Here is a 56654-nt window from a genome sequence, read left to right as displayed (position 1 = left end):
CGCCATCGCGGCCTCCGACATCACCCTCGTCGGCGGCGACCTGCGCGGCATCGTCTCGGCCATCGACCTGTCCCGGCGTACCGTGCGGACGATCAAACAGGGCCTCCTGTGGGCGTTCGCGTACAACGTGCTGCTGATCCCGGTCGCCGCCGGGGTGCTGTACCCCTTCAACGGCGTGCTCCTCGACCCCTCCCTCGCCGCCGCCGCGATGGCGATGAGCTCGGTCAGCGTCGTCACCAACGCGCTGCGCCTGCGCCGGTTCCGGCCCGGTTCCCGGGTGTCCCGGCTCGCCGACTGGGGCTACCTCGCGGGCATCGCCTGCCTCGCCGCGGCCGTGGGCGCCGGGTTCACCGCGCTCAGCCGCACGGAGGCGGCGCAGCGCGGGATGAACGGCGTGCTCGCCTGGGCTCAGGACACCGGCATGCCGATGCGCCCGGCCATGAGCGTGATGATGACCACCGAGTCGGAGCCCGTCCCCGCCGAGGATGCCCGCCTGAAGGTCTCCGTCGAGGCACCCTCCGGCGTCGCCCCGGGCAGGCCGGCGACCCTCCGCATCCGGGTCGCCGACGCCCGGACCGGCCGGCCCGTCGAGGACGTCGTACGCAGTCACGAGGCGTGGATGCACGTCGTCGTCACCCGGGAGGACCTGGGCACGTTCGCCCACATCCATCCGCGGCCCACCGGCAGGCCAGGGGAGTTCGCCGTCCCCTTCACGTTCCCCACCGAGGGCCGATACACGATCCACAACGAGTTCCGGCTGCGCGGGGAGATGACCGACGTCCTCGACCGGCAGGAGATCACAGTCGGCCGTCCTGGCGCCTTCACCTCCTCGGACACGGCGTCGCCGTCGCCCCGCGAGCAGGTCGTCGGCGGCCTGCGGGTCACCCTCATCGGTAAGGCCGAGGTCGGGAGCAGGAGCGACTTCACTTTCCGCTTCGCCGACGCCGCGACCGGCAGGCCCGTCGCCGGCCTGCGCCCCTATCTGGCCGCCGCCGGACACGTGGTGATCATGCCGCTCGACGGCAAGGGGTTCGCCCACGAACACGCGGAGGCCGAGGACGGCCAGGGCCGCCCCGTCTTCGCTCTGCCGGGTCAGACCTTCGGGCCCGAGCTCGGACTGCATGCCCGGTTCCCCCGCCCCGGCCTCTACCGCATGTGGGGACAGTTCCGCGACTCCGAGGGCCGGGTCCTCACCACGACATTCACCGTGGAGGCCCGTTAGGCCACCTGGTCGGCCGGGGTGGCGGCGGCGACGCGTACGGCGTTGGCCGCGGCGTCGTCGATCTCCCGCTGCGCGGCGAGGTCGGCCTCCACACCGGAACGGTAGGCGTCGAGCTCTGCGCGCACCCGGTCGTCGTCCCAGCCGAGGACGGGCGCGATCAGCGCGGCGACCTCGGGGGCCGCCGCGAGCCCGTGATCCCGCTCCTCGATGAAGACCCGGGTGCGCCGGACCAGGACGTCCTCCAGGTGCAGCGCCCCCTCGTGCGTGGCGGCGTACACGGCCTCGGCCTTGAGGTAGCCCTCCGCGCCGGGGATCGGCTCGCCCAGGCCGGGGTCGGCCTCGACCAGCGCGAGCACCTCCTCGACGCAGGAGCCGTACCGGCCGAGCAGGTGCTCGACACGTTCGACGGGCAGCCCCGCGCGCTCGGCCAGGCGGCGCCGGTTGTTGCGCAGCGCCTCGAACCCGGCGGCCCCGAGGACGGGGACGCGGTCGGTGACCGACGCGGGCACCTTCCGGCCGAGGCCGGCCACGGCGACGTCGACGGCGTCCTTGGCCATGACGCGATAGGTGGTGTATTTGCCGCCCGCGACGATGACCAGGCCGGGCTCGGGCCGGATGACCGCGTGCTCCCTGGACAGCTTGACGGTCGGCGAGGACGACCCCGACCCGCCCAGCAGCGGGCGCAGGCCCGCGTAGACGCCCTCGATGTCGTCGTGCGTGAGCGGTCTCCGCAGCACGGCGTTGACGTGCTCCAGGATGTAGTCGATGTCGGCCCGGGTGGGGGCGGGCTCGACCTTGTCGAGGTCCCAGGGGGTGTCGGTGGTGCCGACGATCCAGTGCGGGCCCCAGGGGATGACGAACAGCACGCTCTTCTCGGTGCGCAGGATCAGCCCGGTGTCGAGCCGGATCTTCTCCCGCGGCACGACGAGGTGCACGCCCTTCGACGCCTGGACCGTCACCGACCCCCGCGATCCCGGCGACGCCCCCGCGAGCCGCTGGATCTCGTCGGTCCACACGCCGGTGGCGTTGATCACCTGACGAGCCCTGACGTGCAGCTCCGCGCCGCCCTCCAGGTCGCGTACGACCGCTCCGGTCACCCTGCCGCCGTCGCGCAGGAACCCGGTGACCTTGGTGCGGGTGGTGACGCAGGCGCCGTACTGCATGGCGGTGCGGGCCACCGTCATCGTGAATCGGGCGTCGTCCACCTGGGCGTCGTAATACTGGATCGCTCCGACGAGCGCGTCGCTGCGCAGGCCGGGAGCCTCGCGCAGGGCCCGGCTGTGGCTGAGCTGGCGGTGCCGCGGCAGCACGCGGGCGCCGCCGAGCGTGTCGTAGAGCAGCACGCCCGCGCCGACGTAGCCGCGCTCCCACACCCGGTGGCGCAGCGGGAACAGGAACGGCACCGGACGCACCAGGTGCGGGGCCAGCCGGGTCACCAGCAGGCCCCGTTCCCTGAGCGCCTCGCGCACCAGCCGGAAGTCGAGCTGCTCCAGATAACGCAGCCCGCCGTGGATCAGCTTGCTCGACCGGCTGGACGTCCCGGCCGCGAGGTCACGGGCCTCCACCAGCGCGACGGACAGGCCGCGCGAGACCGCGTCGAGCGCGACCCCGGCACCGACCACCCCGCCGCCGACGACCAGGACGTCGAACTCGTCCTCGGCCAGCCTCCGCAGCGCCGCCTCCCGAGCGCGGGGACCCATGGGTACAGACATATCGGTATCGACTCCTTGTTTCTTACAGTCGGCTCAGTCGACGTCGACCCAGTCGAGCGTCCGCTGGACGGCCTTGCGCCATCCGGCGTAGCCGCGCTCGCGCTGCTCGTCGGTCCAGGTGGGCTCCCAGCGGCGGTCCTCGTGCCAGTTGCGCTTGAGGTCGTCGGTGGACTTCCAGAATCCGACGGCGAGCCCGGCGGCGTACGCGGCGCCGAGCGCGGTGGTCTCGGCGACCACCGGACGCGACACCGGGACGCCGAGGATGTCGGCCTGCAGCTGCATGCACAGCTCGTTGGCCGTCACGCCGCCGTCCACCCGCAGCACGTCGAGGACGACGCCGGAGTCCTGCTCCATCGCGCCGACGACGTCCTTGGTCTGGTAGCAGATCGATTCGAGCGTGGCGCGGGCCAGGTGGGCGTTGGTGTTGTAGCGGGACAGGCCGACGATGGCGCCGCGGGCGTCGGAGCGCCAGTAGGGCGCGAACAGGCCGGAGAACGCGGGCACGAAGTAGACGCCGCCGTTGTCCTCGACCTGCCGGGCGAGCGCCTCGCTCTGCGACGCCCCCGAGATGATGCCGAGCTGGTCGCGCAGCCACTGCACGGCAGAGCCGGTGACCGCGATCGACCCCTCCAGAGCGTACACGGGCTTGGCCGAGCCGAACTGGTAGCAGACCGTGGTGAGCAGGCCGTGCTGGGAGCGCACGAGCTCGGTGCCGGTGTTGAGCAGCAGGAAGTTGCCGGTGCCGTAGGTGTTCTTGGCCGTGCCGGGCTCGAAGCAGACCTGGCCGACGGTCGCGGCCTGCTGGTCGCCGAGGTCGCCCGCGAGGGGAACCTCGCCGCGGAGCGGGCCGTCGGCGCGGGTCACACCGTACAGGTCGGGGTTGGAGGACGGCCGGATCTCGGGGAGCATCTGGCGGGGCACGCCGAAGAACGACAGCAGCTCGTCGTCCCAGTCGAGCGTCTCCAGGTTCATCAGCATCGTGCGGCTGGCGTTGGTGGGGTCGGTCACGTGGACGCCGCCGTCCACCCCGCCCGTCAGGTTCCACAGCAGCCAGGTGTCGGTGTTGCCGAAGATCGCGTCACCGCGCTCGGCGGCCTCGCGCACGCCGGGGACGTTCTCCAGGATCCACTGGATCTTGCCGCCGGAGAAGTAGGTGGCGGGCGGCAGGCCGGCCTTGCGCCGGATCACCTCGCCCTTGCCCTCCCGCTCCAGCGCCGAGGCGATGCGGTCGGTGCGGGTGTCCTGCCAGACGATGGCGTTGTAGTACGGGCGGCCGGTGCGCCGGTCCCAGACGACGGTGGTCTCCCGCTGGTTGGTGATGCCGAGCGCCGCGAGGTCGGAGGCGTGCAGGCCCGCGGTGCGCATCGCGGTCTCGATCACCGCCCGGGTGCGCTCCCAGATCTCGGTCGGGTTGTGCTCGACCCAGCCCGCCTGCGGCAGGATCTGCTGGTGTTCGAGCTGGTGGCGCGCGACCTCGTTGCCACCGTGATCGAAGATCATGAATCGGGTGCTGGTCGTCCCCTGGTCGACCGCGCCGACGTAGTCTGCCATTCTCGTTGCGCCTCTCGTTCTGATGAGGTGGACGTTGCTGGTCTCGGCCCCGGGGGTGATCAGCCGGCCTGGGCCGCGGGCTCCGGCGTACGGCCGGGCTCGGGCACGTCCGTACGCGGCAGGAAGCGGGCGACCAGGAGCTGGTAGAGCCCGGCGCCGATGACGCCGCCGACCAGCGGGCCGATGATCGGCACCCAGAAGTAGAGCCCACCGTACTGGTCGCGGAACGCCGAGCCGTACCCCGTGAAGAACGAGGCGAGGCGCGGGCCGAAGTCGCGGGCGGGGTTGATGGCGTAGCCGGCGTCGGTCCCCCACGCCATGCCGATCGCGACCACGAGCAGGCCGACGATGACCGGCGCGAGGTTGGCGAGCGGCGCGGAGTTGCGCTCGTCGGAGATCGCGAAGATCAGGAACAGCAGGATGGCCGTGCCGATGATCTGGTCGCGCAGCGCGCCCCACTGGGTGACCGGCAGTGTGCCGTTGCCGGGGAGGGTGGAGAAGACTCCCTGCGTCTTGATCGTGTGCCCGGGGTCCACCTTGGCCAGGACCTCGGCGTAGTTCCACCGGACGAGCAGCGCCGCCACGAAGGCGCCGAGGGTCTGCGCCAGCGCGTACGGCAGGACCTTGCGCCAGGAGAAGCCCTTGAAGACGGCGAGGGCGACCGTGACGGCCGGGTTGAGGTGGGCGCCGCTGATGCGGGCGGCCGTGTAGACGCCGAGGGTCACCCCCAGCCCCCATGCCCACGCGATGCTGTCGTGGTCGCCGATGCCGCCCGCCACCACCTGGGCGACCACTCCGGCGCCGAACAGGATGAGGATCGCCGTGCCCGCGAACTCCGCCGCCAGCTCGCCGAGGAGCCGCCGGTCGCTTCGCCCTTCCGCCATGTGTCTCCTCCTTGACCGCGCCCGTCACATCCGGAAGTGCCCGCTGTGAGCACTGCCGGTCGTCCGGACGTTAAACGCCGCCCAAGGGAGCGTCAACGAATGATCGTCGGCATTGTCGAACACTGGTCACATTGAGAACCGCGTACTACGCTCCCCGGGTATGACGCGAACAACCACATTTCGCGCAAACCCATCCCCTGACCGAAGATCTTTCACCAGCTCAACGCCCTATGTCCGGCCAGGTGTCGGCATTGTCGAACACCATTCGACATCGCTAGGATCCGGAACGTGCCAGGTCCGGTCCAGTCCATCGAACGCGCCGCCGCGATCCTGCGGCTGCTCGCCCAGGGATCGGGGCGGCTCGGCCTCACCGAGATCGCGAACTCCCTGGGACTGGCCCGCGGCACGGCGCACGGCATCCTGCGCACGCTCCAGCTCGTCGGCTTCGTCGAGCAGGACGAGGCCACGGGCAAATACCAGCTCGGCGCGGCGCTGCTGCACCTGGGCACCAGCTATCTCGACGTGAACGAGCTCCGCTCCCGGGCGATCAACTGGGCCGACGCCCTGGCCGCGCGCAGTGGCGAGGCGGTGCGGATCGGCACCCACCTCCAGGGCAAGGTCCTGGTCGTCCACCATGTCTTCCGGCCCGACGACAGCCTGCAGACGCTCGACGTCGGCATGCTCATGCCCATGCACGCCACGGCGATCGGCAAGGTGCTGCTCGCCTACGACGCCAACGCGGCCGCCGCACTGCACGACGCCTCACACGACGCCTCACAGGACGGGGAGCTCGAGCAGTTCACCCGCCGCACCGTGCGGACGCACCGGGAGATGTCGCGCATGCTCGCGACCGTGCGCGAGCACGGCTGGGCGTCGGATGTCGACGAGGCCGGCATGGGCGAGGCTGGGGTGGCCGCCCCGATCCGGGGGTACGGAGGTCTCGTGGTGGGCGCGATGGGCATCTCCGGCGCCACCGAGCGGATCTGCGACTCCGGCGGGCGTCCCCGCCCCGACCTGGTGGGTTATGTGCGCGACGCGGCGCGGGCGGTCTCCCGCGACCTCGGCGCCTCCCGCTGGTGACCCTCTCCACCCCCCACACCGCTTCAGCCGCCAGAAGGTAGGCCGCCGTGACCCAGCGTTATGTGATGTCCATCGACCAAGGCACCACTTCGACCCGGTGCATCCTGTTCGACCAGCGCGGCCGGCTGGTCTCGGTGACGCAGCGGGAGCACAAGCAGCACTTCCCCCGTCCCGGCTGGGTCGAGCACGACGCCGTCGAGATCTGGCGCAACCTTGAGCGGATCGGCCCCGAGGCGCTCGCCCAGGCGGGCATCGGGCCCGGCGAGGTCGCCGCCGTCGGCATCGCCAACCAGCGGGAGACGACGGTGCTGTGGGACCGGCACACCGGCGTCCCTGTCGCCCCCGCCGTCGTCTGGCAGGACACCCGGACCGACACGATGGTCGACGAGCTGTCCCGCCGCCCCGACGCGCACGTGGTGCGCGAGCGCTGCGGCCTGCCCCTGGCCACGTACTTCTCCGCCCCCACCGTCCGCTGGCTGCTGGACGACATCCCCGGGCTGCGCGAGCGCGCCGAGCGCGGCGACGTACTGTTCGGCACGATGGAGAGCTGGCTCATCTGGAACCTCACCGGCGGCCCGGACGGCGGCGTCCACGTCACCGACGTGACCAACGCCAGCCGCACCCTTCTGATGAACCTTCGCGACCTCGACTGGGACCCGGTGCTGCTCGGCTTCTTCGGCATCCCCCGCGCGATGCTGCCGGAGATCCGCCCGTCCAGCGAGACGTACGGCACGGCGCGGCGGGTCCTGCCCGGCGTGCGGATCTCCGCCGCGCTCGGCGACCAGCAGGCCGCGCTGTTCGGGCAGACCTGCTTCCACCGCGGCGAGGCCAAGTGCACCTACGGCACCGGCGCATTCCTGCTGCTCAACACCGGCACCGAGCCGGTCGCCTCCACCCACGGCCTGCTCACCACGGTCGGCTACCAGATCGGCGACCAGCCCGCGGTGTACGCCCTGGAGGGCTCCATCGCGATCACCGGCGCGCTCGTGCAGTGGTTCAGGGACCGGCTCGGGATCATCAGCACCGCCCCGGAGATCGAGACCCTGGCCCGCACGGTCGAAGACAACGGCGGCTGCTACATCGTCCCGGCGTTCTCCGGGCTGTTCGCGCCCCACTGGCGCAGTGAGGCCCGCGGCGTCATCGTCGGGCTCACCTCGTACATCACCAAGGGCCATCTCGCCCGCGCCGTGCTGGAGGCCACGGGCTGGCAGACCCGCGAGGTGGTGGACGCCATGAACGCCGACGCGGGCATCGCGCTCACCACGCTCAAGGTCGACGGCGGCATGACCTCCGACAACCTGCTCATGCAGTTCATCGCCGACGTGCTGGACGTGCCCGTGGTGCGGCCCATGGTCGCGGAGACCGTCTCTCTCGGCGCGGCGTACGCCGCCGGGCTCGCCGTCGGATACTGGCCCGACCTGGAGGGCCTGCGGCGCAACTGGCACCGCGCCGCCCAGTGGACGCCGGCGATGGACCCGGCACGGCGCGAGGAGGAGTACGACAACTGGCGGCGGGCGGTCGAGCGCGCCTTCGACTGGATCAAGCCCACGGCCGGCTGACGCCGGGCGGGGTCAGCAGGCGGGCGGGTCCGGCGAAAGGTCCACGTCGTCGAGGCCGAACCACTCCCCGGACGGCGGCTGATCGGCCAACGGGTCGCTCCAGCGCAGCCGGACCCGGTCTGGGGCGGCCTCGACGATCCTGGCCTCCCGCCAGGCGGCGTCGTCGCCGACACGGGCCCACCATGGCTCCGCGAGGCAGGCGAGCCCCCGGTCATGCAGGATGCGGACGGCGTCGTCCCGGCCTGCCGGGCCGCCGAGCGGCACACCGAAGATCGTCACCGCCTGCCAGCCTCCGGCCGTCGGCACCACCCGGCCCAGCGGTTCCCCGTCGTCGCGCCGCACCTCGTGCGGCGCGGGGAAGGCGGGCAGGCTCTCCCCGATCGCCTTGACGATCTTCTCCGCCGAATCCCGCTGCCGGCGCACGCCTTCGCGCTCGGCCTCACCGCCGGCGTAGGCGCGCGGATCGACGCGCCGGCCGAGCACCCACACGTCCCGGATCCGCTGCGTCGCCCCCTCGGCGACCCTGCCGGCGACGAAGGACGCCGCGTCCCGAGGTCCGGTCACGTAGGGGAAGGGCGCGTACGCGATCGTGGGGTGCCCGCCCGGAGCGGTCGCGCCGACGCTCGACGTGCGTATGTCGGCGAGGACGGCCCCCGGCCGCGTTCCGAGACGGCGACCGCGGCACGCTCGGGATCGATGATCTCGGGCTTGCTGAACATGTCGACGACGGTGGTCACGCCGAACAGGGCCGCCAACTGCGTGCACCCCGGGAGCAGGTGGACGTGCGCGTCGACGAGGCCGGGCAGGAGGGTCCCGCCGGACCCGTCGATCACCTCGTCGCCCGGCCGCGTCACGAACTCGTTCCCCACGGCGGCGATACGGCCGTCGCTGACGCGGACGTGCGTCACACCGGAGATCAGGCCGCGGCCGCCGAAGACACGGACACCGGCGATGGTGAAGGGCTGATGCGTGCTCATGCCGCCGACGCTAGAAGTCGACGTAACGAGAAGGTCCAGTGATTAGGCTGCGGCCGTGGAGCACTCGATCAGCGAGGTGGCCCGCATGTGAGCTGCTGCGGGACCTGGAGGCCCGGTACGGGACCCGTGTCGGGAAGCACTTCGCCGAGGCGGACGCGGTGACCGGTCAGTGGACCCGCCAGGAGCACGAGCAGGACCGCCGGCTCGGCTACACCGGAGGCTCCCAGGCCGGCGCCGTCTGACACCCGCCGGGCGGCGCGGCCGGGCGGAGCCGGAGCGGCTCAGGACGTCGGGCCGACGTCGGGCTCGGGCTCGGGCATCGCCGACTCGGACCCGGTCGGCGGGGGCGTCTCCTCGGCCGGCGTCTCGATGTCGGACGCGTCGCCGATCATCTCCTCCAGGCCCCCGTCGTCCGGCTCCGGCGTCAGCGGCTCGGGCGAGGCGCCCCGCGCGTCCCGCGCTCCTGATCTTTCCGTCACCACGTCCGCGTCTCCTCCCACGTGCCCTCGCTGTTGTCCGCCGGTCCCCCCGGCCTGCGGATCGCGCATGACCGCTCACCTGCCCCCGTCGTGTGGCCTTCATTCATCCTCGCAAAGGCCGGTCATTCGTACGCCCCGGCCGTCCAGCGCCGGACGACAGGTGGCTGGACGACAGGTGATCGGAGCGAGGGACGGGCGGCATCCCGGCGAGGGACGGCCGGGAGCCCGCCTCCGATGAGCGCCACCGGGTCCCCGACGTGCCCGGATCGTCGTGGTGTCCGGGCTCCCACCAGGGGTAGTGGCACATCGGTGGGCAGGCGGCGGAGGACCACGGGGGTGGGCAGATGGAGCAGGGCATCCCCCCTTCTCACGATCGTGGGCTGCTGCGCGCGCTGACGGGCATGCTGGACGGCAGCCATCTGGTGGCGTTCGAGGACATCCCGTCGCTGGTGGACCGGCACAAGCGCGAGGCGGGCTTCGAGGAGATCGCCGTCTATCTGGCCGACCTGCAGCAGAGCGTGCTGCGCCGGTTGTGCGGCCCCGGCGGGGACGACGCCCAGCCGGAGGAGCTGAAGATCGACACCACGCTCGCCGGGCACGCCCTGCAGGAGGTGCGCATGCTGCGGGGCGGTTCGGAGGGCGACGGCCCCGTCCGGTGGTGGGTCCCCGTGCTGGACGGCACCGAGCGCCTCGGCGTGCTCCGCATGACCCCCGTGTCGGAGGGCGACGACACCGGGGAGCGCATGCGGCACATCGCGTCCCTCATCGCGCTGATCATCGTCAGCACGCGCTCGTTCAGCGACTGTCACGCGCAACTGGTGCGCAGCCGGCCGATGAACGTGGCGGCCGAGATGCAGTGGAACCTCATGCCGCCGCTGACCTTCGCCACGCCGGCGGTGACCATCGGCGCGGTGCTGGAGCCGGCGTACGAGATCGGCGGCGACGCCTTCGACTACTCCACTTCCGGCTCGATGGCGCATATGGCCGTCTTCGACGCGATGGGCCACGACGTGGCCGCCGGGCTGACCGCGAACCTCGCCGTGGCCGCCTGCCGCAACCACCGGCGGCAGGGCATGAGCCTGGTACGCAACAGCGAGGAGATCGAGCGGGTCCTGATCGACGAGTTCGGCCGGGGCGACCGCTTCGTCACCGGGATCATCGGCGACCTCGACCTCGGCTCCGGCCTGTTCACCTGGGTCAACCGTGGTCACCACGCGCCGGTGCTGATCCGCAGCGGCCGGTGGACGTCCACTCTGAACTGCCCGCCCGCCCACCCGATGGGGCTCGACCTCGGCCTGCCCGTCGTGCCCTGCCAGGAACAGTTGGAGCCCGGCGACCGGCTGCTCCTCTACACCGACGGCATCACCGAGATGCGCAGCCCCGACAGCGGCGAGTTCGGCCTCGGCCGGTTCGTCGAGTTCATGATCAAGCAGAACGCCGCCGGGCTGCCGGTGCCCGAGACCTTGCGCCGCCTGATCCGGACCGTTATGGACTATCACGACAACCAGCTGCACGACGACGCCACCGTGCTGCTGGTCGAGTGGCACGGCAACGCGCACGAGAAGCTCCGTCCCTGACCCGTACGGCGCGGCACTCCAGCTCCGGGCCTGAACGGCAGGACCGTCATCCGCCGCCGGGGACGTGCTCGCGCGGTCCCCGGCGACGGGTGCCGAGTGCGGGGTCAGCCGTTCCAGGTCCACTTCTGGTTGGTGCCGCCGTGGCAGGAGTACAGCTGGATCTTGGTGCCGTTGCCGGTGCCGGCTCCGACGGCGTCCAGGCACAGCCCGGACTGGACGCCCTGGATGGAGCCGTCGGAGTTGAGGCGCCACTTCTGGTTGTCGCCGCCCCAGCAGCTGTAGATCTGGACCTTGACGCCGTTGCCGGTGCCGGCCGCGTCGAGGCACTTGTTGCCGTACACGCGGATCTCGCCGGCGGAGGTGGACGACCAGGTCTGGTTGGTCTGGCCGTTGCAGTCCCACAGCTGCACCTGGGTGCCGTCGGCGGTGGTCGCGCCGGGCACGTCCAGGCAGCGGCCGGAGGCCACCCCCTTGATCGCCCCGCCACCGCCACCGGTGGTGGGGGTCGCCGACGGGCTGGGCGAAGGGCTCGCCGAGGGGCTGGGTGAGGGTGAGGGTGTGGTGGTGCTGTCGAGGCCGAGGAAGGAGATGGCGTAGGCGAGCTGGCCGTTCATGGGGAGTTGGTGGCCGACGCCGGAGATGCTGATGCCTTCGATGGTGGCCTGGGTGCTTGTGTCGCCGTAGCGGGTGCGGGTCCACGACGACTGCGGGTGGTCGGTGAAGGACGGGGTCTGGCTCAGCCCGTGCAGGTTGGTCCACTGCTTGATCTCTTCGCCGTAGTTGGGGTAGGCGAGAGTGGTGTCGGTGGTGCCGTGCCACAGCTGCATGCGGGGGTAGCGGCCGGTGTAGCCGGGGTACATGGCGCGGGCCTGGTCGCCCCATTGCTGGGCGGACTTGATGAGGTTGCCGCCGGAGCACTGGCTGTTCCACAGGGAGCCGTCGGTGGTCGCGAAGCATCCGGCCGGTACGCCGGAGAAGGCCGCCCCGGCCGAGAACACGTCGGGATATTCGGCGGCCAGGACGTTGGTCATCATCGCGCCGGAGGAAAAGCCGCTCACGACGATCCGGTTCGGGTCGACGTTGTAGCGCTGCCGCGCCCAGGAGACCATCGACATGATGCCGGTGGAGTCGCTCCCGCCGTCGCGCCTGAGCGCGGCGGGGGTGGACACGTCGAAGCACTGCCCACTGCGGGTGGCCTCGGGGACCACGATGATGTACCCGTACCGGTCCGCGGCGGTGACGTAGTCGTGCCCGTTGCCGTTGAAAATCGCGCCGGCGGATCCGGTGCAGTAATGCACCAGCACCAGCAGCGCCGGCCGTGCCGCGACCCGGTCGGGCACGTAGAGGTACATGTTCAGGTTCGTGGGGTTGGCGCCGAAGCCGGTCACCCGGGTCAGCGAGGCCGCCGCGGCGGGCCGTACCCCCAGGAGCATGCCCGCCACCACCAAAGGCAAGGCGGCGGCCGCCAGTAAGACTCTGAGCCTTCGTTTCACGCCATGTCCTTCCTTCTTGAGATGACGCGGATGCCGGCGCGCGCTCGACGTGGCGGCACCAGCCGTGTGAGCGTTAACACCGTCGGCCGGCCAGTCCCTTCGATCAGCGAGGCGGATGGGCGGGCCCAGGGCGTGGTGATGCGGCATCGAACCGGGCGGTACTGGAACGTCGGCGACGAGAGTGGGCTCCGCGACACTCGGCGATAATTTTGTTATCGCTAACATCTGCGACAGTGGACCGGCCTTTTCTCTCCTCGCGACCGGCCGGTGGTGGTGGTGTGCCGGAGCAAATACGAAGCGGGAGGGTCCCGTCAAGGGGGACGGCGTACTTTCTTGCACAGCGCCGTTCCACGGCGCCGCGCGGGCCGACGTCGCCCATCTGGAGTTATCGATGACGACCATCCCGCTTTCGGCGCTGTCATCATGCTGAAACTTTCATTGACGACCCCCCGCACAGAGCACGCCAATTGCCATGTTTTCGGAGGCAGGAGCACTCATGGGAACGTATTTACGTCGCATTCGTCGAACACCGAACCCGAAAGTTTCAGTCGAGCCTTGACACATTTCGGGGAGATTTCCAGACTGAGTCCCCGAGGCGGTCTCCCCCTGCCAGGTCGGTGGTGAAGTGGCGGGGGGGCGCCGTCCGCGACGCCCTCGTGGTGTGCGTTCCATAACGGGACGCGGTGCCGATCCCGCGGATGTCCTCTTTCCGTGATTCAGTTGTGGAGGCTCAGGCATGGATTCGAACGCCACCCCCCTAGATCGGCTCCGGCGGCCACGCCGCGGCCGGGTGCTGCTCGCCGGCGCCCTCGGCGTTCTCAGCGCGATCACCGCCGTGGCGGTGTCGGTTCCCGCCGACGCGGCGGCGAGCACGCTGGGCGCGGCGGCCGCGCAGAGCGGTCGTTACTTCGGCACCGCGATCAGTGCGAACAAGCTGGGCGACTCGCAGTACACCACGATCGCCAATCGTGAGTTCAACATGATCACGGCCGAGAACGAGATGAAGATCGACGCGACTGAGCCGAACCAGGGTCAGTTCAACTTCACCAACGCCGACCGGATCTACAACTGGGCGGTGCAGAACGGCAAGCAGGTGCGCGGGCACACGCTGGCGTGGTACTCCCAGCAGCCGGGCTGGATGCAGTCCCTCAGCGGCAGCGCGCTGCGCCAGGCGATGATCAACCACATCAACGGCGTGATGGCCCACTACAAGGGCAAGATCCCCTACTGGGACGTGGTCAACGAGGCCTTCGACGACAACACCGGCGGCCGCCGCGACTCCAACCTGCAGCGCACCGGCAACGACTGGATCGAGGTCGCCTTCCGCACCGCGCGGGCCGCCGACCCTGACGCCAAGCTCTGCTACAACGACTACAACATCGACAACTGGACCTGGGCCAAGACGCAGGGCGTCTACAACATGGTCCGCGACTTCAAGTCGCGCGGTGTCCCGATCGACTGCGTCGGCCTGCAGGGCCACTTCAACAGCGGCAGCGCCTACAACAGCAACTTCCGCACCACCATCTCCAGCTTCGCCGCCCTCGGGGTGGACGTGGCCATCACCGAGCTGGACGTCGAGGGCGCGTCGGCCACCACCTACGCCAACATCGTCAACGACTGCCTCGCGGTCGCCCGCTGCGTCGGCATCACGGTGTGGGGCGTGCGTGACAGCGACTCCTGGCGCTCCTACCAGAACCCGCTGCTGTTCGACGGCAACGGCAACAAGAAGGCCGCCTACACCGCGGTCCTCAACGCCCTCAACAACGCCGCACCCAACACCTCGCCCAGCCCCACCCCGCCCGTCAGCCCGAGCCCGAGCCCGACGCCCCCGGTCAGCCCGAGCCCGACCCCGCCGGTCAGCCCGTCGCCCGGCACCTCGCCGCAGCCCGGCAACGGATGCACCGCGACGATCAGTACGGTCAACAGCTGGCCCGACGGCTTCCAGTCCGAGGTCACGGTCCGCGCCGGCAGCTCGCCCGTCAACGGCTGGACCGTGCGGTGGACGTGGCCCGGCGGGCAGACCTTCAGCAACGTGTGGAACGGCACGCCGAGCGTGTCCGGCTCCTCGGTGACGGTCACCAACGCCTTCTACAACGGCTCCATCGCGGCCGGCTCGTCGACCACCTTCGGCTTCACCGCCAACGGCAGCGCGGCCACCCCGACCCTGACCTGCAGCGCCTCCTGATTCCTGGTCCCTGATTCCTGGCGAAACCGGATCCGGTTCGGACGATGTCCGGCCGGATCCGGTTCGCGTTGTGGCCCGCGCGCGTCCGCGGGTGGAGGAGCGGACGCAGGCGGCGGGATGATGGCCGTGATGGACGGGACGCTGCTGCTGCTGGACGTCGACGGGGTGCTCAACCCCGTGCGGCGCTCCTCGCCGCGTTTCCGCCGCTTCGAGTGCGTGGCGGACGGCGAGTGGTTCCGCCTGCTGCTCGATCCGCGGCACGGCGCCAAACTGACCGCCCTGATCCGGGAGACCGGCGCGACGCTGACCTGGGCGACGACCTGGGGCGAACGCGCGAACGCGGAGATCTGCCCCAGGATCGGGCTGCCCCCGCTGCCGGTGATCCCGATCGACGGCGACCCTCCCCGCCCGCCCGGCGTCAACCTCAAGACCTGGCACGTCGCCGAATATGTCCGGGGCCGGCCATTCGTGTGGCTCGACGACGACCTCGGCCCGGCCGATCTGGAGTTCCTGGACGGCCATCCGGGGGTCGGCGAGTTCCTGGTCGTGGCCGTCGATCCACGGGATGGTCTGGGCGACGCCCACCTGGACGCGGCCCGCCGATGGCTGACCATGCGGAGGCCGTAAGCCTCCTGGTGAGACAGGGTGGGATCACAGGTGAGCAGGGGGCGGATTCTCAGGGATTTCCCCGGAAGCCCCGGTAGTGTCGCGGGCCATGACATGGCAGCGGAGGATCAACGGCGCACTCGTCAGGTTCACGGGAGTCCAGCTCACCCGGGTCCGGCCCGCAGCCCAGTCGTCGTCGCCCGCGAGCCCCGCCCTGCCGGCGGCGCCGGAGGAGCTGGTGCGTCCTCCCGCCGACCCTCGCGCCGACCGCCTTCTGGTGGCGCCGGTGTTCATCATGTCGCCGGTGCGGTCGGGCTCCACCCTGCTGCGGTCGATCCTGAACGCCCACCCCGACCTGCACGCCCCGCACGAGCTGCACGTCAGGCGGCTGACCGTGGGGTTCGGCACGTCGCTGGCCCGCAAGGCCATGGAGGCGCTCGGCCACAACCAGGCCGACCTTGAGCACATGCTGTGGGACCGGGTGCTCCACCGCGAGCTGGTGCGGAGCGGCAAGCGGACCATCGTGGACAAGACCCCCGCCAACGCCTTCGCATACGCCCGGATCGCCGCCTGCTGGCCCGACGCCCGGTACATCTTCCTGCTGCGCCACCCCGCCTCGATCGCCGCCTCCTGGTATGAGGCCGACCCCGTCAAGCGCACCCGGGAGGAGGCCGCCGCCGACGCCCTGCGCTACATGAAGGCGGTGCAGCGGGCGCGGAAGGCGCTCACCGGCCTGACCGTGCGCTACGAGGACCTGACCGCCGAGCCGGAGAAGACCACCCGCGCCATCTGCGACTTCCTCCAGCTTGAGTGGGAGCCCGGCATGCTGGCGTACGGCGAGCAGAAGGTGGTGCAGAAGGGCCTGGGCGACTGGAGCGACAAGATCCGGTCGGGCACGGTGCAGCCGGGACGGGACCTGCCCGGGCCGGACGAGGTACCCGACCTGCTCAAACCCATCTGCCGCAGCTGGGGCTACCTCCCCGAGGAGGAGAGCCGATGAGAATCCGTTACATGCTCCTGCACGCCTACGGCATGGGCGGCACGATCCGCACCGTGGTCAACCAGGCGAACGCGATGGCGGCGCTCGGCCACGAGGTGGAGATCGTCAGCGTGGTGCGCCGCCGTGACGAGCCGCAGTTCCGGCTGCATCCCGACGTCGCGCTCACCACGCTGGTGGACCAGCGGACCGGCGTACGGGCCGACTCCCTCGGCCGGCGCGTGTGGCGGAGGCTGCGCGGCAAGCTCGTGCCGTACGGCGAGTTCGCCGCGGGCTACTTCACCGAGCGGGTCGAGAAGGCGGTCATCGACTACGTGTCCTCGGTGGACGACGGGATCCTCGTCACCACGCGCCCGGCGCTCAACCTCATCTCCGCGCGCCGTGCCTCCAAGAACGTCGTGCGGGTGGCGCAGGAGCACATGAACCTCGGCACCTACCCCGGCACGCTGCGCGAGGAGATGCTCCGGTACTACGGCGCGTTCGACGCGATCGCCGTGCTCACCCCCAGCGACCAGCGCGAGTACGAGCAGGCGCTGCCCGGCGCGCGGATCGTCCGCATCCCCAACGCGGTGCACTCGACGAACCAGACGCCGTCGCGGCAGGAGCATCCGGTCGTGGTCGCCGCCGGACGCCTGGTCAGGCAGAAGGGCTTCGACCTGCTGCTGCCGGCGTTCGCCCAGGTGGTGAAGGAACACCCGGAGTGGCGCCTGCGCGTCTTCGGCACCGGCCCGAGGAAGGCGGCCCTGCGGGGGCTGATCGGCGAGCACGGCCTGTCGGCGCACGTGACGTTGATGGGCCGGACCAACCGCCTCGACGACGAGCTCGCCCGGGCCTCCATCTATGCGCTGAGCAGCCGGTTCGAGGGCCTGCCGATGGTCATGATCGAGGCGATGACCCACGCGTTGCCGATCGTGGCCTTCGACTGCCCGACCGGCCCCGGCGACGTGCTCACCGACGGGACCGACGGCATCCTGGTGCCCTCCGGGGATGTGGACGCCCTCGCCGCGGCCATCAAGCGGCTCATCGCCGACCGCGACCTGCGGCTGCGCATGGGCGCCGCCGCGGCGGCCACCGCCAGGGAGTACGCCCCGGAGAACGTCATGCCCCAGTGGGAGAACCTGTTCACCGAGCTCCTGCTGGCGAAGTCGGGCAGCTCCGCGCGGGCGCGGCGCTGACCCGGCTCGCGCCGTCCCGCCGGCCCCGGCGCGGCACGCGAGCGCGACGAGACAGGACCGGCGCCGCGTAAGGAGATCGCGGTCGGTGAGGGACCTTGCCCGGCATGGTTAGAGATAAGGCCACGCCACGTTCACCTTGTGGTGGATTCACGCCCGTAACATCCCCGTCTTGGTAATCAGATACCCACCTGGGGGTTTTACATGGGTTCCTCCCGCAAGCGTCTGCTGCGGCTGCTTGTGCCTGCGACGACCGTGGCCACGGCGGCGGTCGCCGGCGCGGTCCTCAATCCCGCCCTGCCCGCGAACGCCGCCTCTCACCACCACGACGGCGGCCGGGCGCGCAGCGTGATCTTCATCAACGGCGACGGCATGTCCGCGGCTCATCGTGAGGCAGCGCGGCTGCACCTGGCCGGTCTCGACGGGCAGCTCGCCATGGACAAGCTCCCGGTCTCCGGGCAGCTGAGCACCAGCCCGCACGACCCCAAGACCGCCATCACCGACTCCGCCGCGGCGGCCACCGCCTGGGCGACGGGGACCAAGACCTACAACGGCGCCATCAGCGTCGACGCCAAGGGCAAGCCGCTGCCGATCCTGGGCAAGCAGGCCAAGGCGGCGGGCAAGTCCACCGGCCTCGTCACCACCGCTCAGGTGACCGACGCCAGCCCCGCCGCGTGGTTCTCCCAGACCGCCGACCGCGGCGCTCAGGACGAGATCGCGCGGCAGTACCTGGAGGTCAGCAAGCCGGACGTCATCCTCGGCGGCGGCGAGGACTGGTGGCTCCCTGCGGGCACGCCCGGCGCGTTCCCCGACAAGCCCGCCGAGGACCCCGACGAGGCCAGCAAGGGCACCAAGGGCAACCTGATCAAGAAGGCCGAGCGCGAGGGCTACCAGTACGTCTCCAGCGCCAAGGAGCTCGCCCGGGCCAAGCGCGGCAAGCTGCTGGGCCTGTTCAGCAACGAGGAGATGTTCCAGCAGCGGCCGGAGGGCCAGGGCGACATCTACTCCCCGGTCGTGGACCTGGCCACCATGACCAAGAAGGCCCTCGACACCCTCAGCACGAACAAGAAGGGCTTCTTCCTGTTCGTCGAGGAAGAGGGCATCGACGAGTTCGCCCACGAGAACAACGGCTCCCGCGTGCTCCAGGCCATGGCGTCCCTGGAGAAGGCCGTCAAGGTCGCCAAGGCGTACGTCGCCGCGCACCCCGACACGCTTCTCGTCATCACCGGTGACCACGACTGCGGCGGCCTCACCGTGGAGGACCCCTCAGACACCGAGGACGAGAGCGGCACCGGCCTGTCGACCGAGGACGGTCCGTTCAAGATCCACGGCAGCAACCTCACGTTCACGATGGACTGGACCACCACCGGGCACACCGGCGTGGACGTGCCGGTCACGGCCGAGGGTCCCCTGTCCAAGCTCTTCACCGGCAAGCACCCCAACACGTACGTGCACACGGTGCTTTCGAAGGTGCTGACCTCGCGTCACTAGACGCCGTTCGTCGTGCCGCCGCCCCTGCCGGCGGCGGTACGCGGATCGGCCAGGCCGCTTCTCCCCCGGCGGACCCCGCCTATTCGGACCCCGCCTGTTCGGACCCCGCCTGTTCGGACCCCGCCTATTCGGACCCCGCCTGTTCGGAAGCAGCCCAACCGGATCCTGCTCATCCCGGCCCGGGTCAGCCGGACCGTGCTCAGTCCGACGCGGCGCCGGTCAGCCGGTCGCCCAGGGAGCTGCGCCGATAGAGCACCTGCCGTCCGTCGCGGGCCCGGGTGACCAGGCCCGTGGCGTACAGCACGCGCAGGTGCTGGGACACGGCGCTCGGGGTCACCCGGAGCCGGCGGGCGATCTCGACGGTGGGCAGCGGCTCGCCGAGGAGGCCGAGCAGCCTCGTCCGCGGCGCACCGAGAAGCGACACGAGCGCGGCCTCGTCCGCGACGGGCGCCCGGTGCCACAGCGTCGCCACGCCACGGCTGGGATAGACCAGCGTCGGAGGCTCCTCCGGGAGGACCGGGGGCGCGGGCTTGTGCGCGAACACGGAGGGCACGAGCAGCAGGCCCCGGCCGGCCGCCGCGACACGGAAGCTGCTGATCATCTTGTCGATGTGCAGCACCCCGTCGTCCCAGCGCAGGTTCGGGTGCATGCCCGCGAACAGCAGCCGGGCGCCGCCCACGGCCAGCTGCCGCGCCCGATAGGTCATGTCGGCTTCCAGCACCAGCCGCATCTGCGGCCACATCGGCCGTACGGCGATCTCCCAGTAGCGCTCCAGGAGGTCGCAGATCGCGTCCCGGAGCCGTACGACCGGCGCGTCGCCGTCGGCGGCGGCGTCACGCAGCCGCTCGGGGAGCGGGGCAGGCGCGTGCGTGGCCGCCAGGTCGCGGCGTACCAGGCCGGGAGGGGTCCGGCGGACCACCGCCAGCTCCTCCGCGAATTCGGGGGCGAAGGTCGCCGGCCTCGGAGTCAGGAAGTCGGGGACGGTGAACCTCTCCGCCACCAGCGCCGTCAGCAGATCCGTGTCGAGCGTGCCGAGCCTGCCGAGCACGGACCTGCGCCACGGGAGCAGCGCCGCCGACAGCCCCGGGTCGCGCAGCACCCGCAGGCTGAGCACCGTCTCGGTCAGCGGCGAGAGGGCGAATCTCGTGTCGGCGAGGTCCTCGACCCCGAGCTCGAAACTGATCATTAAGCCCCACGCTACATCTGTTTGCGGCGAAAGGTCCGCAGTGTGGACTTCCGTCCGTGATCAACGCATTCCTCGAACGACCCACGGCGATCGACGCCGCCGGTGACACGACCCGGGCCCCGGCACGCAGACTCGCTCTCTGCTCCGGAGTGCCCCTGCGCCCGGCGGGACGGGTGGACGGATGGGAGCCGGGGCCTCGTCCCGCGCGTCGCGGACCGGGGGCCGGCGCATGAGCCGCCGCACGCTCGCGATCGTGACCCTCACCTGCGCGGTCGCCGTGGGCAACATCTACTTCCCGCAGGCGATCGCACCGCTCGTCGCCGCCGGGCTGCACCTGCCTCCCGACGCGGGCGCCCTGGTGGTGACCGCGACCCAGGCCGGCTACACGGCCGGGATCGTGCTGCTGGTGCCGCTCGGCGACCGCTTCCCGCACCGCCCCTTCCTCGTGACCCTGCTCGTGCTCACCGGTCTCGGCCTGCTCGCCGCGGGCTGCGCGCCAGCCCTGCCGCCGCTCGTCGCCGCTAGCGCCCTGGTCGGCCTCACCACCGTGGCCGCGCAGGTCGCCGGCCCGCTGGCGGCCGGTCTCGTGGCGGCCGACCGCCGGGGAGCGGTGATCGGCACACTGCTGAGCGGATCGACCGGCGGCATGCTGCTGGCCCGCACCTTCAGCGGAACCCTCGGCGAATGGCTGGGCTGGCGGGCGCCGTACCTCGTGGCCGCGGCCCTGGCGCTGCTCCTCGCCGCGAGCCTGGCCGTCACGGTGCCGCTCACGGCCGCGTCCACCCGCCGTCGTTATCCGGCGCTCCTGGCCGAACCGCTGCGCCTGCTGCGCGCCGAGCCCGAGCTGCGCCGCTCCTGCTTCTATCAGGCGGCCGTCTTCGCCGGGTTCTCCGCCGTCTGGACCTGCCTGGCCCTCCTGCTCACCGGCCCGGCGTACGGCCTGGGCGCCCAGGCCGTGGGGTTGCTCGCCCTGGTCGGCGCGGCGACGATGCTGTGCACCCCCGTCGCCGGCCGCATGGTGGACCGCGTGGGGCCCGATCCGGTGAACCTCGTCTGCATGCTGGGTGTCCTCGTCTCTGCGGCGGTCCTCGCCGCCGGGTCGCTCGGCGGCGCGGCGGGCCTGGCCGCGCTGACCCTCGGCACGCTGGTGCTCGACGTCGCGATGCAGTGTGGCATGGTCGCCAACCAGGCCCGGGTCTACGCCGTGCGTCCCGACGCCCGCGGCAGGCTCAACACCGCCTACATGACCTGCGCCTACCTCGGCGGCAGCGCGGGGTCCTGGCTCGGGGTCCGCGTCTGGAGCGTGGCCGGATGGCGGGGCGTGTGCGCGCTCCTCGCACTGCTCGCCGCGCTCGCCCTGACCCGCCACCTCCTGTCACTGCGCCGCCGCGCCACACCGCGGATCACCATGCCGAGCCGTACGGCGTCCGGCTGAGGGCGCGCGACGACGAGCGTCCCGCCACCCGCACCCTGCCGCCCGGGCCGTGGCAGTGGACCGACGACACGGAGATGGCCTGCCCTGTCTACCGGCTTCTGGCCGGCCGGGGCACGATCGACCAGGACGCACTGGCGGCTTCGTTCGCCGCGCACCACGACTTCGACCGCGGCTTCGGCGGACTGCCGCGCGACTGGCTACGCCGCACGGAACCGCTGCCCGGCTGGGCCGAGGTGCCGGCCGGTCTCCGCCCGGAGACGGCGGACTGGCCCTGGCCGCAGGGCAAGGACCTCTACGACGTGATCTCGGATCAGGTGAGGCGGCCGACGTAGGCGAGCGCCTGCTTGAGCAGCACGCCCTGGCCGCCGGTCATCTCCTGCTGCACGATCGGAGAGGCGGCCTCCTCGGGCGTGAACCACTCCAGGTCCAGCGCGTCCTGCCGGGGCCGGCAGTCTCCGCGCACCGGGACGATGTACGCCAGGGAGACCGCATGCTGGCGCGGATCGTGGAACGGCGTGACCCCAGGGGTGGGGAAGTACTCCGCCACCGTGAACGGCGTCGGCGAGACCGGCACGCTCGGCAGCGCGACCGGGCCGAGATCCTTCTCCAGGTGGCGCAGGAGCGCGTCGCGGATGCGCTCGTGGTAGTACACCCGCCCGGACACCAGCGCCCGGCTCACGGTGCCGTCGGCGCCGATCCGCAGCAGCAGGCCGACGCGGGTCACGGTGCCCGTGTCGTCCACGCGCACCGGCACGGCGTCCACGTACAGGATCGGCATCCGGCCCCGCACCGATTCGATCTCGTCGGGAGCGAGCCAGCCTGGCGTCGTTTCGGTCATTTCGGTCACGGCTCGATCGTACTTGCCCAGGCGGGGGGTGGTCCGCATCTCCGCGAGGTTCACGTCGGACCTCTACGACGTTCGCGGCGCGTCCGCGGGACGATCACCGTACCCTGCCCTGCAAGCGGGGAGCCGGAGACCGTCGGTGCGTGGATCGGGCCATGGCGGCCCCACGGCGTTTGGCCGGCACTTCCGAGACGAAAGGTCTGCTCATGGTCGAGATCCCCCGGGACTTGCCGATCTTCGAGCGTGACGCGGTTCGCATCGTGCTTCGCGACATCGACGACCGCATCCTGCTCTTCCACACGCACGAACCGACCGCGCCGGAGCTCGACCAGTGGTGGGAACTGCCCGGAGGCGGCATCGACGAGGGCGAGACCTACCGGGAAACCGCGGTGCGGGAACTGCGCGAGGAGACCGGCATCATCATCTCCCCCGAACAGGTCGGGCCGCCGAACTGGCGCCGTACCTCCACGTTCCGGCACCGCGACCGGCGGCATCTCCAGCATGAGGTCGTGGTCGAGGTGCGCCTTGACCACGCGGGCGACCTGATCGACGAGACCGGGCGCCTGGACTACGAGCGCGAGGACTACTTCGACTTCCGCTGGTGGCCGATCCCCGAGGTGGTGGCCAGCTCCGAACTGTTCTATCCCCGCAGTCTTCCCCGGTTGCTGACCGGCTTCCTGGCCGGGGAGAAGCTCAGCGAGCCGTTCGAACTCTGGTCGTGACCGCTTCTCTCCCTGATCGTCTTCTCTCCCTGAACGTGTTCTCTCCCTGAACGTGTTCTCTCCCTGAACGTCTTCTCTCCCTGAACGTCTTCTCTCCCTGAACGCCGCAACCGGGTCAGCCCGGCCCGCGCCGCCGGTGGTGCTCGCCATGCGGAGGGCCGAGCGGGCGGGCGAGGCGGGGATCCGGTTCGCGCCGCTCCAGCCAATGGGCGGTCGACAGGGTAGCTCGGTCGATCATGTCGGCCGTACCGCGGAAGTCGACGGGCAGCACCTCGACCGGGCACAGCGGCGGCAGCACGTGCAGGCGGGTCCGCCGCTTGTTATGCCTGATCGAGGCGCTGATGCGCTGCTCGCTCAGCAGGTTGTAGCCGTGCAGGGCCATGGCGATCGCCGTCGACGGCGCGGCCGGCAGGTGGCAGGAGAACCCGGGCGCCAGCAGGTACGCCTCGTCGGCCCCCGCGTCCACCGCGTAGTCCAGCGTGGTCAGATCGGCGACACCGCCGTCCATGAGCACGTGGTCGCCGATCGTCACGGTGGGATACAGGGCAGGGATCGCGGTGCTGGCCAGCAGGGCCGGCAACGCGGGCCCCCGCGAAAGGATCACCGGCCGCCCCGTCCGCACGTCCGCGGTCAGCACCTCCAGCGGAACCAGCGTCTCCTCCAGGGCGCGGATCGGCAGGATGCGTTCGAGGAACCGCCGCAGGGAGGAGTTCTCGAACAGGTAGTTGCGACGGCCCAGCAGCGCCGCGACCAGCGTGGCAGGGTTGAGCGGGAACGTGTAGTTGGGCACACCCAGCGCCTGCAGGGCTCCCCGGAGAGGATGAAGGGGAAGGTTTCCGGCCAGCGTACGGAGCACGTCGGGCCCGCTCACCGGATACACGTCGTGGCTGCTCACCGACAGCCACAGCCGCGCCAGTTCCTCCGCACCCGCGGCGTCGGGCCGCGCGGCGTAATAGGCGCCGTTGAGCGCCCCGATCGAGGCGCCCACCACCATGTCGGCGCGGATCCCGTGAGCGGTGAGCGCGCGGAGCATGCCGACCTGCGCGGCCCCCAGGCTGCCGCCTCCCCAAAGGATGAACGCCGTCGTCATCGGCCGCTTCCCCACGCTCCCCGGCCCCGGCTCCCCTTCCTACCCGGACGTCCCCGTTCCACCCGCCGTACGGAGGTGTGCGGGGTTACGTAAGACAAGGGATTTCGACCGCGCCCTTGTTTATCCTGCCGAGGCGATAGTCGAAAGGCAGGAATCCCCCATGGCCTATGCCGATCGGATCTCTCCCGTTCTCCGTGCCGCGTTCGAGCTTCTACGTGAAGCCGGACGGCCACTGCGGCCCGAAGAAGTTCGCAAGGAAGTCGAAAGCAGAGTGACGATTCCTGCGGAGCTCCGGGGGCCCAACGCCCACGGCCAGGCGCGGTGGTGGGCGCAACTGGGCTTTCGCACGGGCGAGGCCGCATCGATCGGCTGGATGACCAAGCGGAACGGCTGGGCGATCACCGAAGCGGGAATCCGCGCGCTCGATGACTTCGAGGGCACCGAACTCTATCGGGAATTGGTGCGCCAATACCGCGCGAGACGATTGCCGCCGAGGCCACATGACCGTCCCGGGACCACGCCTCCGCCTGATCCGATTCCTGCCGCCTTCGAGCAGTTTCAGCAGAACCTCCAGTATGCCCGCCAACTCGTGGACGGGGGCCGCAACCTGGAACGACTCGCGGTCGGCTCCTTCGACGTCACCGACCTCTACCGCGCGGCCTGGACCCAAGCCGTGGCGGCCCTCGACCACTGGGTCACACGCGAGATCGTCGACCGGGCCCTTGCTCTGGCCCTGAACCCGGAAGCGCGCCGTCCTCCCAAGTTCAGCAATCTGAGCATCCCCGTCGAGCTGTTCGAGAGGATTCACCATCACGACGAACCTCTCGGGGAGACCTTCGGCGCCCACCTGGAGAAGCATTTCTCCTTCATGACCTTTCAGAATCCAGAGAAGATCAAGGAAGGGTTCGCGTACGTCAGCACGGTGAACCTCTGGGTGAAGGTCGCCGAGGTCCTGACCGCACAGGACGCCAGGAGTCCGATCACCGCGGACGGCGTCCGTACGAGGCTACGGGAGATCGCCTGGCGCAGGAACAACATCGCCCACACCGCTGACCACGACCCGCAACGTCCCGGGCGGAAGGCCCCGATCACCGCCGCCGAGGCGGAGGCGACCATCGAGTGGCTCGAAGCAATGGCCATCGCCATTCAGCAAGCCCTCGGAGATCCCCTCCCTGCCATGACCCCCGACGCCGCGGATGAACTGCGAGCCGCCCCTGTGACCGCCGAGGCGGAACCGGCCACAGGCCCCCGGGGAAAGCGCAGGTGGGACGAGCCGAGCTTCCTCCAGGCCGTGGAGGAGTACTGCCCCGCCGGGGTGCGCGACACGCTGCTGGCCGTCTACCGTCACGCCGAGAGCCACCCGTCCTTCCACGAGTACTACTTCGGCGAAGGCGAGTACCCCTCGGTCACCGCATGGTTCAACCTCGGCTCCGACAAGGCCTCCGTGTGGAGCATCTATACAGGGCCGGCCAAGTCGGTCCTGGCCGTCAACTTCGGGTCCGTACGCAATCACGGCGCTTCACGAGAACGTATGACACGGCTCGCCGAGAGGCTCGGTGTCCTTCCGGGATCGGCCCGTCTCCGCGACCAGCTCGAATCCGCCGACTACGGCAAGTACCCGTCGCTCCAGCCGGATGCCCTCGCACGTCCGGAGGCCCGGGAGGTCATCATCACGGCGCTGAACGAGTTCCTGACCGGCGAAACGCCCCACTGACCATGCCGAACAGCAACAAACGGCAGGGCTGACAGCAGCGGGTGGTGGTCAACGCCACGGCATTCGCGGCGGCGCTGGCAGAAGAGATCGCTCCCGAGGACCGGGGCGGTGGTTGGCTGACGAGAAGCCCGGCGGCGAAAGGATTCGCCATGCCCGAGCACGGGGCGACGTACAACATCGCACGTGACAACGCCCGGGTCGGTGTCCAGGCCGGAGCCGTTCAGGGCGATGTTCGGCTCGGCGTGGAACCTGATCGGCCGGCCGACCTGGTGGAGGCGCTCGCCGGGTTCGGCTCTCAGCTCGGGCGCGCGTGGGAGGACGGTCGTCTCGCCGAGGACACCTACATCGCGGCTCGGGCGGAGCTCGGTGCGGCCGAGGAGGCCCTACAGACGGAGGCCCTGCAGACGGAGGCCCTGCAGGGCAAGGGCAGGCTGCCCCTGGCGCTCGAGAAGCTCCGCGGGTTGATCCGCGGCGTCGGCGAGCGGGCTGATCCGCCATCCGGCGGCCGAAGTGGCGCGCCGATGGAACAGCCGATGGAACAACGGCACGCTGTGAAGCGACCGTCAGCAACTGGCCGCTCCCCTGCACACGCTTCTTCCTTGAACGGTCTTCCTTGAGTGGTTTCTCCCTTGAACGGTGCCGGTGGCGAGGGGTCGTCAAAAGGGTGGTGTCTCGAGGTCGCGTTGGATGAGTGTTCCTCCTGATTCGTCGTCCTTTGATCTGCTGTCGTCGTGTTCCTTTGCGCCGGGGCTGCCCGCGCCTGCTGCGTGCGTCGCGTGCCTACGGGTTGGTTGTGCCGGGGTTTCTGCGGGGGTTTGTGCCGTTGGGGATGGGGGAGGGCATGGTGGGGCCATGATCGTGTCTGGTGCTCCGGGGAGGTCGGCGGGCAGGCGTCCGGGTGGGGCGTCGGGCCAGGTGCGGGGCTGGGGGTCGGGGACGGGCTGGATGATCTTCGGGAGTGGGCTGCGGTAGGGGTGTCTGAGTGGGCTGGTCCAGATGATGAGGTGGGGGCCTGCGGTGGTGACGCGCCAGCCGCCGAGGTGCTTGGCGCGGTGGTCGTGGCGGCAGGCCAGGTGCAGGTTGGCGGCGGTGGTGGCGCCGTTGTCGGCCCAGGCCTGGATGTGGTCTTGGTCGGTGCGGGTGGCGGGCATGCGGCAGCCCGGCCAGGAGCAGACCCGGCCCCGGATCTGGACGTATCGGCGTAAGGCCGCATCGGCATGACGCCGATCAGCCCCGTTCGCCGTATTCGCCACCCCAGCGGTACCGGCCGCACCAGCCGCGTTCGCCACGTTGACCACGTCAGCCGTGTTGGCCACTCCCGTCGTGTTGGCCGCGCCCGCCGAGTCCGCGTTGGCCGTGCGAGCCGCGCCTGTGGTGTTGACTGCGCCTGCCGTGCCAACCGCGTCCGTGGTGCTGACTGCGCCTGCCGTGTTGGCCGTGCCCGTGATGTCGGCCGTGTGGGCTGGGTCGGTCTGTTCGCCCAGCATGGCCGGGTCACCCGATCCCGCTGGGGCGTGCGCTGCCGCCGGGTCACAGGATCGGCCCGGGTGGCGCGCTGCCGCCGGGTGGGGTGATCCGGTTGCGGGGGTGGTGCCGAGCTGGGCGTGGGCTTGACGGGTGAGGTCGGCGATGAGGGGTGCCCAGGCGCCGGTGGTGGCCGGTGCGGCGGCCAGCCGGTGGAGCTGGGTGAGGGTGATCTGCAGCTCGACGATGCCGCCGCGTCGCATGTCGCGGGGTGGCCGTTGGGCGGGCGGGCAGGGGCGCTGCCGGGTGATGCCGGCCAGGAGCAGGTGCCCGTCGTCGGCGCAGATGGCATAGCGCCACTGCCCGCCGAGCATGCCGGTGACGATGCGGCGTGCCTGGGCGGCGTGGACCATGCCCCAGCCGGGCAGGTGCGCGGGGTGCTCATCGTGCCCGAGCAACGTCGTCAGCTCCACCCGTATCTCCGGCACCGACCACGATGTCGCGCCAGGCCCACCACCAAGGCGGCCCTGCGACCGCTGAAGCTCCCCGCACCCGCGCCCACCCTCCGACTCCGACTCCGACTCAGGTGCGGCGCTCTGGTCGTGCCCTCGCTCAGACTCCGGCGCGGCCCTCCGCCCGTGCGTGTGCGTGTGCCCGTCCTCCGGTTCGGGTGCGGCGCTCTGGTCGTGTTCGTACGCGGGCGTGGCTCCGGTGCTCGGCCTCTGCTCCGTCCCTGGCTCTGGTGCGGTGCCCTGGCCGTGCTCACGCTCCTGCCTCGGTTCGGGTGCGCCCCTCCGCCCGTGCGCGTACGCGTTCCCGTCCTCCGGTTCGGGTGCGGCGCTGTTGTCGTGCCCGCGCTCGTGTTCAGGCCCTGGTTCGGGTGGGGCGCTCTGGCCGCGCTCGTGCTCGTGCTCGTGCTCCGGCTCCGGCGCGGGTGCTGTGACCTGGTCGCGCCCGTGTTCGTGCTCCGACTCGGGTCCGGTGCTCAGCCTCCGCTGGTGCTCTGCCGCTGGTTCGGAGGCGGCGCTCCGGTCGCGCTCGTACGCAGGCGTGGCTCCGGTGCTCGGCCTCTGCTCCGTCCCCGGTTGTGGTGCGGCGCTTTGGGCGTGCCCACGCTCCGGCTCCGGAGCGACCCTCCGCCCGTGCCCGTGCCCATCTTCCGGCTCGGGTCCGTTACCCGACCTCCGCTCGTAGTCGCGCTCGCGCTCGTGCTTCGGCTCGCCTGTGGGGGTACCGGCAGAGCTGGCGGGGCTGGCGGTAGTGCCTGCGGGGGCGTCAGGTTTGCCGGTGGCGGCGTCAGATGAGCCGGCGGGGTCATCGGCCGAGCCGGTGGAGCTGGGGATGTCGTCAGAGGTGTCGCCGGGGGTGGGATCGCCGGGTTCCACGAGAGGGTGGGCCAGGACATGGGTGACGATCTGCTCGTCGGTCAGGCCTTCGAAGGTGCCATCCAGGCTGCCCAAAAACAAGTCCGCGCGGATGTGATCGATCGGGCGGCGGTCCCCGGCGCGTTTGCAGGCGCGGGCCAGCTCATCGATCCGCTCACACCCGGCCACCGCCCGCTCCACCGGCAGGTCCAGCCCGGACACGGTCGCGGTGCCGTCATCATTGCGCATGCCGGCCACCCGCCGCCTGCGGACCGCCTCGGTATAACGCTTTTCCGCCCAATCCGGATCGATCGCGAGCACCATGCGCTGAACGTGCTCGACCAGCTCGCCCACCGTCCACCCCGCCGCCCGAGGCACCAGACGCTCGCAAACCCAGCCGGCCTGGGCGTCGGTCAACCCGCTCGTCCAGCGGATGAAAGCCACCGCCCGCGGCTCATCCAACACCCCCTCCAGCATCGCCTCACCGAGCACCGGCAGGCGGCGATGCAGATTCCACGCCAGCTCGAACGCCGAATCCGCGCGGCGGCGCGACCACACCAGCGCCGCCCGCGCCTCATCCGGGGCGAACTCCTCCGGTGTTTGCAGGCGGACCACGCTGTCGCCGGACCACGCCTCACGCAGCCCGACCTCCAGCAGCACCCGCAAAAACCACGCCCGGTCATGACAGGACTGCCGGTAGGCCGCCTTGAGCACCTCCACGGTGTCGAACCCCGACACCCGCTCCACAGCGATACCCGCCAGCACCCCCGCAAGCTCGGCCCCCGGCGGGATCACCGCCAGCCCATCAGGAATCGCCACCGGCACCCCACCACCGCCGGTACCTTCGCCCCCGGCCTCGCCCCCACCCTGGCCAGCGGAGGACACCCCGCCCACCGGACGTGCTGCACGTGTCGGGTGTGCCGGGCGTGCTGAAGGTGCCGGATCCACCGGACGGCTCGGGTCCGCAGAGCGCGCCGGGCGAGGCGGGCGCGGCGCGCGTGCTGGACTTGTCGGGTCTGCCGGGCGTCCTGGACGTGCCGAGGGCACCGGCGGTGCCGGGCGCTGCCCGGCGGCAGCGGACGGCGAGTGCGGCGCGGACACGGCGGTGAACCCCCAGGAGCACAGACGAAGGCAAACAACGGTTTCCCGACCGCCCGGACCGGGACTTCCTTCAACAGACTCGGCTCAACACACGGCGTATGGCCAACGGCCCGCCAGCTAGGCTCACCTGCAACGGCTACCCCAAGCCTACCTCGAACACACCATCGAATCAAACCCTGACCTGGGCAAATATGGAGCCCCAGCCCAGCGATGCGAGGCAGTCCTCGATGCAACGTCCCGACCGTGGTGTCCGACTGAACCGAAGCGCGTGGACGCTCCGTTAAGGGGAACTACCCGGCGTCGCCGAGCACGCCGAGGACCAGCCGGGCCCGCGCCTCCTCGAACGGCAGGCCGTCGGCGCGTGCCTGTTCCAGTGCCGCGTCGGCCCGCGCGCGATCCTGGAACGTCCAGCCCACCGCCAGGTCGGCGGCGAGCCGGGCCCGGGGAGTGCCGTTCGCCGACCGTTCGTCCAGGCAGGAGGCCGCTGCCCGGCGGGCCGCGTCGTCGCCCGCCGCTCCCGCCACCAGCACCTTGAACGCCAGGGCCCGGTGCACCACCTCGGGCACCTCATACGCGATGGCATGGTCGAGCTCGCACCGCGAAGCGGCGACGTCACCCCGCTCGAGCGCCAGACGCATGGGCGGCGCGTCCGGCCTGGACGACCCTGGACGTCCCACCGCGTAGGCGGGCAGGGGGAACGCGACTCCACCGCCGGTCGAAACAGCAACCCGCGACGGAGATCGGATACGCAGGTCGGCCGAGCCTTCGGCCCGCTCGACGGGCGGGGAGGCCGGTAAGCGGCGCGGACGATGACGAGGTGGCGGGCGAACGGCCGAGCAGGCAGAGGGCCGACCAGGCCGCACGCCGGGCCAGGCAGGAGGCCGACCACGCAGGAGGCCGAGCATCCCGGCCGACCAGGCCGTAAGCCGGGACATCCCGGCCGACCAGGCCATAATCCGTACGCCGGGCATCCCGGCCGACCTGACAGGTACTACTCGCCGCTCAGGTGGACCATGGCCGCGTAGAGCTGCTCTCCCGTCAGCGGAGGTTCCGGCAGGTCGTGCCGGTTCTCGGCCCGGAACGCGTCGATCATGAGATGCAGGTGACGCCGCCAGGCCTGGGGCGCGGTGTGGCTCGTGGCCTCGATGATGCGGCCGTTGGCCCAGACCAGGGTGATGATGTCGGCCACGGTGATGTCCGGGCGCACGACGCCGTGCTCCTGGGCGCGGTGCAGGATCTTCTCCAGCAGGTGGTAGAGCCTGTCGTGCATCGCTTCGGTGCGCTCGCTGGCGGGGAAGCGCATCGAGACCAGGTCGTTGAATCCGCGGTCTCCGGCCTGCATGCCGAACAGCGCTTCGAGGAAGACACAGAAGCCTTCCCAGGCGTCGTCCATGGCCAGGGCGTGTTCGGCGGTCTCGACGAACTTCTGCACCTTGGGTTCGAAGACGGCCAGCAGGAGATCGATGCGCGTGGGGAAGTGCCGGTAGAGCGTGCCGATCGCCAGGCCGACGTCGCGGGCGATCTGTTCCAGGGAGGCGTCGACGCCGTTCGCCGCGAATGCGGCCTGAGCGGCGGCGATGAAGCGCTCCCGGTTGCGCTGCGCATCACGACGCCGAGGTCGGGCCAGGTAGGCGGGCTCTTCGGCGGATCGCGACATGATCCCAGGATATCGACGTGAGGCACCCCTCAGGTTACCCATCATGAGGGGTGCCTCATGTTAGTGCTACAGTCGAATCAAAGCTGAGGCATGCCTCACGATACGGGCATGCTCGATCGGCTGACCCGGGAAGGCACGCATGAGCATCCCCGACCGCTCCCGACAACCCCGACGACCCCGCCGACTCCGACCGCTCCCGACAACCCCGGCACAGACCCCGACACAGATCCCGACGACCCCGACGACCCCGACGACCCCGACGACCCCGACGAGCAGAGGAGAGGACCCCCAGATGAGCGAACGCGAGTCCATGGAGCGGGAGAAAGTTCGCTTCACCAGCGGCGGCACCGAGTGCGCCGCCTGGCACTATCCGGGCACCAACGCCGCCTGCGTGGTCATGGCCGGTGGGTTCGCGGTGCCCAAGGAGCCGGCCACCGACCTGTTCGCGAAGCGGTTCAACCAGGCCGGATTCGCGGTCCTCGCCTTCGACTACCGCCGCCTCGGGGAGAGCGGCGGGCAACCGCGCCTGGCCCTCCCGGTCAGGGACCAGCTCGACGACTGGCAGGCCGCGATCGACTTCGCCCGGACTCTGCCGGGAGTCGATTCGGCCAGGCTCGCGGTCTGGGCCTTCTCCGCCTCCGGTGGTCACATCTTCCGCGTCGCGGCGCGCGACCCGCGGCTCGGCGCGGCGATCGCGCAGACACCGAACGCCGACGGCCCGGCCACCGCCCGCAACGCCGCACGTCACCAGAGGCCACTCGCGATGCTGCGGTTCACCGGCCGCGCCGTTCTCGATGCCCTCGGCGGTCTCGTGGGCCGGCCACCGCGGCTGGTGCCGCTCGTCGGAGAGCCGCGGACCGTCGCGATGCTCACGACACCCGACGCCCTCGACACCGGCCGCGCGCTGCGTCCGGAACGGTACCCGGACTGGCAGCAGATGGTCGCCGCCCGTTCAGCGCTTCGCCTCACGGCCTACCGGCCCGGCCGGGACGCGGCCAGGGTGCGCTGCCCGCTGCTCGTCTTCGTCTGCGACCAGGATCAGACGTCGCTCGTCGAGCCGTCCGTCCGGGCGGCGAAGCGAGCTCCCCACGGAGAGCTCGTACGGATATCCGGCGGGCATTACGCCCCGTTCTTGGACAAGCACGAGCAGGCGGTCGAGGCCCAGCTGTCCTTCCTGCGCCGGCACCTGCTCGAACCCGCGCGAGCGGATCGCCCCGCGCCCGTCGATCCCGTACGGCACTGAGAAGCCCGTACGGCACTGAGAAGAGGGAACGTGAAGAAGATCGAGCTGTCCGCTGGGACGATCGAGTATGAGGACACCGGCGGCAGCGGGCCCACGCTCGTGCTGTTGCACGGGCTGATGATGGACGCCTCGCTGTGGGACGAGCTGATCTCCGATCTGTCCGCCGATCACCGTTGCGTGGCGCCGACACTGCCGCTCGGGGCGCACCGTCACGCGATGCGTCCCGGCGCCGACCTGTCGCTGCCCGGGGCGGCCCGGCTGGTGGCGGAGTTCCTCGACCGCCTCGGCCTGCGTGACGTCACCCTCGTCGGCAATGACACGGGCGGAGCGCTCGTCCAGCTGCTCATGTGCGATGACGCTGCGCCCGTGGGACGCGTCGTGCTCGCCTCATGCGATGCGTTCGACAACTTCCCGCCGGGGCTGACGGGCAGGACGCTCGTGCTCGCCGGCAAGCTGCCGCCCCGGATGTTCGGGCTGTTCATGCAGCAGATGCGGCTCCGAGCGGTGCGGCGGCTCCCGATCGCGTTCGGATGGCTGACCAAACGAGGAGACGCCGCCACCGCCCGGTGGATGAAGCCGGTCCTGACACAGCCGGAGATCCGCCGCGACACCGTGCGAACACTGCGGGCGGCCGTCTCGGACACCGGCTTCCTGGTCGGCGTGGCCGAACGCCTGAAGGGCTTCGACCGCCCCGCCCTCGTCGTCTGGGCGAGCGAAGACCGCGTCATGCCGCCCGAACACGGCCGCCGCCTCGCCGAGCTCCTTCCGTACGGACAACTGGCCGAGGTGGACGACAGCTACACCCTCATCCCCCTGGACCAGCCGGCGAGACTCGCCCGGCTCATCCGAGACTTCACAGGCGTGGGCCCTGGGTGAGGATCGGGATCAGCGGACGGGGAGGCCGGTGACGGCGCGGCCGATGATGAGGCGCTGGATCTCGCTGGTGCCCTCGAAGATCGTGAAGATCTTGGCGTCGCGGTGGAAGCGCTCGACGGGGTGCTCGCGGGTGTAGCCGGCCCCGCCGAGGATCTGGATGGCCTGCTCGGTCGTCCAGACGGCCGTCTCGCTCGCGACCAGCTTGCTCATCGAGCCTTCGGCCTGCTCGAACCGGCGGCCGTGCCGGGCCATCCACGCCGCGCGCCAGGTCATCAGCCGGGCGACGTCCACCCGGGTGGCCATGTCGGCCAGGAGGAACGCGACCGCCTGGTTCTCCCCGATCTTGCGGCCGAACTGCTCGCGCTCGCGGGCGTAGTCGCGGGCGTACTCGTAGGCCGCACGCGCCACGCCCACGGCCATGGCGGCGACGAGGGGGCGGGTGGTCTCGAAGGTCCGCATCGCGGCCTGCTCACCGGACCGCTCACCGGCGCGTACGCGGGCGAGCCGTTCGTCCAGCTTCTCCTTGCCGCCCACCAGGCACCGGCCGGGCACCCGTACGTCGTCCAGGACGACCTCGGCGGTGTGCGAGGCGCGGATGCCGTGCTTCTTGAACTTCTGTCCCTGGGACAGGCCGCGCGTGCCGGGCGGGACGACGAAGGACGCCTGGCCCCGGGTGCCCAAAGACGGGTCGACCGAGGCGACGACGACGTGGACGTTGGCGATGCCGCCGTTCGTGACCCAGGTCTTCACGCCGTTGAGGACCCACTCGTCCTTCGCCTCGTCGTAGACGGCGCGCGTCCTGATCGCGCCGACGTCGCTGCCGGCGTCCGGCTCGGAGGAGCAGAACGCGCCGAGCTTGACGTCGTCTGCGGTGCCGAACATCTGGGGCAGCCACTCCCCCATCTGCTCGGGGGTGCCGTTCGCGGCGATGGAGGCGGCGGCGAGGCCGGTGCCCACGATCGACAGGCCGATGCCGGCGTCCCCCCAGAACAGCTCCTCGAACGCCACGGGCAGGCCGAGCCCCGACTCCTCGAACCACTGCTGGGCGAAGAAGTCCAGCGAGTACAGCCCGATCTTGGCGGCCTCCTGGATGACCGGCCAGGGCGTCTCCTCGCGCTCGTCCCAGTCCGCCCCGGCCGGGCGGACGACATCCCGGGCGAACTCGCGGACCCAGTCGCGTAGTTCGCGAAGGTCGTCGCTCAACTCGGGGCAGAAGGTCATCGGGGGCTCTCCTCTCCTCGGTGTTACCAACGGTAACACTAGGGGGAGGCCCATCAGCGCAGCCGGGACGCGTACTGCGGCACCGTCGCCATCGGCGGGCGCTCGGACACCCCGACGTCGCGGGTCAGCGGGCGGTGCCCGGCGGGCCCGCGTTCGAACTGGACGAGCCGCGCGGACGGCTCGTGCAACGGAACGATCTTGTCCTGGCGCTCCAGCCGCGCCCAGGCGGTGTGCATGATCTGCCCGGCCATCCCGCCGAGCGCCTCCGTCGACTGGTGGGAGTGGACGCGGCGGCCCAGGTCGACCTGGGCGAGCGCGTCCAGCCCCACCATGTCGAGGAGGTCGATGAGAAGTCCCAGCTCCACGCCATATCCGGTGACGAACGGCACACGTTCCAGGACCGAACGGCGGCCGGCGTACTCACCGGCGAGCGGCTGCACGAACCCGGCGAGCAGCGGCCAGTGCAGGTTGAGCAGCGGACGGGCGACCAGCTCGGTGACCCTGCCCCCGGCGTTCGGTTCCGTCGCGCCGAGCAGCGGCCGGTCGTAGCACGCCTTCACGTATCCGACCGCGGGGTCGGTCAGCAGGGGTCCCAGCAGGCCGGTCACGAACGAGGTACGGAACTCGCGCAGGTCGGCGTCGACGAACACCACCAGGTCGCCGGTCGTCACCGCGAGGGACTTCCACAGGGCCTCGCCCTTGCCGTCGTAGTGCGGATCGTGCAGCTCGGGCAGGATCTCGTCCTGCGCGAAGACCTTCGCCCCGGCGCGTAAGGCCCGGGCCGCCGTGTCGTCGGACGACCGGGAGTCGATCACCACCAGCTCGTCCACGAGCGGGACGGCCTCGACGAGATCGCGCCGCACGGCGGAGACGATCTCCCCGACGGTCTCCTCCTCGTTCCTCGCGGGCAGCACCACCGAGATCGTGGCGCTTCTCTTCGCGGCCAGCAGGGCGCGGGCCGGCCAGTCGGCCGCCGACGAGGTACGCCGACTCAGCCAGGCCTCCACCTCAGCCAGCACGCCCGTCCTCCCCCTGTCCGCCACGTTTTACTGGCATCACCTTATGCGGCGGCCGGAAGAGGCGATCAGCACGAGCCCCCCTCCCAGCGCCAGCACCCCCGCCACGCCGGACATGAGGGCGGCGAAGCCGTACGACGCGGCGGCCGAGGCCACGACCGGGCCGATGCTGGCCCCGGTGAACAGGAAGAAGGTGAACAGCGAGACGGCGGTGCCCCGCGCGGGACCGGCCAGCAGGCCCACGGTCTCGATGAAGGCGGGAGCGGCCACGCCGATCGCGAAGGCGAAGCCGGCCAGCAGCACCGCCAGGGCGACGACGCCGTGGGCGGCGAGCCCGACCACCAGCGCGAGCACCGCGGCGGCCCCGACGGCCAGCGCCGCCCTGCGGGCCGGGGAGATCCGGGCCAGGCAGGGTGTGGCGAACGGGATCGCCACGATCGCCGGCAACGCGGTGGCCCGCAGCGTCAGCAGCGCGGAGGGGTCGCCGGCGATGCCCGCCGGGCCTTGGAGCTGCAACCCGGTGTAGACGGCGACGAACGCGCCGAGAATCGTCAGCGTCGCGGCGTACACCAGGACCAGGCGCGGGTTGCGCAGCAGCGCCGGGACGACGGCGTAGGGGTTCACGGCAACACGGCGGCCGGTGTCGGGCAGCATCACCCGGCGCAGCACCACGGCCACGACGGCGAACGCGGCGCCGCCGAGCAGGAAGACCGGCCGCCACCCGAGCAGGTCGACGAGCGCCTTGCCGGCGAGCTGCGCCACCACGGCCGAGGCGAACAGCGCACTGACCACGGAGGTCATCGTGAACGTCCGGCGGCGGGGTTCGACCCGCTCGGCGATATACGAGAACGCGGTGGGGGCGAAGACGGCGGTGGTGACGCCCTCGACCAGCCGCAGGGCGAGCGCCGTCCCGGGGCCGGGGCTCAGCGCGACCAGCGCGGTCGTCACCGCCGTGGCCGCCATGCCCCAGGTCATCACGCGGCGCCTGCCGTACAGGTCGGACAGGGGGCCGAACGCCAGGAAGCCTGCCGCGTAGCCGAGGCCGAAGGCGCTCACGAGCCAGGTGAGGGCGGAGGCGGGTGTGCCCCAGTCGGCCGACATCCGCGCCAGCAGGGGGATCACGAGGTAGAGGTGCCCGGTGGCGAGGAGCCCGGCCGGCACGAACGTGGCCACGGTTCGCCACACCGGCGCGTACGTCTCACGGGGTGCCGCGGAGGCGGTTGATGCCGAGGTTGGGGAGGTCGATGCCGCGGTTGGGGAAACGGCGGGAGTCGATGTGTCCATGGCGAGGAACCGTAACCAACCAACTAGTTGGATGTCAACCAACCAGTTGGTGGTGCGAGGGGTATGCTGAGGCGCCACCTCAGCCCCAGCCGCTCACGAACACGGAGGACGCCGATGCCGCCCCGCAAAGACGCCAAGGACCCCACCGCCGCCACCAAGGCCGCCCTGCTGAAGGCCGCGCGGACGGAGTTCGCGGCGTACGGCGTGGCGGGCGCGCGGGTGGACCGCATCGCCGAGCGGGCCGGGGTCAACAAGGAGCGGATCTACGGGCACTTCGGCAGCAAGGAGAAACTGTTCGACACCGTCATCAAGGCGGCGCTCGACGAGGTCACCGCGGCGGTGGCGATGCCCGGCAAGGACCCGGCGGAGTACGTCGGCAACCTCTTCGACTTCTACTCCGCCCACCCCGACCTGGTACGCCTGCTGATGTGGGAGGCGCTCAACTACAGGGGCGAGGACGACCTGCTTCCCGGCCAGGAGCTCCGGGTGGACAAGTGCCGGTCGAAGACCGAGTCGCTCGCCGAGGGCCTCGGCCGGGAGCCGGACGCATCGGTCGCCCGGATGGTGTTCTCGCTGGTGGGCATGGCGATATGGCCGACCGTCATGCCGCAGCTCGGCCGGATCATGGTCGGGGACGAGGCGGCGACCCCCGAGGGACGGGATGCGCTGCGCGAGCACCTCGTGGAGTTCGTCCGCGCCGCCGTCAGCAGGTGACCGGCACCGCCGGGACCTCCCCCGCCAGACCCTTCACCCCGGTCACGCGGATCGCCCCGGTCACGCGGACGGCGTGACCGGGGATGTGCCGGAGCAGGTGGCCGGAATCAGCTGCGCAGGCTCCACCGCTGGTTGTCCTGCCCGTTGCAGGACCACAGGATGAGTTTCGTGCCGTTGGCGGTGGCGGCGCCGTTGGCGTCCAGGCACAACCCGGACTGCACACCGGTGATGGTGCCGTTGCCGTTGAGGTTCCACTGCTGGTTGGTCTGGCCGTTGCAGTCCCAGATGATCACCTGGGTGCCGTTCGTGGTGCCCTGGTTGTACGCGTCCAGGCACTTGTTGCCGTACACCTGCAGCTGCTTGCCGGAGGTGTACGTCCACCGCTGGTTGGTCTGTCCGTTGCAGTCCCACAGCTGGACCTGGGTGCCGTTGGTGGTGCCGGCGTTCGGCACGTCGACGCAACGGCCGGACTGGCCACCGACGATCTCGGCGTTCTGCTGCGGGCCGCCGCCTCCCGCCGTCGCGTAGCCGGCGGCGGCGATGTTCGCCTGTACGGCGTTTTCGGTGGCCTCCGTCGGATAGCCGGAGGTCAGCACGCCCTCGTAGAAGGTGCCGCGCCCGGAGACGCTGTTGTCGCCGCCGATGCCGAGCAGGATGGCGCCTTCCTTCTTCATCGGGTTGTAGCCGTTGGGGCGACGTCCGTCGAAATAGGTCGTCAGGCCGCCCGACTGCGCGTCGCCGCCCCGGATCGCCCAGTGGTTCGGCTCGCCCTTGACGATGGCGGTGACGAAGCGGTGGTTGATGGGTGCGAGGTCGTTGTAGCCCGCGTTCACCCCGGAGAACAGTCCCCACTCCAGATCGGCCATGATCCAGGGACCGGCTCCGGACCCGTAGCCCCACTGCTTGTCGGCGCCGAAGTAGACCGTCTCCATGATGGCGGGGGCGTCGGCCTGGCCGTCCGTCTGCGCGTTGCCGTAGTCGAAGCAGCACCACTGGTTGTAGTGCGTGCCGTCGACGACGGCGTAGATGCCCTCGGGCTGGTCGCCGGTCGCGACACCGTTGGTGTTGTTGTTGCGGTAGCCCGTGCCGGGCTCCACGCGGACGCCGTACGCCTTCTGGCCGCCGATGGTGATCGGGGCCGCCTTCGCGTCAGCGAGGTTGTCCCATCCGCCCGCGGCAGGGCCCTTCCAGTAGCCGGGAGGCGCCTGGGTGAGGCGGTTGTTGCGGCCGGACTGGTCGTAGATGATCGTGATCACGCAGGTGGTGCCGGCGCAGAACGAGTCCTGCGTCGCGGCGTTGGCGACGCCGCCCGCGCTCAGCACGCCGATGTCGCGGGTGGCGTTGTCGGAGGAACGGCGCACCTGGTAAAGCGGGCCGTTGTAGTTGCCATACAGAGCGCGGGTCGTGCTGTGCGCCGCCACGCACGGCGTGCCGCCCGCGGCGTAGATGTCGCACGGCCCCTGCGTGGCGGCCTCGGACGGTGCGGAAAGGCCGGCCAGCAGGCCGGCGGCGATCACCGCGCTGGCCCCGGCTGCGAGCGCCCTTCTCAGGCTTCCCAAAACCATGATGCCTTCTCCTCTCGATCAGGAATCATGAGCGGACGGCGGCGACACAGTAGGCCCGGCCAGGCAGTGTTAGCGCTAACATCAATCGACGCCCGACACCGATTCGCGGTTTGACGGTAATGCGGAGTCAATGTGAAGAAGGCTTCGCCGTCAAGGGCAAAGATGTGATGTCTCGGACGGCCGGGCATCGCCCCGGCACCGCTTGGACATCTTCCCTGACGTTGTCACCCCGCATCGATGGGATGTCGTGAAACTTTCATCCGCGAGCCGTCGCCCGTCAGCCGCTGGCGGCGTGGCGCTCCAGGAACGCGTACACGTCGGCCTCGTCGACGCCGGGGAACGACCCGGGCGGCAGCGCGGCGAGCACATGGGAGTTGGCGCGGGCCGACGGCCAGGCGTAGCCCTCCCAGCGCTGCGCGAGCTCGGCCGGCGGGCGGCGGCAGCACTCGCCGTTCGGGCAGTTCGAGCGGGTGCGGTGGGTGGTCTCGCGCCCGCGGAACCAGCGCGACTCCCGGTAGGGCACGCCCAGCGTGATCGCGAAGTCCTTCTCCTGCGACGGGTCCACGTGGGCGATGCAGAAGTACGTGCCGGTGGGCGAGTCGGAGTATTGGTAGTACACCGAGAACCGGTCGGGCGAGAGGAACACCTGGCGGCCCGACCACTGCTGGCACATCCGCTGGCCCTCGATCGCCCCCTGCTCGTCGGCGGGGAAGACGATCCCGTCGTTCTCGTACGCCTTGTAGATGATCCCTCCGGCGTCGTTGCGCACGAAGTGACAGACGATGTCGAGATGGCGGGTGGCGATGTTGGTGAACCGGTGCGCCGCCATCTCGTAGGACACCGCGAACACGTCGCGCAGGTCCTCCACCGACAGCGCCTTGTCCTGCTTGGCCTCCCGCAGGTACGGCACGGCCGCCGCCTCGGGCACGAGGACGGCGGCGGCGAAGTAGTTGGCCTCCACCCGCTGGCGCAGGAAGTCGGCGAAGTCGCGCGGCTTGTGGTGCTGGAGCGCGATGTGCCCGAGCGTCTGCAGCAGCACGGTGCGCGGCGTGTGCATGCCGAGCTGCTGGCGTTTGACGTAGATGCGGCGGTTGCGCAGATCGGTCACCGACCGCGCCGAGCGCGGCAGGTCGGGCGCGGTGTGCACGGTGAACCCGAAGTGCGACACCAGCGCCTGGACGGTGCTCTCCGACAGCGCGCCGGTCCGGTAACCGACGGCGGTCAGGGCCTCGGCTGCGGCCTTCTCGATCTCCTCGAAGTAGTTGCCCAGCTCGCGCTGCTTGCGCCGCAGCTCGGCGTTGGCGGCCCGCGCCTCCTCCGGCGTGGCCGTACCCTTCGCCTCCCTGGCCTTGAGCTCCTCGAACAGGCCGAGGATGTGTTCGAGCACCTCGTTGGGCACCCGTGAGGAGACCTTGAGCCTGCTCAGTCCCAGGCCCGCGTAAAGCGGGTCACGCTGGGCCTCCTCCAGGGCGATCTCCAGCTGGGCCCGCCGGTTCGGCGCCTGCCTGCGCAGCAGCTCCTCCACCGGCACGTTCAGCGCGGCGGCGAGCGACTTCAGCAGCGAGAGCTTGGGCTCGCGCTTGCCGTTCTCCAGCAGCGACAGCTGGCTGGGCGCACGCCCGACGCGCTCGCCGAGCTCGGAGAGCGTGAGACCGCGCTGCTTGCGCAGGTGCTTGAGCCGCTGACCGAAGGCCAGGAGATCGAGCTCGTGCGTCAAAGACAGCGGTTCTTCGCCCAGGACGGAGGTCATAACCCGATCTTATGCGGAAAATCGGCGTTTCTTCCAACGAGACGTGCTCCACTTCACGCGGATTGGTCTAGTCCATAGCGAAAACTTTGCCTTTCTTCATAGTCGAATACCCGTCAGTCTTGCTTGGAACAGAATATTTGGCGTTCTTTCGCCCGACCACTCCTTGTGAGTGTCTTGATATCGACACAAACTCGGAAGCAAGCCCCAGGTGACGACAACGTACGCAACAAGGGAGTGACCGAGATGTCGGATCGCCTCACCGCAGCCGCCCAGCGGCTGCAGCAGGACTGGGAGACCAATCCGCGGTGGACGAACGTCGAGCGGACCTACACGGCCGAGGACGTGATCCGCCTGCGCGGCTCCGTGCAGGAGGAGCACACCCTGGCCCGGCTCGGCGCGGAGCGTCTGTGGGACCTGCTGCACCACGAGGACTACGTCCACGCCCTGGGCGCGCTGACCGGCAACCAGGCGGTCCAGCAGGTGAAGGCGGGCCTCAAGGCGATCTACCTGTCCGGCTGGCAGGTGGCCGCCGACGCCAACCTCAGCGGTCACACCTACCCCGACCAGAGCCTCTATCCGGCCAACTCGGTCCCCGCCGTGGTCCGCCGGATCAACAACGCGCTGCTGCGTGCCGACCAGATCACCTGGGCCGAGGGCGACGAGGAGGCCCCCCACTGGCTGGCGCCCATCGTGGCCGACGCCGAGGCCGGCTTCGGCGGCGTGCTCAACGCGTTCGAGCTGATGAAGGCGATGATCGCGGCCGGCGCCGCGGGCGTCCACTGGGAGGACCAGCTCGCCTCGGAGAAGAAGTGCGGCCACCTCGGCGGCAAGGTGCTGATCCCCACCGGCCAGCACATCAAGACCCTCAACGCGGCCCGCCTCGCGGCCGACGTGGCGGGCGTCCCCACCCTGGTCATCGCGCGGACCGACGCCCAGGCCGCGACGCTCCTGACCAGCGACGTGGACCCCCGCGACCAGGCCTTCTGCACCGGCGAGCGCACGGCCGAGGGCTTCTACCGGGTCCGCAACGGCGTCGACGCCTGCATTGCCAGGGGTCTCGCCTACGCGCCGTACGCCGACCTGCTGTGGATGGAGACCTCCACACCGGACCTCGACGTGGCCCGCGAGTTCGCCGAGGCGATCAAGCGGGAGCACCCGGACCAGATGCTCGCCTACAACTGCTCACCGTCGTTCAACTGGAAGAAGCACCTGGACGACGCGACGATCGCCAAGTTCCAGCGCGAGCTGGGCCACATGGGATACAAGTTCCAGTTCATCACCCTGGCCGGCTTCCACTCGCTGAACTACTCGATGTTCGACCTGGCCAGCGGCTACGCCCAGGACGGCATGACGGCGTACGTCGGGCTCCAGGAGGCCGAGTTCGCCGCCGAGCGGCGCGGCTACACCGCCACCCGCCACCAGCGGGAGGTCGGCACCGGATACTTCGACCTGGTCAGCACGGCCGTCGCGCCGGACTCCTCCACGACGGCCCTGAAGGGCTCGACGGAGGAGGCACAGTTCGCCGGGGCTCACTAACCATCAGCGGACTTATCGGGACACAGGTCGGTGGCGGGCCCCGCCGTCCGTCCGCAGGTCACCCTCGGGGATCTGACGGATCGGCGGCGGGGCCTCGCCGTGTTCGCGACCGGGGTCAGCGACCGGGGTCAGCGCCCGGGGCCGGGTCAGCGCGCGCGACCGAGTCCGCGCTCGGAGTCACGGCTCCCGTCCGCGTCCGAGCCCGCGCCCGGATTCGCACTCAGGGCCGGGTCGGCGCCCGCGGCCGGTCAGACGCGCAGGGCGCGGGCGTACCAGCGGCCGTCCAGCGCGTCGATGCGCAGGCGGCGGCCGAAGCACTCGGACAGGTTCGGGCCGGTGAGCACCTCGTCCACGGGACCGGCGGTCAGGATGCGGGTGTCCCGCATGAGCAGCGCGTGCGTGGTGGTGGCCGGCACCTCCTCCAGGTGGTGCGTGACCATCACGGTGGTGAGCCCCTGCCGGGTGCGGGCCAAGTCTTCCAGCGCCTCGATCAGGTCCTCCCGCGCGGGCAGGTCGAGGCCCGCGAACGGCTCGTCGAGCAGCAGGATCGCCGGGTCGGCCATCAGCGCCCTGGCCACCCGGACGCGGGCCCGCTCCCCCTGCGAGCACACCTGGAACCTGCGGTCGGCCAGGTCCTTGCAGCCGAGGTCGGCCAGCAGCCGGTGGGCCCGCTCCCGCTCCTCGTCACCGTATCGGTCCCACAGCGGCGCGCTCGTCCCGGTATGACCGGTGAGCACGACGGTCAGCGCGGTCGCGCCCTCCTCCTCCAGCAGCGACTCGTCAACGAGCCGCTGACTCGCCGCCACCAGGCCGATGCTGCGGCGCAGCTCCCGGAGGTCGACCCTGCCAAGCCGCCGTCCGAGCACTGTGGCCGTGCCGGAGCTCGGGTGCCGTACGGCCGCGGCGATCGAGAGCATCGTCGTCTTCCCGGCGCCGTTGGGGCCGAGGATCACCCAGTGCTGGCCGTGCTCCACCCGCCAGTCGGCACCGGTCACCAGGGTCCGGCCGACCACGCGGACGGTCACGTCGTCGAGTTCGAGAGCTGCTTCCATGAACAGACAGCATGCTGCACGCGGGCACCCGCTCGGGACGCCGTATCAGGGAATGGACGGTGCGGGGGTGACCACCACGCTGGGCGGCGGGCTCGCCGGCGGGCTGCCGCCCGGTTCCGGCGGCGGCGACTCCCCGTCGCCCCACTGCGGCTCCTGGCTGACCCCCGAGGACGGGACCGGGGAATGGCCCTGCCCGGGCTGACCGGGCTGCTGTCCGGGATGGCCGGGCTGACCAGGCTGACCCGGATGTCCCGGCTGGTTGGGGCGTCCTGGGCGGCCCGGTGGGGAGGGCCGGGTGGGACGGCAGTCCCTCGGCCGCCCGGTGACGCAGCGCCCGTCTCCCGGGCGCAGGGTCGTCCCGGCGGGCGTCGGCGAGGGCGGCGCGGTCGCCCGGCCGTCGTCCGTGGTCACCGGCGCCGGCGTCGAGCCGGGTGAGCCGGGCGGCATGGTCCGCGTGGCCGTCACCGTCACCCTGGGCCGGGCGGCGTCCGCGATGGGCACCACCGGCGGGCCGGTGCGGAGCGCGTCATCCGGCGGCAGGGCGCTGTCCTCGCCGGGGATGACCACGGGCGCCGCGGGCGGCGGATCGGCCGTGCTCTGCATGTGGGCCGACCCGGCGCCCGCCGCGACCACGGTCACCGCGGCGATCGTCACGGTGGCGAGCGCCGCGAAGCCGGCGTGGGACACCTGTCCCCGCGATCGCGCCGCCCGGCGCCGCGCCGCCCTGCCCTCCTGTGCCGGCCCCTGTACCGACCCCCGAATCGACCCCCGAATCGACCCCTGTGCCGGTCCCTGGGTCGCTTCCCCGGAGGCCCTGCTCCGTGTCCCCTGCGTGGCCCGGCCGGGGACGGCCCCCGCCGGGTAGGGCACAGGCTGCCAGATCTCGTCGAGCACGGCGGCGACCGCACGCCGGGGATCGGCGGCCGCGTGGACCCCGCCCGCCGCGAGCAGGGAGGCCAGCAGCCACGCCGCGTCCGGGCGGTCGGCGGGCTCGCGCTGCAGCGCCGCCGCCACTGCGCCCCACAGCGGCCTCGGCACGGCGTCGATCCGGGGCTCCTCGACCAGGATGCGCCGGGTCAGCACGTCGAGGTCGCCGCCGCCGAACGGATGCAGCCCGGTCGCCGCGAACGCGACCAGGCAGCCCCAGGAGAAGACGTCGGAGGCGGGGATGGCGTGGTGTCCGCGCAGCCGCTCGGGCGCGACCCAGCCCGGGCTGCCCATGATCTGCCCGGCCTGCGTATGCGCCATCGCGACGTCGAGGTCGCGGGCGATCCCGAAGTCGATGACGAACGGCCCGCGCGGCGACAGCAGCACGTTGCCCGGCTTGAGGTCCCGGTGCACCAGCCCGGCCTCGTGCGTGGCCACGAGCGCGGCGGCCGTGCCGAGGGCCACGCCGTACGCGAGGTCGGGGGTGAGCGCGCCCTGCGCGGAGACCACCTGGGAAAGCGCGGGGCCGGGGACGTATTCGGTGACGAGGTAGGGCCGCTCGCCGTCGAAACCGTCCTCGATGACGACGGCCGTGCAGAACGGCACCACGCGCCGGGAGAGCGCGACCTCCTCGGCGAATCGGGCCCGCAGCGTGGAGTCCCCAAGGTGCATCGGATGCGGTGTCTTCAGCGCGACGTATCCCCCGCTGGGGTGCTCGGCCAGGTAGACGACTCCCATTCCGCCGCTGCCCAGCCGGCCGAGCAGCAGGTAGCGCCCGATGACGACCGGGTCGCCAACGGTCAGCGGGCGCACACCGGGAGGCATGCCGCTATCGGAAGCCGTTCCGCCACGTGCCATACGGAAGCTACCTCTCTCGAAGTGCCGCACAGCCACTGTGGCCGGTTGGAACGCACCACGCGCTCAAGTAGCGACAAGCGGCATGAGAGGTAAGCCCAATGGCACCTTTAGGTAAGGTGAATCGGAGAAACCGCAGGTCACATTGGTCTCATAAGCCACAAATGAGCGCCGTTCTCCGTAAAGACACCCCGATCGCCTGTTCGCCCAGCCTCTCCTTCACCCGGACGGGCGGCGCCGCCGTCGTGTACGGCTCGATCTCCTGCGACGCCGGGGTCGCCTGCCGGCCCGGGTCCTGTCAGGCCTCCGCGCATTCCCAGGCGTACAGCACCTCGGGCTACGGCGACCACGCCTCGCAGACGACGCCGGTCCACGCCGTCACCTGCTGACCCCGGTGCGGCGGCCTCGCGAACGGCCGTGCATTCCGGCGGCCGTTTTCCCGAAGTGCTCAGGCGGCCTCGGCGCCGGGAGTGGAGGAGTGGGCCTGGACGGCGTCGAGGAAGCGGGAGACGTGGTCGAAGAACAGGCGGCCTTCGGGGAGGGCGTCGGCGAAGAGAGGGAAGATGTGCGGCATGCGGTTCCACTCCTCGTAGGTCACCTGCACGCCGTCCTCGCGCGCGCTGACCGCGACCCGGCGGGCCTCGTCGCGCAGGACCTCGGTGGAGCCGGTGACGATCATCAGCGGGGGGATGCCGGTGTAGTCGCCGTACACGGGGGACACGAGGGGGTCGCAGCGGTCGAGGCCGTCGGTCCAGCGGCGGGCGAGCCAGTCGACGCGTCCGGCGGGGAGCATGGGGTCGGACCATGCGTTGGCGCGGTGCCGGCTGGTGCTGAGGTCGGCCCAGGGAGACAGGCAGATGCCGGCGGCGGGCAGCGGCATGCCCCGGTCGCGCAGGGCCAGCAGCGTGGCGAGGGTGAGATGCCCTCCGGCGGAGTCCCCGGCCAGCACGATGTCCCTGGCTGCGTACCCGCGGCCGAGCAGGCACTCGTACGCCTGGAGCGCGTCCGACAGCGACTCGGCGAGGGAGTGCACCGGGCCCTGGCGGTAGTCGAGGGAGAACACCGGACGGCCGGCGGCGGCCGACAACCGCCATGTGATCGGCCGGTGGGTGGCCGGGGAGCAGACGAAGTAGGCCCCGCCGTGGAAGTAGAGCACCACCTTGCCCTCGTCCAGGCCGGGACCGCCGCGCACCCATTCCCCCGTGCACGAGCCGAACTCGTCTGGAACGATGGACACGTGCTTGGGGAGGATGCCGGGGACCCGCTCGCCGAGGCACATGATGCGGCTGGCCACGGCCATTCCCGCGGTGTTGCGCACGAGGATGGTGGAGATCGGCTTCATGGTGCCCCGCAGGACTCCGTTGATCGCGGCGGCCTGCCAGCTGACCGGATATTCCGGGCGTATGTCTACATTCAGCTCATGTCCCATGCAAGCCTCCCAAAAGGGACATTCCCTGTTAGGTCATCCGTTCTACCGCTAGGCACGTTTCACTCCCCTTACGGCAAGGTTACGACAAGGTAACAGCCCAGGATATGAGGCACTTATGACGGTGATCCCCGGCCACGGCGCCGCCGTCGCCCTCTACCCGCGGCTGGCCTGGTACGGCTTCCGCAGGCACGCCACCTACTGGGCCGCCGCGCTGGCCGGGGCGTTCACCAACACCGTCTTCGGCGTGCTCCGCGCGTACGTGCTGATCGCGCTGTGGCAGGCCCGTCCCGGCCTCGGCGGGTACGACGTGGCGGGCGCGGTCACCTTCACCTTCCTCACGCAGGCGTTCATCGGCCCGATGCAGCTCTTCGGCGGCGGCCTCGACCTGCCGGAGCGGATCCGCACCGGCGACGTCGCGCTCGACCTGGTCCGCCCGGCGTCCCTGCAGTTGTGGTGCCTGTCGGAGGATCTGGGCCGGGCGGTGTATCTCTTCGCCGTCCGCGGCGGCCCGCCGACCCTCGTGGGCGCGCTGCTTTTCGGCATCGTCGCCCCGCACGCCCCGGCCGCGTTCCTCCTGAGCGTCGCCCTGGGCGTGCTCGTGAGCTTCGCGTGGCGTTACATCGTCGCGCTGGCCACCTGCTGGGTGATGGACGACCGGGGTCTCGCGGTGCTGTCGATGGTGCTCACGACGTTCTTCAGCGGGCTCATGCTGCCGCTGTCGATCTTCCCCGGGTGGTTCGGGGAGCTGTCCCGGGCGCTGCCGTGGTCGGCGATGGCGCAGGTGCCCGCCGACGTCTATCTCGGCACGGCCGATCCCGCCCGCGCCCTCGGCTTCCAGGCCCTGTGGGCGGCCGTCCTGCTGGCGCTGGGCGCGCTGATGACCGGCGCCGCCCGCAGGAAGGTCGTGATCCAGGGTGGGTGAGCGCCCGTGATACTCCCTGTGTCAACCTCCCGCCGTGTTCGGGGTGAGGAGGGCTGCTGCAGCGCCGTGTTTGGCGGGGTCGTAGGCGATGCCGTCGTTCCAGCATCGCCAGATCACCCGGATCCAGGCGCGGGCCAGGATGCGGACGGCGTGCGGGTGGTCTTTGCCTTCGGCGCGGGCGCGTTCGTAGATGGAGGCGGCCCAGGGGCTGGCGCGGCGGCTGTTGTCGGCGAAGGTCGTGATGGCGCGGCGCAAGCGCTTGTTGCAGGCCCATCGGAAGTGCACGGCGCGGTGCTTGCCGGACTGTTTGGTGACCGGTGTGCAGCCGGCCAGGGCCGCGACGGAGTCGGGTCCGGCGTAGGCTGCTCGGCAGTCGCCCCACTCGGCGAGCATCTGGGCGGCGTTGATCTGACCCGACCTTGGCAGCGACGTGAAGATCGCTCCGTCCGGATGCTCCCCGAGGTGGGCGGCGATCGAGCGATCCAGATCCTTGATCGCCCCAATCAGGGCTTTGAGCACGCCGACCAGGGCGATGACCGCGTCCCGCAACGCTTCGGTGAGCGCCTCGGCCGCGATCCCGGCCGGGGCGTGACGCAGCCGGGCCAGCAGCTCGGCGGGAGAGCGGCGGCCGCTGTAGCCGTGCTTGACCAAGAACGCGGCCATGCGCTTTTCGCCCAGGTGCGCGGCCGAGGCGGGGGTCGGGTAACGGGTGAGGAAGTCCAGCGCGATCGGCGAGGCCAGGTCGGCGAAGACGGCCTTGGCGCCCGGCCAGGAGGCATCCAGCAGCGCGGCGAGCTGGTTAGTGGCCGCCACCCGGGCCTCAACCAGGTCATCGCGCGTGCGCACCAGGGTGCGTACCGCCTTTGTCTGGTCGCTGAAGGGGGCGGCGACCTGGAGCTTGTGAAGGCGCAGGCGCAGGTATTCGGCGATCACCGCGGCGTCGCCGGCATCGGACTTGGCGCCCGACAGCACCTCACCGTCGCGCCAGGTCTTGATCGCGTTCGGTTTGACCGGGACGACGGGGTATCCGGCCTCCAGCAGCAGGTCGACCAGCCTGCCGTTGGGACGTTCGATCGCGATCGGGACAGCGGCCGGATCACCGAGCTTGGCCAGCCGGCCGATCAGCGAGGCGATGCCATTGGTGCTGTGCGCGATGACGAATTCAGCGGTGATCTTCCCGCTGTCGTCCATCACGCACACCGCGTGACTTTCCATGGCCCAGTCGATCCCGACGAACCACCGCGCCGGGGGCAGCGCAAGCGACACCTGAACTCCTTTGCCTGGCAGCGACGACCCGGCGAGGAGGCTGGCTACCGGGCGATCACTAACCGGCGCTCTGCGGCGCTACTCCCTGTTGCCGGTCTACAGCCTCGGGGAAGCCGGGGGCGGCGGCATCACAGTGGCCCTTCACGGGCGATCAACACAGGCCGTCACCCCGGCTCCCGCCGAGTCCCCTTCACGAGCAGCTTGCCACTGCCCGCAAGAAAGAGGGTGCCCTAGTGATCAGGACGTACGCGCTGCTCGCCTGGACGTGGACGCGGGCGGCGGCGCAATATCCGGTGTCGTTCGCGCTCATGACGGCGGGCGGGGCGGTGGTCGGCGGCCTCGACATCGCGGCCATCTGGGTGATCTTCGCCAACACCGACAGGCTGGCCGGCTTCGGGCTGACCGAGGTCATGTTCCTCTACGGCGCGTCGCAGCTGGCCTTCGCGCTCGCCGACCTGCTGTTCGGCAATCTCGACAGGATCAGCCGGCACATCGTGTCCGGCACGCTCGACGTCATGCTGATCCGGCCCGCGTCGCCCTTCGTGCAGGTCGCCTCCGACCGGTTCACGCCGCACCGGATCGGCCGGTCGATCCAGGCCGGGGCCGTGCTCGCCGTGGGCCTGTCGCGGCTGGACGTCCCGCTCGGCCGCGTCTGGATGGTGCCGGTCATGGTCGTCTCGGGCATCGTGATCTTCGCGGCGCTCTTCACGCTCGGCGGCGCGCTGCAGTTCCTGCTCACCGCCGCTCCCGAGGTGGCCAACGCGTTCACGTACGGCGGGGCGACGCTCACGCAGTATCCGCTGAGCGTCTACGACCCCCGCATCGTGCGGGGGCTGACATTCGGGCTGCCGCTGGCGTTCGTCAACTGGCAGCCGGGCCTCTATGTGCTCGGCCGGCCCGATCCGCTCGGGCTGCCGTCCTGGACGGGCCTGCTGTCCCCCGCCGCCGCGCTCGCACTGGCCGCCGTCGCCGCGCTCGCGTGGCGGGCGGGGATCCGCCGCTACCGATCGACGGGGAGCTGAGACGAGTGATCGAGGCAGACGGGGTCGGCAGGACCTTCAGGGTCCGGGGCCGGATCGTGCACGCCGTACGGGACCTGTCCTTCCGGGTCGCGGCCGGGGAGTTCGTCGCGTGCCTCGGCCCGAACGGCGCGGGCAAGTCCACCACGATCAAGATGCTGACCGGGATCCTCACGCCCACGTCGGGCCGGGTGAGGGTGGCCGGTCTCGACCCGTCCCGGCGGCGTACGGCTCTCGCCCGCAGGATCGGCGTCGTCTTCGGCCAGCGGACGACCCTGTGGTGGGACCTGCCGCTGCGGGACAGCCTGGAGCTGGTCCGGCTCCTTTACAAAGTAGATCGCAAGGTGTTCCGGGAGCGCCTCGACGACATGTGCGACCGGCTCGACCTGGGCGGCTTCCTCGCCACGCCGGTGCGCCAGCTCAGCCTGGGCCAGCGGATGCGCGGCGACATCGCCGCCGCGCTGCTGCACGACCCCGCCGTGCTCGTGCTGGACGAGCCGACGATCGGGCTCGACGTCGTCAGCAAGGCGGAGGTGCGCGACTTCCTGCGGCGGCGATGCGCGGAGCACGGGACGACGGTGCTGCTGACCACCCACGACCTGGGCGACGTGGAGCGGCTGTGCCGGCGCGTGCTGCTGATCGACCACGGCAGGCTGGCCTTCGACGGCACCGTGGACGAGCTGCGGGCGACCGCGCCGGGACGCGCCTCGATCGAGGACGTCGTGGCCGACCTCTATCTCAGAAGCCGTACGACTCCTCGTACTCCTCCTCTTCCTCGTCCCGCTCCGGACGGGCCCAGCGCGACGGCATGAGCACCGGGAGGAACAGCGCCACACCGAGCAGGGCGTACACGCCGGTGGACAGCAGCATGAGCATCCCCCGGCCGGCCTGCAGCAGCTCGGCCTGCACCGACGGCCCGGTGGGCACCAGGCTCGCGGCGCGCGACACGTCGAGCACGTAGACCACGGTCCAGGCCAGCAGCGCCATCGACGGGACGAACGTCGCCAGCGGGGACACCCGGCCGACCAGCACCAGCCCGAGCAGCAGGCCCACGACCGCCATCGCTCCGACCGCGATCAGCATCCGGGTGTCCTTGGCCGGGTCGACGATCTGCGCCGCTCCCCGGACCAGCTCCTGGGACGCCCATCCACCACCGAGGAGAAGAGCCGCCGCGACGACAACGCCAAGGAGCAGCCCGAAGAAGTGCCGCATGAACACCACCTTGGGTGAGAGGTCCGCGGCAACACTAGCGATAAAGAACGGTAAAGGGCAGCACTTACGCCGTGATGTCCTTACTCGTGAAGCGTGACCAGGCGAAAGAGCCGAAAACCAGGACGTACGCGGCGAAGGCGAACAGCCCTCGCCCCATCTCGTCGAACGCCATCGGCGCCCGCAACGCCCCGTCGAACGCGCCCCACCACCAGGTCAGCAGGACCGGACGTACGGCCGCCACCTGCGGGATCGCGCTCAGCACCTGGCTGACCACCACCAGCACGACACTCGTGGCGACCGCCCCGATCGGCGCCTCGGTGAGCGTGGAGACCGCGAGCGCGACCGCGCCGAGCGCGGCCATCCCCGCGGCGGCGTACAGGACGACCACCCCGACGCGCAGCAGGGCGTCGGCCGCCGGGATCGTCGCGCCCGACAGCAGCGTCACCGGCCCCACCGGGAACAGCACCAGCCCGGTCACCAGCGCCGACACCGCCACCAGGGCACACGCCGCGAGACAGAAGACCACGATGTTGGCGTATTTCACCAGCAGCAGCCTGGTGCGGCCGGCCGGGGCGACGAGCAGGTAGCGCAGCGTGCCCTGGGCCGCCTCGCCGGCGATCGCGTCGCCCGCCACGACCGCCACGGTCAGCGGCAGCACGATCGGCATCATGACGACGAACGCGGCGAAGGTCAGCATCAGGCCGTTGCCCGCGATCTGTCCGATGATCGAGCCGCCCGCGTCACCGTCCGACGCGACCCGCACCGCGATGCCGACCACCACCGGCACGACCGCGAGCACCGCGAGCATCGCGAGGTTGCGCGGGCGGCGGAACGTCAGCCCGATCTCGGAGGCCAGCAGCCGCGTCAGGTGCCGCGCCGGGCCCGGGGCGGGCCGGGTGGACTCGGCGGGTGTCCGCTCCTCCCTCGGCGGTGCCGCCTCCTGGCGCACCGGCGGCCGGGCCTCCGACACCGCGGTCCCGTTCTCACCCATCGACATCGAACCCCTCCCCCGTCAGCCCGACGAAGACGTCTTCGAGCGTGGGACGCACCACGCCGAACCCGCGCACGGCCACGCCCTCCCCGACGAGCAGCGCGCAGATCTCTTCCGGCGCCCGGGCGCCGATGACCGCCGTGACCTCGTCGTCCGCGACGCGTACGTCGCCGAGCCCGGCCCCGGCCAGCACGGCCGCCGCCGCGTCCGTGTCCGGCGTCTCCACCCGCAGGCGCGGCTCCTCGCCCGACGCGCGCAGCGCGGCGATCGGGCCCTGGGCGACGAGCCGGCCGGCGCGCATGACACCGACGTGGGTGCACATCTGCTCGACCTCGCTCAGCAGATGGGAGGAGACGAAGACGGTCGTGCCGTCCTCGGCGATCCTCCTGATCAGCGTGCGGACCTCGCGGGTGCCCTGCGGGTCGAGGCCGTTGGTCGGCTCGTCGAGCACGAGCAGCTCCCTGGGCACCAGCAGTGCGGCCGCGATGGCCAGGCGCTGGCGCATGCCGAGCGAGTAGGTGCGGTAGCGCTTGCCCGCCGCCGCCGTCAGCCCCACCCGCTCCAGCGCCGCGGCGATCCTGGCCGGTGCCGTACGCGCGTCGGCCGACGGATCGGCCGCGTCGAGGCGGCGCAGGTTGGCCTCGCCCGACAGGTACGGATAGAAGGCCGGCCCCTCGACCACCGCGCCGACGCGTGGCAGCGCCCGGGCCGGCCCGTCCGGCATGGGCGTCCCGAGCAGCGACCACGTGCCCGAGGTCGGGGCGACCAGGCCGAGCAGCATGCGGATCGTCGTGGTCTTGCCCGAGCCGTTGGGGCCGAGGAAGCCGAAGACCGAGCCGCGCGGCACGGCCAGGCCGACGCCGTCGACGGCCACCTGGCCGCCGCGGAAGCGCTTGGTGAGACCGGACGTGACGATGGCGTCCGCGTCCGAGGTTCCGGCGGAGGGCGGGGGCGCCCCGGTGTCCTCCCGTGACGCCCCCGCGCGCGTGCCCACCGTCACCGCGTCCCGCCGGTCCACCGCGACCTCCGCTCGGATTCCCGCCCGGATTCCCGCTCGCGCGCGGTGCGTGGGCTCGGTCATCCCTTCACACCGGCCGCGCGGTAGAGGGCCTCCGGGGTGACGGCGCCGGCGAGCAGGCGGCCGTCGTCGGTGATCAGGATCGACACCACCTTGGTGCTCAGCAGCCGGCCGCTGCCCCACTCCCCGCTGACGGGGGTGGCGGCGCCCTTCAGGCCGTCCAGCAGCGCGGCCACGTCCAGGCCGCCACGCCCCTTCTCGTCCTGCTTCTGGGCGGGGGCGTCGGGCTTCTGGGCAGGGGTCTCCGGCAGGGAGGTGACGAGGACACTGTCCCAGCCGGAGCCGACGACGCGGCCGCGGTCGTGCGCCTCGGCGGCCGCCTCCGGCCGGTGGTCCGCCGGGGGCGTGGCCGTGCCCTCCTCGACCTTCGCTCCGGCCGGCGGAGTGAAGGAGAAGTTCTCCGGCGCGGGAGCGGTGAACGACAGCGACTCGAAGCCGACTTCGAAGGCCGGCTCGGCCGCCCCCTTCGTGTACACCTGGACGCGCAGCGGGATCAGCTTCTCGCCGTCGAGCGCCACCCGGACATCCCTGATCAGCGAGTCGGCCGACTTCGGCGTCAGCACGATCTGGTAGGCCGCGCGGCCCGCGACCGTGACGTCGTCGCCGACGCTGATCGCGGTGTCGGTGCCGGCCGCCTCCAGCGCCTGCCGCGCGGCCTGGTCCGGCGTCGCGAACGGCGACGCGGCTCCGGAGCGCATCGGGAAGGGCCCGCCGTGCCCGCCGTGCCGACCAGGCCCACCAGGCCCACCAGGCCCACCGGGCCCGCCGTGCTCGCCGCCGGACCCGGCCGGGACGGTGAGACGGGTCGCCGTGTTGGCGGCGCTGTCCCACAGCCAGACCGTGCCGCCGTTGGCGACGACGTCGGTCTCGCTCATCTCCCCCGGCAGCATGAGGCGGAACCTGTCCTCCCCCGCGTACCAGATCTTGAGCTGGTGCGACCCCGACAGCAGCGACGCCGGCGAGGCCCCGCCGGACGGCCCCGGTCCTCCGGACGACCCGGACAGGCCGGGCAGCGCGGGCAGGCCGAGCGACGCCGTCTCGACGATCGTGCCGGACATCTGCGGCATCCGGCCGTTCTGCCAGGTGCGCGCGACGTCGGCCAGCAACTGCTCCGCCGTACGGTCGGGCAGGGACGGCTCGCTGCGCACCGCCGCGATCACCGGCCCCGTCCCCACGGCCGCCGCCACGACGGCCACCGCCGCCACCGGCACTCCCCACCTCACGGCGCGGGCTCTCTTCGCCATTTCACATCTCCCACTATGTGCGGAAAGCTGATGACCCGAGACTGCCGAGACGTTCCTGTGCCGACGCTGAGACGGACTGAGAGGTCTCTCAGACTGGCCGCGCCCTCACGTCCAAAAGGGGCCACACTGGGGCAATGCGGGTTCTAGTGGTGGAGGACGAGCGGCGGATGGCGGCGGCGCTGCGCCGCGGGCTGCAGGCGGAGGGCTTCGCCGTCGACCTCGCGCACGACGGGAACGAGGGCCTGCACCTGGCGCGCGTCGGCGACTACGACGTGGTCGTGCTCGACATCATGCTGCCCGGCATGTCCGGCTACAACGTGTGCAAGCAGTTGCGGGCGGAGGAGAACTGGGTGCCGATCCTCATGCTGTCGGCCAAGGACGGCGAATACGACATGGCCGACGGGCTCGACCTCGGCGCCGACGACTACCTCACCAAGCCGTTCTCGTACGTGGTGCTGGTGGCCCGGCTCCGGGCGCTGCTGCGCCGGGGCGGCGGCCGCAGACCCGCCGTGCTGCGCGCCGGCGACCTGTCGCTCGACCCGGCGGCGCGTACGGTCACCCGGGGCGAGGCGCCGGTCGAGCTGACGCCCAGGGAGTTCGCCCTGCTCGAATATCTGATGCGCCGGCCGGGCGAGGTGGTGTCGAAGCCCGAGATCCTGGAGCACGTGTGGGACACCTACGACACCGATCCGAACGTGGTCGAGGTGTACGTCGGCTATCTGCGCAGGAAAATCGACACGCCGTTCGGCCGCGCCGCCCTGCAGACCGTGCGCGGGGCCGGATACCGGCTCGCGAGCGACGGCGGCTGAGCCGTGTCCGGCCCTGTGTCCAGCCGTGTGTCCAGCCGTGTGCCCGGCCCTGTGTCCGGAACTGTGTCCGGAACTGTGTCCGGAACTGTGCCGAGCCCTGTTTCCAGCCCGGCGTCCGGCCTGCTCATCCGCCCGGTGACGTGGTGGCGGCGGCAGAGCCTGCGGTTCCGGGTCACCGCGGCCGCCACCGCCGTGCTGGCCCTCGCCCTCGCCGGGTCGGCGTACGTGTTCGTCGCGGTGCTCGGCAGGGCGCTCGTCCAGGGCATCGACGAGCAGGTCTACCAGCGGGGACGTGAGATCGTCGCGTTGTCGGACGCGAACCGGCTGTCCGATCCCGTCGTCTCGGTGGACAACACGATCGTGCAGGTGCTCGACCGGAACGGGCGGATCGTCGACGCCACCCCCAACACCGACCGCCTGGTCCCCCTGCTGTCCGCGCAGGCCCGGGAGGCCGCCGTACGCACCGGGACGCCGCTGTTCCTCGACGGCCGGCCGTACGCGCTGCCGGGGCCGCTGCGGGTGCGGGCGCTCAGCGCGGACCGCGGCGTGACGGTGATCGTGGCCCGGTCGTTCGGCGAGGTGGAACGCAGCCTCGTGACCATCGGGCACGTGCTGATCGCCGGCATGCCGCTCCTGCTCGCGCTGCTCGCGGCGGTCTCGTGGCTGGTCGTCGGGCGCACGCTGCGGCCGATCGCGCTGCTGCGGCGGGGCGCGGCCGAGGTGGGCGCCACGGCCCGGTCGCGGCGCCTGCCGGTGCCCGAGGCGCACGACGAGGTGCACGCGCTCGCCACCACGCTCAACGACATGCTCGGGCGGCTAGAGGAGGCCGACGCGCGCCAGCGGGCGCTGGTCTCCGACGCGGCACACGAGCTGCGCAGCCCGCTCGCGAGCATCCGGCTCCAGCTCGAGGTCGCGCTCAGCCACCCGGACGGCCAGGACTGGAAGGAGACCGCCGAAGGGGTGCTGGAGGACACCCTGCGGCTGTCCCGCCTCGCCGAGGACCTGCTCGCCCTCGCCCGGCTCGACGAGGGCCGCGCCGGCCGGCGGGAGCCGGTCGACCTGGCCGAGATGGCCCGCCGTACG

At 71.3% G+C, this 56654-nt stretch carries 52 protein-coding genes (2 of these 52 cut by a window edge); 26 read left to right on the top strand and 26 right to left on the bottom strand.

Annotated features, from left to right (window positions below):
* Positions 1–1222, top strand: the end of a protein-coding gene (locus OHB01_RS27140; protein WP_328854149.1) for a heavy metal translocating P-type ATPase. 2009 nt of this gene lie to the left of the window's left edge; the window shows 1222 of its 3231 coding nt (coding positions 2010–3231); its start codon lies beyond the left edge, outside the window; the stop codon is at positions 1220–1222.
* Here the strand turns inward: OHB01_RS27140 and OHB01_RS27135 are convergent.
* The 3 genes from OHB01_RS27135 to OHB01_RS27125 are packed head-to-tail and all read right to left on the bottom strand — an operon-like array spanning position 1219 to position 5369.
* Positions 1219–2934 (bottom strand): glycerol-3-phosphate dehydrogenase/oxidase, encoded by a 1716-nt coding sequence (locus OHB01_RS27135; protein ID WP_142652488.1) that lies wholly within the window; start codon positions 2932–2934, stop codon positions 1219–1221. The genes OHB01_RS27140 and OHB01_RS27135 overlap by 4 nt on opposite strands.
* A 33-nt stretch (positions 2935–2967) precedes the next feature.
* The gene (gene glpK, locus OHB01_RS27130) at positions 2968–4485 is read right to left on the bottom strand and encodes a glycerol kinase GlpK (protein ID WP_142652489.1); all 1518 of its coding nucleotides are present in this window, start codon (positions 4483–4485) and stop codon (positions 2968–2970) included.
* A gap of 59 nt (positions 4486–4544) precedes the next feature.
* A complete protein-coding gene (locus tag OHB01_RS27125; protein WP_142652490.1) occupies positions 4545–5369 on the bottom strand; it encodes an MIP/aquaporin family protein in 825 nt (274 codons plus the stop codon).
* Between the two features lie 288 nt (positions 5370–5657).
* Here OHB01_RS27125 and OHB01_RS27120 point away from each other — a divergent pair, with 288 nt between their 5' ends.
* Both OHB01_RS27120 and glpK (OHB01_RS27115) read left to right on the top strand, forming a co-directional pair.
* On the top strand, positions 5658–6449 hold the full coding sequence (locus OHB01_RS27120) for an IclR family transcriptional regulator (protein WP_142652491.1): 792 nt from the start codon (positions 5658–5660) through the stop codon (positions 6447–6449).
* Between the two features lie 47 nt (positions 6450–6496).
* Complete coding sequence (gene glpK, locus OHB01_RS27115) at positions 6497–8008, top strand: glycerol kinase GlpK (RefSeq protein ID WP_142652492.1); 1512 nt, start codon at positions 6497–6499, stop codon at positions 8006–8008.
* 12 nt (positions 8009–8020) lie between these two features.
* On the opposite strand, the gene OHB01_RS27110 is transcribed toward glpK (OHB01_RS27115), so the two are convergent.
* Positions 8021–8572: a hypothetical protein gene (locus OHB01_RS27110; protein ID WP_222709728.1), complete on the bottom strand. Its 552-nt coding sequence runs from the start codon at positions 8570–8572 to the stop codon at positions 8021–8023.
* Positions 8569–8985, bottom strand: a complete 417-nt coding sequence (locus OHB01_RS27105; RefSeq protein WP_205831241.1) for a hypothetical protein — start codon at positions 8983–8985, stop codon at positions 8569–8571. Before OHB01_RS27105 ends, OHB01_RS27110 begins: the two co-directional genes overlap by 4 nt.
* Positions 8986–9023: 38 nt before the next feature.
* Here OHB01_RS27105 and OHB01_RS27100 point away from each other — a divergent pair, with 38 nt between their 5' ends.
* Positions 9024–9227: a hypothetical protein gene (locus OHB01_RS27100; RefSeq protein WP_142652493.1), complete on the top strand. Its 204-nt coding sequence runs from the start codon at positions 9024–9026 to the stop codon at positions 9225–9227.
* A gap of 39 nt (positions 9228–9266) precedes the next feature.
* Here the strand turns inward: OHB01_RS27100 and OHB01_RS27095 are convergent, their stop codons facing one another.
* The gene (locus tag OHB01_RS27095; protein WP_142652494.1) at positions 9267–9464 is read right to left on the bottom strand and encodes a hypothetical protein; all 198 of its coding nucleotides are present in this window, start codon (positions 9462–9464) and stop codon (positions 9267–9269) included.
* Between the two features lie 344 nt (positions 9465–9808).
* Between OHB01_RS27095 and OHB01_RS27090 the strand changes: the two genes are divergently transcribed.
* Positions 9809–11041 (top strand): PP2C family protein-serine/threonine phosphatase, encoded by a 1233-nt coding sequence (locus tag OHB01_RS27090; protein ID WP_168066609.1) that lies wholly within the window; start codon positions 9809–9811, stop codon positions 11039–11041.
* Positions 11042–11145: 104 nt separating this feature from the next.
* Here the strand turns inward: OHB01_RS27090 and OHB01_RS27085 are convergent, their stop codons facing one another.
* A complete protein-coding gene (locus tag OHB01_RS27085) occupies positions 11146–12474 on the bottom strand; it encodes a PHB depolymerase family esterase (protein ID WP_328854148.1) in 1329 nt (442 codons plus the stop codon).
* A gap of 796 nt (positions 12475–13270) precedes the next feature.
* On the opposite strand from OHB01_RS27085, the gene OHB01_RS27080 reads away from it, so the two are divergent.
* From OHB01_RS27080 to OHB01_RS27060, 5 genes are all read left to right on the top strand, one after another.
* Positions 13271–14719 carry an endo-1,4-beta-xylanase gene (locus OHB01_RS27080; protein ID WP_328854147.1) on the top strand — a complete coding sequence of 483 codons (1449 nt, stop codon included), beginning with the start codon at positions 13271–13273 and terminating at the stop codon, positions 14717–14719.
* Between the two features lie 129 nt (positions 14720–14848).
* Entirely contained in the window at positions 14849–15346 is a 498-nt protein-coding gene (locus OHB01_RS27075; RefSeq protein ID WP_142652591.1) for an HAD domain-containing protein, read from the top strand.
* Positions 15347–15434: 88 nt separating this feature from the next.
* A complete protein-coding gene (locus OHB01_RS27070) occupies positions 15435–16325 on the top strand; it encodes a sulfotransferase (protein ID WP_328854146.1) in 891 nt (296 codons plus the stop codon).
* The gene (locus OHB01_RS27065; protein WP_142652593.1) at positions 16322–17497 is read left to right on the top strand and encodes a glycosyltransferase family 4 protein; all 1176 of its coding nucleotides are present in this window, start codon (positions 16322–16324) and stop codon (positions 17495–17497) included. Before OHB01_RS27070 ends, OHB01_RS27065 begins: the two co-directional genes overlap by 4 nt.
* 201 nt (positions 17498–17698) lie before the next feature.
* Positions 17699–18985, top strand: coding sequence for an alkaline phosphatase (locus OHB01_RS27060; protein ID WP_328854145.1), 1287 nt, complete (start codon positions 17699–17701; stop codon positions 18983–18985).
* Between the two features lie 199 nt (positions 18986–19184).
* Here OHB01_RS27060 and OHB01_RS27055 read toward each other — a convergent pair whose 3' ends face one another.
* On the bottom strand, positions 19185–20171 hold the full coding sequence (locus OHB01_RS27055) for an ArsR/SmtB family transcription factor (protein ID WP_142652595.1): 987 nt from the start codon (positions 20169–20171) through the stop codon (positions 19185–19187).
* 229 nt (positions 20172–20400) lie between these two features.
* Here OHB01_RS27055 and OHB01_RS27050 point away from each other — a divergent pair, with 229 nt between their 5' ends.
* The gene (locus tag OHB01_RS27050; protein ID WP_142652596.1) at positions 20401–21606 is read left to right on the top strand and encodes an MFS transporter; all 1206 of its coding nucleotides are present in this window, start codon (positions 20401–20403) and stop codon (positions 21604–21606) included.
* On the top strand, positions 21495–21938 hold the full coding sequence (locus OHB01_RS27045; protein ID WP_312845798.1) for an ADP-ribosylglycohydrolase family protein: 444 nt from the start codon (positions 21495–21497) through the stop codon (positions 21936–21938). The genes OHB01_RS27050 and OHB01_RS27045 overlap by 112 nt, the downstream gene beginning before the upstream one ends.
* Here the strand turns inward: OHB01_RS27045 and OHB01_RS27040 are convergent.
* Positions 21917–22444: an NUDIX hydrolase family protein gene (locus tag OHB01_RS27040; RefSeq protein WP_142620493.1), complete on the bottom strand. Its 528-nt coding sequence runs from the start codon at positions 22442–22444 to the stop codon at positions 21917–21919. The two genes, OHB01_RS27045 and OHB01_RS27040, sit on opposite strands and share 22 nt — an antisense overlap.
* A gap of 212 nt (positions 22445–22656) precedes the next feature.
* On the opposite strand from OHB01_RS27040, the gene OHB01_RS27035 reads away from it, so the two are divergent.
* Complete coding sequence (locus OHB01_RS27035) at positions 22657–23172, top strand: NUDIX hydrolase (protein WP_142652597.1); 516 nt, start codon at positions 22657–22659, stop codon at positions 23170–23172.
* Positions 23173–23287: 115 nt separating this feature from the next.
* Here the strand turns inward: OHB01_RS27035 and OHB01_RS27030 are convergent, their stop codons facing one another.
* On the bottom strand, positions 23288–24262 hold the full coding sequence (locus OHB01_RS27030) for a patatin-like phospholipase family protein (protein WP_142652598.1): 975 nt from the start codon (positions 24260–24262) through the stop codon (positions 23288–23290).
* A 160-nt stretch (positions 24263–24422) separates the two neighbouring features.
* Here OHB01_RS27030 and OHB01_RS27025 point away from each other — a divergent pair, with 160 nt between their 5' ends.
* Together OHB01_RS27025 and OHB01_RS27020 are read left to right on the top strand one after the other, a co-directional pair.
* Positions 24423–25976, top strand: coding sequence for a hypothetical protein (locus OHB01_RS27025; protein ID WP_328854144.1), 1554 nt, complete (start codon positions 24423–24425; stop codon positions 25974–25976).
* A 44-nt stretch (positions 25977–26020) separates the two neighbouring features.
* Complete coding sequence (locus OHB01_RS27020; protein ID WP_328854143.1) at positions 26021–26593, top strand: hypothetical protein; 573 nt, start codon at positions 26021–26023, stop codon at positions 26591–26593.
* Between the two features lie 39 nt (positions 26594–26632).
* On the opposite strand, the gene OHB01_RS27015 is transcribed toward OHB01_RS27020, so the two are convergent.
* Positions 26633–29623, bottom strand: a complete 2991-nt coding sequence (locus OHB01_RS27015; protein ID WP_328854142.1) for an HNH endonuclease — start codon at positions 29621–29623, stop codon at positions 26633–26635.
* 89 nt (positions 29624–29712) lie between these two features.
* Between OHB01_RS27015 and OHB01_RS27010 the strand changes: the two genes are divergently transcribed.
* Positions 29713–29913 carry a hypothetical protein gene (locus OHB01_RS27010; protein WP_328854141.1) on the top strand — a complete coding sequence of 67 codons (201 nt, stop codon included), beginning with the start codon at positions 29713–29715 and terminating at the stop codon, positions 29911–29913.
* A 282-nt stretch (positions 29914–30195) separates the two neighbouring features.
* Here the strand turns inward: OHB01_RS27010 and OHB01_RS27005 are convergent, their stop codons facing one another.
* Both OHB01_RS27005 and OHB01_RS27000 read right to left on the bottom strand, forming a co-directional pair.
* Positions 30196–30543 carry a hypothetical protein gene (locus OHB01_RS27005; protein WP_142648376.1) on the bottom strand — a complete coding sequence of 116 codons (348 nt, stop codon included), beginning with the start codon at positions 30541–30543 and terminating at the stop codon, positions 30196–30198.
* A 353-nt stretch (positions 30544–30896) separates the two neighbouring features.
* Positions 30897–31562 (bottom strand): TetR/AcrR family transcriptional regulator, encoded by a 666-nt coding sequence (locus tag OHB01_RS27000; protein ID WP_142648375.1) that lies wholly within the window; start codon positions 31560–31562, stop codon positions 30897–30899.
* Positions 31563–31854: 292 nt separating this feature from the next.
* Between OHB01_RS27000 and OHB01_RS26995 the strand changes: the two genes are divergently transcribed.
* Positions 31855–32805, top strand: coding sequence for an alpha/beta hydrolase (locus OHB01_RS26995; RefSeq protein ID WP_205830361.1), 951 nt, complete (start codon positions 31855–31857; stop codon positions 32803–32805).
* Between the two features lie 30 nt (positions 32806–32835).
* Positions 32836–33681, top strand: a complete 846-nt coding sequence (locus tag OHB01_RS26990; RefSeq protein WP_328710246.1) for an alpha/beta hydrolase — start codon at positions 32836–32838, stop codon at positions 33679–33681.
* 9 nt (positions 33682–33690) lie between these two features.
* On the opposite strand, the gene OHB01_RS26985 is transcribed toward OHB01_RS26990, so the two are convergent.
* From OHB01_RS26985 to OHB01_RS26975, 3 genes are read right to left on the bottom strand one after another with little or no spacing between them, the layout of a single operon-like run.
* A complete protein-coding gene (locus tag OHB01_RS26985) occupies positions 33691–34902 on the bottom strand; it encodes an acyl-CoA dehydrogenase family protein (RefSeq protein ID WP_147945493.1) in 1212 nt (403 codons plus the stop codon).
* A 53-nt stretch (positions 34903–34955) separates the two neighbouring features.
* The gene (locus OHB01_RS26980) at positions 34956–35921 is read right to left on the bottom strand and encodes a glucosyl-3-phosphoglycerate synthase (RefSeq protein ID WP_142648372.1); all 966 of its coding nucleotides are present in this window, start codon (positions 35919–35921) and stop codon (positions 34956–34958) included.
* Positions 35922–35957: 36 nt separating this feature from the next.
* Positions 35958–37091 carry an MFS transporter gene (locus tag OHB01_RS26975; RefSeq protein WP_328854140.1) on the bottom strand — a complete coding sequence of 378 codons (1134 nt, stop codon included), beginning with the start codon at positions 37089–37091 and terminating at the stop codon, positions 35958–35960.
* 225 nt (positions 37092–37316) lie between these two features.
* Here OHB01_RS26975 and OHB01_RS26970 point away from each other — a divergent pair, with 225 nt between their 5' ends.
* Entirely contained in the window at positions 37317–37916 is a 600-nt protein-coding gene (locus tag OHB01_RS26970; protein ID WP_328710248.1) for a TetR/AcrR family transcriptional regulator, read from the top strand.
* A 107-nt stretch (positions 37917–38023) separates the two neighbouring features.
* On the opposite strand, the gene OHB01_RS26965 is transcribed toward OHB01_RS26970, so the two are convergent.
* Both OHB01_RS26965 and OHB01_RS26960 read right to left on the bottom strand, forming a co-directional pair.
* Complete coding sequence (locus tag OHB01_RS26965; protein ID WP_328710249.1) at positions 38024–39481, bottom strand: arabinofuranosidase catalytic domain-containing protein; 1458 nt, start codon at positions 39479–39481, stop codon at positions 38024–38026.
* A gap of 277 nt (positions 39482–39758) precedes the next feature.
* Positions 39759–41231, bottom strand: a complete 1473-nt coding sequence (locus OHB01_RS26960) for a helix-turn-helix domain-containing protein (RefSeq protein WP_240971510.1) — start codon at positions 41229–41231, stop codon at positions 39759–39761.
* 243 nt (positions 41232–41474) lie between these two features.
* Here OHB01_RS26960 and aceA point away from each other — a divergent pair, with 243 nt between their 5' ends.
* Positions 41475–42767 (top strand): isocitrate lyase, encoded by a 1293-nt coding sequence (aceA, locus tag OHB01_RS26955; protein WP_142648368.1) that lies wholly within the window; start codon positions 41475–41477, stop codon positions 42765–42767.
* Positions 42768–43015: 248 nt separating this feature from the next.
* On the opposite strand, the gene OHB01_RS26950 is transcribed toward aceA, so the two are convergent.
* Both OHB01_RS26950 and OHB01_RS26945 read right to left on the bottom strand, forming a co-directional pair.
* Positions 43016–43819 carry an ABC transporter ATP-binding protein gene (locus OHB01_RS26950; protein ID WP_142648367.1) on the bottom strand — a complete coding sequence of 268 codons (804 nt, stop codon included), beginning with the start codon at positions 43817–43819 and terminating at the stop codon, positions 43016–43018.
* Positions 43820–43864: 45 nt separating this feature from the next.
* Entirely contained in the window at positions 43865–45571 is a 1707-nt protein-coding gene (locus tag OHB01_RS26945) for a serine/threonine-protein kinase (RefSeq protein WP_168066005.1), read from the bottom strand.
* A 194-nt stretch (positions 45572–45765) separates the two neighbouring features.
* Between OHB01_RS26945 and OHB01_RS26940 the strand changes: the two genes are divergently transcribed.
* On the top strand, positions 45766–45990 hold the full coding sequence (locus OHB01_RS26940; protein ID WP_142648365.1) for a hypothetical protein: 225 nt from the start codon (positions 45766–45768) through the stop codon (positions 45988–45990).
* A 59-nt stretch (positions 45991–46049) separates the two neighbouring features.
* On the opposite strand, the gene OHB01_RS26935 is transcribed toward OHB01_RS26940, so the two are convergent.
* Positions 46050–47030, bottom strand: coding sequence for an alpha/beta hydrolase (locus OHB01_RS26935; protein ID WP_142648364.1), 981 nt, complete (start codon positions 47028–47030; stop codon positions 46050–46052).
* Between the two features lie 115 nt (positions 47031–47145).
* On the opposite strand from OHB01_RS26935, the gene OHB01_RS26930 reads away from it, so the two are divergent.
* Positions 47146–47952, top strand: a complete 807-nt coding sequence (locus OHB01_RS26930) for an ABC transporter permease (RefSeq protein ID WP_142648363.1) — start codon at positions 47146–47148, stop codon at positions 47950–47952.
* A gap of 21 nt (positions 47953–47973) precedes the next feature.
* Here the strand turns inward: OHB01_RS26930 and OHB01_RS26925 are convergent, their stop codons facing one another.
* Positions 47974–49218, bottom strand: coding sequence for an IS110 family transposase (locus OHB01_RS26925; RefSeq protein WP_328854139.1), 1245 nt, complete (start codon positions 49216–49218; stop codon positions 47974–47976).
* 233 nt (positions 49219–49451) lie between these two features.
* On the opposite strand from OHB01_RS26925, the gene OHB01_RS26920 reads away from it, so the two are divergent.
* Together OHB01_RS26920 and OHB01_RS26915 are read left to right on the top strand one after the other, a co-directional pair.
* The gene (locus OHB01_RS26920; protein WP_142648362.1) at positions 49452–50240 is read left to right on the top strand and encodes an ABC transporter permease; all 789 of its coding nucleotides are present in this window, start codon (positions 49452–49454) and stop codon (positions 50238–50240) included.
* 5 nt (positions 50241–50245) lie between these two features.
* Positions 50246–51049, top strand: a complete 804-nt coding sequence (locus tag OHB01_RS26915; RefSeq protein WP_142648361.1) for an ABC transporter ATP-binding protein — start codon at positions 50246–50248, stop codon at positions 51047–51049.
* Here OHB01_RS26915 and OHB01_RS26910 read toward each other — a convergent pair.
* The 4 genes from OHB01_RS26910 to OHB01_RS26895 form a co-directional block, all read right to left on the bottom strand.
* Positions 50976–51449: a hypothetical protein gene (locus OHB01_RS26910; RefSeq protein ID WP_142648360.1), complete on the bottom strand. Its 474-nt coding sequence runs from the start codon at positions 51447–51449 to the stop codon at positions 50976–50978. The two genes, OHB01_RS26915 and OHB01_RS26910, sit on opposite strands and share 74 nt — an antisense overlap.
* Before the next feature lie 64 nt (positions 51450–51513).
* Positions 51514–52446, bottom strand: coding sequence for an ABC transporter permease (locus OHB01_RS26905; protein ID WP_328710250.1), 933 nt, complete (start codon positions 52444–52446; stop codon positions 51514–51516).
* Complete coding sequence (locus tag OHB01_RS26900) at positions 52433–53521, bottom strand: ABC transporter ATP-binding protein (RefSeq protein WP_328710251.1); 1089 nt, start codon at positions 53519–53521, stop codon at positions 52433–52435. The genes OHB01_RS26905 and OHB01_RS26900 overlap by 14 nt, the downstream gene beginning before the upstream one ends.
* Positions 53518–54762, bottom strand: a complete 1245-nt coding sequence (locus tag OHB01_RS26895; protein WP_168066003.1) for a LolA family protein — start codon at positions 54760–54762, stop codon at positions 53518–53520. Before OHB01_RS26895 ends, OHB01_RS26900 begins: the two co-directional genes overlap by 4 nt.
* A gap of 134 nt (positions 54763–54896) precedes the next feature.
* Here OHB01_RS26895 and OHB01_RS26890 point away from each other — a divergent pair, with 134 nt between their 5' ends.
* Positions 54897–55571: a response regulator transcription factor gene (locus tag OHB01_RS26890; protein ID WP_142648356.1), complete on the top strand. Its 675-nt coding sequence runs from the start codon at positions 54897–54899 to the stop codon at positions 55569–55571.
* 87 nt (positions 55572–55658) lie between these two features.
* Positions 55659–56654, top strand: partial view of a histidine kinase dimerization/phospho-acceptor domain-containing protein gene (locus OHB01_RS26885; protein WP_328854138.1) — the 5' portion only. 60 nt of this gene lie beyond the right edge of the window; 996 of the gene's 1056 nt are visible here — the first part of the coding sequence; it begins with the start codon at positions 55659–55661; its stop codon lies beyond the right edge, outside the window.

This window comes from Microbispora hainanensis, from assembly GCF_036186745.1.
Taxonomy (GTDB): domain Bacteria; phylum Actinomycetota; class Actinomycetes; order Streptosporangiales; family Streptosporangiaceae; genus Microbispora.
The sequence above is the reverse complement of the archived record's forward strand: the minus strand, read 5'-3'. Positions and strand labels throughout refer to the sequence as shown.

What these genes read in the sequence shown, in the direction of transcription:
- OHB01_RS27090 (WP_168066609.1), top strand. Translation starts at nt 9,809, where the DNA reads ATGGAGCAGGGCATCCCCCCTTCTCACGATCGTGGGCTGCTGCGCGCG.
- OHB01_RS27000 (WP_142648375.1), bottom strand. Translation starts at nt 31,562, where the DNA reads ATGTCGCGATCCGCCGAAGAGCCCGCCTACCTGGCCCGACCTCGGCGT.
- OHB01_RS26970 (WP_328710248.1), top strand. Translation starts at nt 37,317, where the DNA reads ATGCCGCCCCGCAAAGACGCCAAGGACCCCACCGCCGCCACCAAGGCC.
- OHB01_RS27125 (WP_142652490.1), bottom strand. Translation starts at nt 5,369, where the DNA reads ATGGCGGAAGGGCGAAGCGACCGGCGGCTCCTCGGCGAGCTGGCGGCG.
- OHB01_RS27065 (WP_142652593.1), top strand. Translation starts at nt 16,322, where the DNA reads ATGAGAATCCGTTACATGCTCCTGCACGCCTACGGCATGGGCGGCACG.
- OHB01_RS26950 (WP_142648367.1), bottom strand. Translation starts at nt 43,819, where the DNA reads ATGGAAGCAGCTCTCGAACTCGACGACGTGACCGTCCGCGTGGTCGGC.
- OHB01_RS26960 (WP_240971510.1), bottom strand. Translation starts at nt 41,231, where the DNA reads ATGACCTCCGTCCTGGGCGAAGAACCGCTGTCTTTGACGCACGAGCTC.
- OHB01_RS26940 (WP_142648365.1), top strand. Translation starts at nt 45,766, where the DNA reads ATGAGCGCCGTTCTCCGTAAAGACACCCCGATCGCCTGTTCGCCCAGC.
- OHB01_RS27055 (WP_142652595.1), bottom strand. Translation starts at nt 20,171, where the DNA reads ATGATCAGTTTCGAGCTCGGGGTCGAGGACCTCGCCGACACGAGATTC.
- OHB01_RS27085 (WP_328854148.1), bottom strand. Translation starts at nt 12,474, where the DNA reads ATGCTCCTGGGGGTACGGCCCGCCGCGGCGGCCTCGCTGACCCGGGTG.
- OHB01_RS26945 (WP_168066005.1), bottom strand. Translation starts at nt 45,571, where the DNA reads ATGCCTCCCGGTGTGCGCCCGCTGACCGTTGGCGACCCGGTCGTCATC.
- OHB01_RS27135 (WP_142652488.1), bottom strand. Translation starts at nt 2,934, where the DNA reads ATGTCTGTACCCATGGGTCCCCGCGCTCGGGAGGCGGCGCTGCGGAGG.
- OHB01_RS27005 (WP_142648376.1), bottom strand. Translation starts at nt 30,543, where the DNA reads ATGCGTCTGGCGCTCGAGCGGGGTGACGTCGCCGCTTCGCGGTGCGAG.
- OHB01_RS27025 (WP_328854144.1), top strand. Translation starts at nt 24,423, where the DNA reads ATGGCCTATGCCGATCGGATCTCTCCCGTTCTCCGTGCCGCGTTCGAG.
- OHB01_RS27075 (WP_142652591.1), top strand. Translation starts at nt 14,849, where the DNA reads ATGGACGGGACGCTGCTGCTGCTGGACGTCGACGGGGTGCTCAACCCC.
- OHB01_RS27080 (WP_328854147.1), top strand. Translation starts at nt 13,271, where the DNA reads ATGGATTCGAACGCCACCCCCCTAGATCGGCTCCGGCGGCCACGCCGC.
- aceA (WP_142648368.1), top strand. Translation starts at nt 41,475, where the DNA reads ATGTCGGATCGCCTCACCGCAGCCGCCCAGCGGCTGCAGCAGGACTGG.
- OHB01_RS27030 (WP_142652598.1), bottom strand. Translation starts at nt 24,262, where the DNA reads ATGACGACGGCGTTCATCCTTTGGGGAGGCGGCAGCCTGGGGGCCGCG.
- glpK (WP_142652489.1), bottom strand. Translation starts at nt 4,485, where the DNA reads ATGGCAGACTACGTCGGCGCGGTCGACCAGGGGACGACCAGCACCCGA.
- OHB01_RS26985 (WP_147945493.1), bottom strand. Translation starts at nt 34,902, where the DNA reads ATGACCTTCTGCCCCGAGTTGAGCGACGACCTTCGCGAACTACGCGAC.
- OHB01_RS26935 (WP_142648364.1), bottom strand. Translation starts at nt 47,030, where the DNA reads ATGGGACATGAGCTGAATGTAGACATACGCCCGGAATATCCGGTCAGC.
- OHB01_RS26910 (WP_142648360.1), bottom strand. Translation starts at nt 51,449, where the DNA reads ATGCGGCACTTCTTCGGGCTGCTCCTTGGCGTTGTCGTCGCGGCGGCT.
- OHB01_RS27060 (WP_328854145.1), top strand. Translation starts at nt 17,699, where the DNA reads ATGGGTTCCTCCCGCAAGCGTCTGCTGCGGCTGCTTGTGCCTGCGACG.
- OHB01_RS26900 (WP_328710251.1), bottom strand. Translation starts at nt 53,521, where the DNA reads ATGACCGAGCCCACGCACCGCGCGCGAGCGGGAATCCGGGCGGGAATC.
- OHB01_RS27105 (WP_205831241.1), bottom strand. Translation starts at nt 8,985, where the DNA reads ATGAGCACGCATCAGCCCTTCACCATCGCCGGTGTCCGTGTCTTCGGC.
- OHB01_RS27035 (WP_142652597.1), top strand. Translation starts at nt 22,657, where the DNA reads ATGGTCGAGATCCCCCGGGACTTGCCGATCTTCGAGCGTGACGCGGTT.
- OHB01_RS26890 (WP_142648356.1), top strand. Translation starts at nt 54,897, where the DNA reads ATGCGGGTTCTAGTGGTGGAGGACGAGCGGCGGATGGCGGCGGCGCTG.
- OHB01_RS26930 (WP_142648363.1), top strand. Translation starts at nt 47,146, where the DNA reads ATGACGGTGATCCCCGGCCACGGCGCCGCCGTCGCCCTCTACCCGCGG.
- OHB01_RS27040 (WP_142620493.1), bottom strand. Translation starts at nt 22,444, where the DNA reads ATGACCGAAACGACGCCAGGCTGGCTCGCTCCCGACGAGATCGAATCG.
- OHB01_RS27050 (WP_142652596.1), top strand. Translation starts at nt 20,401, where the DNA reads ATGAGCCGCCGCACGCTCGCGATCGTGACCCTCACCTGCGCGGTCGCC.
- OHB01_RS27070 (WP_328854146.1), top strand. Translation starts at nt 15,435, where the DNA reads ATGACATGGCAGCGGAGGATCAACGGCGCACTCGTCAGGTTCACGGGA.
- OHB01_RS26965 (WP_328710249.1), bottom strand. Translation starts at nt 39,481, where the DNA reads ATGGTTTTGGGAAGCCTGAGAAGGGCGCTCGCAGCCGGGGCCAGCGCG.
- OHB01_RS26995 (WP_205830361.1), top strand. Translation starts at nt 31,855, where the DNA reads ATGAGCGAACGCGAGTCCATGGAGCGGGAGAAAGTTCGCTTCACCAGC.
- OHB01_RS26905 (WP_328710250.1), bottom strand. Translation starts at nt 52,446, where the DNA reads ATGTCGATGGGTGAGAACGGGACCGCGGTGTCGGAGGCCCGGCCGCCG.
- OHB01_RS26895 (WP_168066003.1), bottom strand. Translation starts at nt 54,762, where the DNA reads ATGGCGAAGAGAGCCCGCGCCGTGAGGTGGGGAGTGCCGGTGGCGGCG.